The organism is Faecalicatena contorta, from assembly GCF_001404335.1.
Taxonomy (GTDB): domain Bacteria; phylum Bacillota; class Clostridia; order Lachnospirales; family Lachnospiraceae; genus Faecalicatena; species Faecalicatena contortus_B.
On sequence record NZ_CYZU01000023.1, the window covers coordinates 1 to 57,671 of the forward strand.

The following is a 57,671-nucleotide window of genomic DNA, read 5'->3' on the forward strand; positions in this document are numbered from 1 at the left end:
CGCCTATCCGGCATCGGGTGTTCTAGAATCACTTAGCAGCATGGGTGCATATCGCAACGGCATATACAGCCCCAGCACCTCCCCGGCCTCCCTGTCATGAAGCGTCCCCATCCGTCGACTAGGCTAAAGCTAGCCGACTAAATCCCGATTTTAAAAAAAGTATTGACATTTGAAAGTTCCCGTAGTAAAGTATTTATCAAACCTATGAGGAAGAGCAAGTACCTTTTGTACTTACCACACAGAGAGCTGCAGGCGGTGGGATTGCGGCAGGACAAGACAGATGGGAATGGGCTTCTGAGGGCGAACTGAAAGTTACAGTAGGTGAGCCGGAGAGAGTACTCCGTTAACAAAGTCAGCATATGTTAGTATGCATGAGAGGATGCGTTCGCCGCATCAAGCTGGGTGGCACCGCAGGAGTTTTGATGATTCATACTCTTGTCCCTGCAATAATTTATTGTGAGGGATAGGAGTATTTTTTGTGCAGATAAAAAGGCTTATCCCTAAAAAAAGAAAGGAGATTTATAAAATGAGTGAAAACAAAATTCCCTACAAGATTTATCTGGAAGAGAGCGAGATGCCGAAGGAGTGGTACAATGTCAGGGCCGATATGAAGAATAAGCCGGCCCCGCTTCTGAATCCGGGGACTTTAAAGCCTATGACCGCTGAAGAATTGGGGGTTGTATTCTGTGAAGAACTGGTGAAACAGGAACTTGATAATGACAACCGTTATATTGAGATTCCGGAGAAAATACGGGATTTTTATAAGATGTACCGCCCGGCTCCACTTGTCAGGGCATACTGCCTGGAGGAGAAGCTGCAGACTCCGGCGAAGATTTACTATAAGTTCGAGGGAAATAATACAAGTGGAAGCCATAAACTGAATTCTGCGATTGCGCAGGCCTTTTATGCAAAGGATCAGGGCCTCAAAGGTGTGACAACAGAAACAGGCGCAGGCCAGTGGGGAACAGCCCTCTCTATGGCTTGCTCTTATCTGGATCTGGATTGTAAAGTATACATGGTAAAATGCTCATACGAACAGAAGCCGTTTAGAAGAGAAGTGATGCGGACATATGGGGCAAGTGTAACACCGTCTCCATCCGAGACAACGGAGGTCGGAAGGAAGATCCTGGCCGAGCATCCGGGCACTTCAGGAAGCCTGGGATGCGCGATTTCCGAGGCTGTGGAAGTGGCAACACATTCGGAAGGATACAGATATGTGCTGGGAAGCGTATTGAATCAGGTACTGCTCCATCAGTCCATCATCGGTGTGGAAGCGAAGATTGCTATGGACAAATATGGAATCAAACCGGATGTTATCATCGGATGTGCCGGAGGCGGTTCCAATCTGGGAGGTCTGATCTCACCGTTTATGGGAGAGAAACTCAGGGGAGAGGCTGATTATCAGTTTATCGCTGTTGAGCCGGCATCCTGCCCAAGCCTGACCCGTGGCGTATTTGCATATGATTTCTGCGATACAGGCATGGTTTGCCCCCTGGCTAAGATGTATACTCTGGGAAGCGGCTTCATTCCATCTGCGAACCACGCAGGAGGCCTGAGATATCATGGAATGAGCTCCACTCTGTCACAGCTGTACCACGACGGATACATGGAGGCGCGTTCTGTTGAGCAGACATCCGTATTCGAGGCCGCAGAACAGTTCGCACGGGTAGAGGGCATCCTTCCTGCACCGGAGAGCAGCCATGCAATCAAGGTTGCTATTGACGAAGCAATGAAGTGCAAGGAGACGGGAGAAGAGAAGACCATTCTGTTCGGACTGACTGGAACCGGATATTTTGATATGCTTGCATATGAAAAATTCCATAACAATGAAATGACCGATTATATTCCTACGGATGAAGATCTCCAGACAGGGTTTGATGGAATCCCAAAATTTGAGGGCAATATGGCATAAAAAGATTTTAATTCAGTAATCCCTCCAAGTCCCGTAAATACAGGGGTTGGAGGGATTACGTTAACAAATTTTCAAAATTATACAAAAAATTTACAAAAATCTGTTGACATTTGCGGAAATAAATAGTAAGATATCATTCGTAGCGCGGTTGAGATACAGCACTACAAAATGCGGAAGTGTCGGAACTGGCAGACGAGCAAGACTAAGGATCTTGTGAGCAATGCGCTCGTGTGGGTTCAAGTCCCATCTTCCGCAGTACATGGAAAGCCTTGCAGATGCAGGGCTTTTTATTATTTAAGGTTTATTCAGTGGTATGTCTATACATCAACAATGTCATCAATGCGCAACTGTTGGAATAACATGTACAGGAAACATGGGCTAAGGATCTTGTGAGCAATGCGTTCGTGTGGGTTCAGGTCCCATCTTCCTCATTAAAGGTGAATAGCTGAAAGTCTTTGTTTACTTGGGCTTTTGGCTATTTTATTTTGCATAAAAACCAGGATATTTTGATTACACTTGATTACACTTTCTGTCACTGCTGAATTTGACTGCTTCGCAGGAGATATCGTTTTTTTCGTTCTCACAGCTTCGGAAGAAACAGAGTCTATCTTTATAAAATCTTGAAAATTAGCTGTTACCATAGCAGTATCAAGTCAGAAACCCGCCGTAAGCCGTGGGTTTTTGTCCGCCGCGCCACCCGCCTTATGTCCATGTATGCATGGCGGCACTGATCGGTGGCCGCGGGAATCAAAAGGGAGATATAACTATGGAACAAACAAGTTACAAACCGGTTGACAGAGATGAGATGGAGGATGTTAAGATGCAGGAGTACGTAATAAGGACAAAACAAGTCTCTAAAAAGTTTAAAAATACCTATGCGGTGAAAGACCTGTCTATGTCTGTAAGAAAAAATACAGTATACGGATTATTAGGACCTAACGGTGCTGGTAAATCCACATTATTAAAAATGATTACAGGAATCATCAGACCGACTTCAGGTGAAATTTTATTCGAGCATCATCCGTGGACCAGAAAAGATTTGATGAATATAGGTTCATTAATCGAATCCCCGCCGCTGTATGAAAATTTAACGGCATTCGAAAACCTAAAAGTGCGGGCAACTCTTCTGGGGATTGGGGAAAATAAATGCGAAGAAGTCTTGCGGAAAATGGACTTACTGGATACTGAAAATAAAAAGACATCCGATTTTTCTCTGGGAATGAAGCAAAGGCTGGGCATTGCATTGGCGCTGCTTAATCGCCCTAAGTTGTTGGTTCTCGATGAACCTGCGAACGGCTTAGACCCTTTTGGTATTGAAGAATTGAGGAAAATGATCCGGTCCTTTGCAGAATCCGGGATATCGGTAATTATATCCAGTCATATTTTAAGCGAAGTTGAACAAGTAGCCGACGACATAGGGATTCTGCACAATGGGGCGCTGCTGTATCAGGATAGAATTGATGCAAATGAAAATTTGGAGCAGTTATTTATGGATATCGTCAGAAGGGAGCGTGCAATTTAATGCTGGAAATATATTTGAAAGCGGAAAGCCTGAAATTCAAACGTTCCCTGTTTAGAAAACTCGTGTTAGTTATCCCCGCAGCTTTAGTTTTGATATCCATGATCTTTCTGTTTATTGGGATTGGTTTAGGCGGTTTTTCAAGCTCCATGGTCTGCAATTGGTGTATGCCGGTTGCTTCTCTCTCCATAGTGGTTTTATGCCACCTGGTTAATCATAAGGATCAAAAGCACAATTACCGTACTCTTTACAGCCTGCCCATTAACTTGAAGAAGACATTTATCTCAAAAACAATTATGACGGCGCTTAATCTTTTGGCTATCTCCTTGATTTTAGCTCTTATTACGATAATCACGGAGTGCATATTGTCAGGTGTTTCTGCTGCTATTGGACGTGCCGGATATTATATTTTGGGATACAGTTTATTGTGGATCACTTTATTATGGCAGATCCCTTTCTGTCTGTTTTTGGATCAAAAAGCGGGATTTGCCGGTTCTGTGATTCTGAACTTATTTGCCAGTGCGCTGGGGGGACTGTTCTTTTCCCTGACCCCTTTATTTTGGTGCTTCCCATACAGCTGGCCTGCCAGGTTTATGGTCACATTATTCGGAGTTCTGCCAAACGGATTATTAGCCGAATCCGATTCCAGACTGATGCTGAATCTGGGAGAAAGCTCGCTGCTGGTATTGATATCCCTGCTTGCCGTGTTCGTTCTTACAATCCTGTTTTCCCGCTGGTATAGAAAGCAGGTGCATCGCAGATGATGATAATTAGGGAGTTTCTTTCAAACTTTATAAAGATCAGGCGGACTCCGGTTCTTTTGCTGCATACCGTACTGCCCGTAGTGGTTACCGCATTATTTTTAGCCTATTATGCTTTTGCCGGGTACCATATCATTCCTGATGAGAGGTTATTTTTCGTTATTTTACAAATATGCTATCCGATATTTGTAAGTATTGCCGTGCCAATGCTCATTCAACTGGACAAGAATGTGAAAGGGATTCAGAATGCGCTTGGTTTAGTGGAATCCCGAAGAAGTGTATTTCTCGGAAAATTGTTCTTTCTTCTGTTTCTTTCAGCCATAAGTATGATACTATATGAACTGTGTTTCTTTGTTGGAGCTAACTGTTTCATGGAAAGCAGACGAACACACTTTAATTCATATCTTGTCATATTTTTTGTTTTTTTAATCAGTAACCTATTTCTATATATACTGCATATACTCCTTGCTTTCCGGTTTGGATCCAGTATTTCTGTCCTGGCAGGGATATGTGGCACAATTTCAGCCGGTTTCTTTGAAAATGCGATTGGTGATAAAATCTGGCCCTTCATTCCATGGGAATGGGGAGTACGGTTTCTGGAGAATTATTTTGACTTTTCAAGTGTGCCTGTTTTTCCGGGGATTATTTCTTTGCTGCTGATGTCCCCGGCTGTACTGGTCTTGTCTATACTATGGTTCTGCAGATGGGAAGGAAAAGTCTTACAAGAGTAAACAGGAGGATAAACGATGTCAAAACTTTTCGTTGTTGATGATGACCCGGATATGCTGGATCTGGTGCGTGCCGCCCTGGAAAAGGACGGGCACTGCGTAGATACCGAAGCAGATGCCGCCGCTGTGCACCCGGCCAGGTGCAGGCTGTACGATCTGCTTCTTCTCGATGTGATGATGCCCGGGGAAGATGGGTTTTCTCTCTGCGGCCGTATCCGCGCCGAAGTGGACTGCCCCATACTGTTTTTGACCGCCAGATCGGAAGACGCGGCCCTTGTACGGGGGTTTGGCCTGGGCGCTGACGATTATATTAAAAAGCCATTCAGCATTGCGGAGCTGCGTGCACGGGTAAACGCCCATCTGCGGAGGGAGGTGCGCCAGCCAACTCATACCCTGAGCCTGGGAGGTGTGCGTTTTGATATGCAGGCAAAGGAGGTCATTGCGGGCGGACATACGCTGTCTTTAACCAAAGGTGAATATTCCATCTGTGAGCACCTGGCACTGCATGCCGGGCAGGTGTTTACCAAAGAACAATTATACGAAGCGGTTTTTGGGTTTGACGCCGAGGGCGATTCTTCGGCCATCGCGCAGCACATCAGGAATATTCGTGTCAAGCTGAAATCCGAGGGGGTAAGCTCGATAGAAACGGTCTGGGGGGTGGGCTATAAATGGCGAAAAGACAACGTTGTGTAAGCCTTTCTTTTGTGCTTCTGCGATTTGCAGTCGTGATGTCCGGCTGCATGCTGTTATGCTGTATCGTATGGTTTACGACATTGGTGCGGCTTCAAAATAACGGTGTTGTTTACCGGGGAGTCGCTGCAGGCCAGCAGGTGGAGCAGATGCTGGAGAATGAGCCGGAGACCTTTGTTTCCCCCAGTGATGATTTTTTGGCAGAGTACGCTTTATTCGGCCCGGACGGAAAAGTGCTGGAAGCCAACGCGGAGGGGGCAAAGCTGAAAAAACTGGCTCAATGTCTCCGGGAGGCTGCCTGTGGAGAGAATGCCGCGCGGTACACCTATGCGGATGGAAGTACCGTAATCTTTCGCTGGCAATACAGGGCAGAGTTCGCCAATCCTGTGCTGCGCGGCATGCTGCCCCCCTTCGAATACCTGTGGCTGGCCACATTTGTCGCGGCACTGGCGCTCTGTCTTATGTTTAATACCCTGTGGCTCCGCGGCCACCTTGCCTCCAGGCTGAAGCTGTTCAGTGAGGTGAGCGGCAAAGTGGGTGCTCAGGAGCTTGATTTTACAATTCCCCAAGCGGGGATTCGGGAGTACGACCAGGCGTTAGCCGCCATGGATGATATGAGAGATGCATTGTACAAATCGCTGTCATCCCAGTGGGCCGCTCAGCAGGAGCGTGAGGCGGAAATAGCTGCACTTGCGCATGACTTAAAGACCCCGCTCACACTGACGGGAGGCAATGCCGAACTTCTTTTGGATGAAGAACTGCCTGAGCACAGCCGGAAATTAGTGGAAAAGATTACGGCCGCCAATAACAGGGCCAGGCAGTATGTCGCCAGCCTGCTGGAAACCGCAGCCGGTGCGGACGAGGCATTTGAAAGCAGAAGCCTGCCTGCCATGTTCGAGGAGCTCTGCCAGAGCACAAAGGGCATTGCGGAAGCCAAAGGAGTCTACCTGCAGGTTCAAAATGGTCTGGAGGGTACAGCGGGCATGCAGAAAGAACACTTACTCCGGGCCCTCGGAAATGTGGTGCAGAATGCCATCGAGCATACCCCGGAGGGCGGAACGGTGTATTTGCAGGGCGGCATGGGAGACGCAGGCTGGCAGATCATTGTGCGTGATGAGGGCCCCGGGTTCAGCAAGGCGGCATTACAACATGCGGCAGAGCGTCTGTGGCGCGGCGATGCTTCGCGCAGCACAGATGGACACAACGGACTTGGACTTTGGTTTGCAGCGGAAGTCGTAAAAACTCATGCAGGGCAGATGGAACTGTGTAATTGCAAAACCGGCGGCGTTGTTATCATCAAGTTTTGTTAAGCCTCCGGGCAGCATTCGAAATACAAAATTCTTTCCATTTAAGGAATTTTTAATAAACAGTACGCTATACTCTCCTTATCAACAATGAAAGGGAAGGAAAATTACATGATACAGAGGATATTGAGAAAGGATCTGAAGAGGAGAAAGAGCGTTAATATCATTCTTTTTCTGTTCATCATGATTGCGTCCATCTTTCTGTCAAGCAGCATCAACAATATTATGGTAGTGTCTTCTGCAGTGAACTACTATATGGATTATGCCAATGTACCCGATGTGAATTATATTATCTCGGGCACCCAGGAAAAGGAACAGATTGACAGCTGGATTGAGAAGGATGCCCCGGGCGTGAAAGAGTGGGGCTATAATACGGTTATCATGCTGAACGAAAAGGATATCCGGATTCAGACAGAGGGGAAGGATAAATCTTTTAACACGCATGGGGCCAGCATGTATCTGGGCACAAAGGATGCCGATTACTGCAAGGTATATGATACGTCCGGGAAGGATTTCAGCCTGGAAAAGGGAGAGATTGCGCTGGGGAAGGCAATGGCCGGTAAAAATAAGCTGGAGGAAGGCAGCAAGGTGAAACTCAGCGTGGGAGGTTCTGAGAAGCTGTTTACCGTTAAGCTGTTGATCAAGGATGCTGCTTTCGGGAGCGATATGGCCGGTATGAGCCGAATGATCGTCTGCCCTGCGGATTATGAATTCTTTTCGGAGAAAGAGGATGCTAATATCATTGGGCTGTATTACTTTAATGTGGAGGATGTGAACGGGTTCGTCAGCGGATTTGACGCGGAAGGTTTTGTGACTTCTATGAACTCGATTACAAAAAGTACTTATACGATGGCGTATTCTTTCGATATGATTATGGCGGGCCTGCTGATCCTGATCGGAATCTGCCTGATCCTGATAGCACTTTTGGTGCTCCGGTTCACACTGGTATTTACCATAGAAGAAGAGTACAGGGAGATCGGAATCATGAAAGCCATGGGACTCAGGAATTTTGCGATTAAAAAGCTTTACCTTATAAAATATATCCTGATCGTTGTTATTGGTGCTGCGGCAGGACTGGGAGCAAGTATTCCTGTCAGCAGAATGATGGTTGCATCCGTCAGCGGCAATATGATTATGGAAGATACCCGGGTCAATCTGTGGGTGAATGGTGTCTGTACGCTGCTGATTGTAATCCTGGTTATGTTTTTCTGCTACAGCTGTACGAGAAAGCTGAATAAAATCTCCGCAATCAGCGCCATACGCGGAGGCCAGAGCGGGGAACGCTATGGCAGGCGGGCGGGGCTTCGCCTGTACCGCAGAAAACGGATGCCGGTGGCGCTGTTTCTCGGAATCAATGACATGGCGAGCCATGTAAAGCGGTACCTTGTGCTAATTGTGACGTTTTGTCTGAGTTTTATACTGATCACCATACCTTTGAATACGCTGAACACGATGAAAAGCGATGAGATGGCCGGAAAATTCTGTATGGACCCGAAGAGCTCTGTTTATGTAGAAAAAATAGAAAACTACGGCGAAAATGTTTACAGAACCAGGGAAGATCTGGATGCCGGCATGAAGAGAGTCGAAACGGAACTGGCAGAAAAGGGATATGAGGCTGAGCTTACCGGAGTACCGATCTATTTCCTGCGCTATTCCTCAAGGGGAGAGACCGGTAAAAATAATATTATGACGGTGCAGATAGCCGGTCCGAACCAGGACTTTCTCTCCTACCAGGAAGGAGATGCGCCGCGTCTGTCCAATGAGGTTGCATTTTCAAGAAATATTATGGAGCAAAACGGATGGCAGATCGGCGACACGGTAGAAGTAGAGGCCGGCGGGGAGCAGAAGCAGCTTATCATAACAGGAACATATTCTGATTACATGCAGGTTGGCAAGAGTGCCAGAATGAATCCGAAACTGGTATTGAAAAATGAAACCATGTTTCACTATTGGAACATTATGGTGGATATGGAGACGGATCGGACGCAGGAAGAGCTTGTTACAGAGCTTAGCAGCTTGTTTCCGCACTATCAATGGACGACGGCCCAGGAGGTGGTGGACCGGAATGTGGGCGGTATCCAGGAATCTCTGAAGGATATGCTGGTTCCGATGACCGGAATGCTCTGCGCAGTGATTATGCTGATCACCCTGCTGATGGAACGGCTGTTTATAGTCCGCGAAAAGGGAGAGATCGCCATGATGAAGAGTATTGGATACCGCAGCGGGACGATCCGCCTGTGGCAGGTCATGCGTATGGTATGGGTGGCCCTTATTTCGATGATTGCAGCAGTCCCTCTGTCACTGGTATCCAACCGTTTCATGCTGAAGCCTATTTTTGCGATTATGGGTGCTGACGTGGAGATCCAGGTGGTGCCGTGGCAGGTATACGGGGTTTATCCCGGAGTATTGCTTGTTGGGATTATCCTGGCAACCGTCATTGCCACTATGAACGTAAAAAAGATCAATATCCGCGAACTGAATAACCTGGAGTAGGAGGAAAAGAATATGAAGACATTAGAGGTATCGAACCTGTGTAAAACCTATATAATAAATAAGCGCCAGAACAATGTTCTGCGCAATGTAAATCTGACGATCCATGAAGGGGAAATGCTGGGAATTATGGGTCCGTCCGGATCCGGAAAAACCACGCTCCTCTATACGGTGAGCGGCATGGATACCGCAACAGCCGGGAAAGTGGACTTTTTTGGCCGGGAGCTGACTTCTCTGAAAGCAGGTGATATGAGCGATGTGCGCCTGAATGAGATGGGGTTTGTGTTTCAGCAGATGTATATGCTGAAAAATCTGTCGGTATATGATAATATTATTTTACCCGGGTACCAGACGGCGGAGGGAAAGACAAAGAGCGGCAGAAAGCAGCTCAATGAGAGGGCAAAACTGCTCATGCACAAACTGGGAATCAGTGAGATCGCGGAAAATGATGTCAACGAGGTATCGGGCGGACAGCTGCAGCGGGCGTGCATCTGCCGCAGTATGATAAACAATCCCAGAATCATATTTGCAGATGAACCCACCGGGGCGCTGAATAAGCAGAATTCCATTGAGGTAATGGAGGAGCTGAACCATATTAACAGAGAGGGGACTACGATCATGCTGGTGACCCATGATATGAAAGTGGCTTCAAAATGCGGGAGGGTGCTGTATATAGAAGACGGTGACATCCGTGAAGAAATCACTCTTGGAAGGCGGGAAAATGCGCAGGAGGACAGGGCCAGGGAGAGAACCTTAAATGACTGGCTGATCAAATTGGGATGGTAGGACATGAAAGATATATTACTGGTGGAAGACAATAAGGAACTGGCGGTTCTGATACGGGATTTCCTGAACAGAGAGGGATATTCCGTTTGTTGGGCCGGGAGCGGGAAGGAAGCGCTGGATTATATGGAGGTGCAGCCTGTGAAAATGCTGCTTCTTGATATAATGCTGCCTGAAATGGACGGATTTGCAGTCTGCCGCGCTGTGAGGGCGAAGTGGAATCTTCCGGTGCTCATCATGAGCGCACGGGCCGGCAGGGATGATAAACTGACCGGATATGAGCTGGGGGCGGACGATTACATGGAGAAGCCTGTAGACGCAGAGATTTTGATCGCTAAGGTCAAAGCGCTGATGCAGCGTGCTTATGGGGGACGCCAGGAGTCCGATCTGATCGTATCCGGGCAAATCAGCCTGGATACAAGTGCAAGGCAGGTCTATCTGAACGGCCGGGAACTGGAGCTGAATGTGAAGGAGTATGAACTTCTGCTCCTGTTTCTCGAAAACCCGGGGAAGACGCTCAGAAAAGAATATATTTTTGCACAGATATGGGGAATGGACAGCCTGAGCGAGAACCAGACCCTTACCGTACACATCAAGATGCTGCGAAGCAAGATCGAGGATAATCCCAGGCAGCCCGGGCGGATTCAGACGGTCTGGGGGGTAGGGTACCGCTATGAAGAAGTTTAACAGGCTTATTGGTCTTTCCGTGCTGCTGTATATGCTGGCGGCACTGTGGACTGCAGGCATCTCCTATAAAGATGCCGCAGACAGGGAAAAAGAATATAAGGTTGAAATAAACCGCATTTACAACAGCTTATCCGAAGGTGAACCTCTGGATAAGCTTGATTTGCATTCTTACAAATATGTACGGGGCGTAACCTTTCTGTCTTTGGCAAGTCTGGACAGCGAGGACATCACATCGGAATTCTACAGAGGGGATGACGCCGGTGAAACGGAAATCCGGCCCTTGTACACGGCGGACAGTTTGACGGGATTCTTACGCTTTGACTATGACAGGCCTGGCTTTGACCAGAGAAGGATTCTTTTGTGGACGCAGCTTTTTCTTGGAATCATGGAGCTGGGCATACTGGTGATTTTATTCTATCTGAAATACCAGCTCATACGGCCCTTCCAGAGAATGAGCAGCCTTACTTATGAACTGGCCCAGGGACACTTTAAAGGTGCGGTCAATGAAGAAAAAAGCAGATTCTTCGGGCACTTTATGTGGGGGATCAGCCAGCTCAAGGATAAACTGGATGTAACAAAAAAGAGAGAGCTGGAATTGCAGCGGGAGAAAAAGCTGCTTCTCTTATCCCTTTCGCACGACATCAAAACGCCGTTGAACACCATCCGGCTTTGCGGAAAGGCCCTGGAGGAGGATCTGTATCAAACAGAGGGGCAGAAGAAGCATGCAGTTTGGCAGATTGGGGAGAAGGCAGAGGAAATTGAGCGCTATGTAGAGGAAATTATGAAAAATACCCGTGAAGATATTCTGGATATTTCCGTAAATAACGGAGAATTCTATCTGGAGGAGCTTCTCACAAGGGTCCTCGCGACTTACCGTGAAAAGTGCAGCATCCGCATGCTGGAACTGCACGTCGGCAACTATGAAAACCGTCTGTTGAAGGGCGATTTGGAACGGTCTTTAGAGGTGTTTGAAAATATATTTGAAAATGCATTCAAATACGGGGACGGGAAGAAAATTGAGATTACCTTTTATGAGGAGGATTACTGCCAGCTGATCCGCATATTCAATACGGGAATTCCCGTGACAGATAATGAATTTAACCATATCTTTGAGAGCTTTTACCGTGCTCAAAACAGTGAAGGCAGACTGGGCAGCGGGCTGGGACTCTATATCTGCCGCGAGATTATGCGGAAGATGGGCGGCGAAATATTTGCAGAAAAGCAGCAGGACGGCATGGCTTTTGTGCTTGTATTTTCCTGAAGCTGTCCCGGCAGGCTGTCTGGTGGGTTACTCTTTTTATATAAAATGTGTTTCCCGGTAGGAGAGAGGTGTCATTCCAGTATATCTTTTGAAAGATTGGGAAAAGTAATTGGCAGAGGAGAACCCTACAAGACGGGATATCTGACTGATGCTGAAATCAGTTGTCTTGAGCAGCTCTTCGCTGTTCAGAATTCTTCTTTCTAAAAGATAATTGATCGGAGCAATCCCATAAGTTTTGGAGAATATGCGGGAAAGGTAATACTTATTAAAACCGGAAAACTCCGCCAGGGTATCCAGCGTGATATCTTCGGCAAAATGGAGCTTAATATAATCTTTAACGGCGGCGCACTCCGGCGGAAAGCTGTCCGCCGTATACAGGGCAAGTCGGTCGCCTATGAGACGCTGTATCTTCAGAAAAAAAACGGACATATAATGCTGGCATATCTGAAGGGATGACTGCTGCCTGCTCTTTGTCTCTTCCAACATCAGATTCATAACAGGCATGATCGTATGTTCAAATTCCTCAAGCGCATAGATATGAAACTGAAATTTTCTGTTATCCAGAAACTGAAAGAAGAGATTATCGATTCCCATAATCATGTAAGTCAGCGGCTCCGGTCCGCTGGAGCGTTCCGTGTGGGGCGTGCCTGGATTGATCAGCACCAGCGAATTCTTTCGGATTGGAATCTCCGCATCGTTGGAATAGAATACGCCTTCCCCGGAGGTAACAAAGAATACTTCTGCAAAACTGTGAGAATGAAGCGTGTATGCCCAGTTTTTTCCAAAAGCAGCGGATGTCATATAGACTAACTGCTCAGAAGGCTTCAGCGCCGAATGCAGAAAACTGGCAGTGGAATACTGTACTTCAGTCATGATTATGCCCCCTTTGAAGAATGAAGACAGTTCAGGCTTGCCTGACTGCTGCGAATTAAAATGTTTGGAAAAGTATATCATTTTTAATGGTAGTTGACAAGAATATGATGGAACTCCGTGCATATAAATAATTCCATGGCAGGAAAACAGGTGGATCCATGAAAGGACGCCTTTGGTGATCGGCGAAATTCTTTTCCGGAAGGCGGAAACCGTGGTATAATTAGTGACATAAAAGGAGTGCATCTGACATTGTACAAGATGCCGGCGTTTATAAATGAACGGACTCGTGAATACTAAAATCAGTAATGGACGGGAGGAGAAAATTATGTTAGAGAAAGTGGACCTTACCAAATCAATGAGGAAAGAAGAATACAAAGCGAAAATGCCGATGCTTGAGAGCCGGCTGGGAGAACTCCAGCGCCAGTGCAAGGCCCTGAATATCCCTGTGATGATCGTGTTTGAAGGATATGGAGCCGCTGGGAAAGGGCTGCAGATCGGAGAATTGATCCAGAGCCTGGACCCCAGGGGCTTCAAGGTTTTTGCCATTAAGGATGAGTCAGAAGAAGAGCGGATGCATCCTTTCCTCTGGAGATTTTGGACAAAAACTCCTGAAAAAGGCAGGATCGCCATATTCGACGGCAGCTGGTACAGAAAGGTGCTGATCGACCGTTTTGATAAAAGAACACGGAAAAAAGAGGTTCCCGATGCCTACCAGTCCATCTGTTCGTTCGAGAAGCAGTTAACGGACGACGGTACCGCTATCATCAAATTACTCCTTGCAATTGACCAGAAGGAACAGAAAAAACGCTTCCAAAAGCTCAGAAGCTCAAAAGAGACTGCATGGCGCGTGAGCCAGGGCGACCTTGAGCGGAATGTAAAATATCGTGAGTATACCCAGATGATCGAAGAGATGCTTCAGATCACAGATACGGATTATGCGCCGTGGACCATTATCGAAGCAATGGATAAAGAGTTTGCTTCTGTGAAGATCTATACGGTAGTCATCAAGGCCCTGGAAGAACAGCTGGAAAAAGTAAAAAAGGCAAGGGCAAAGGAGAAAGCGGCCGAGGCGATTGCCGAGATGGACGTGGAGGCTTCCAGCGGCACAGAAATACCTAAACAGGAGATCAACGGAAAAGAACTGCAGGAGTCTGTTCTTGCCAAGTCTGATTTGAGCCTGAGCCTGACCAAAGAAGAATATAAAGAGAAGCTGAAAAAATTGCAGAAACGCATGAGTCTTCTCCACAGCGAATTATACCGGAGGCGGATTCCGGTCGTGCTCGGTTTCGAGGGGTGGGATGCAGGTGGAAAAGGCGGTGCAATCAAACGGCTGACTGCAAAAATGGATCCAAGAGGATTTGTGGTAAATCCGACGGCGTCCCCCAATGATATTGAGAAAGCACATCACTATCTCTGGAGGTTCTGGACGGCAATGCCCAAGGCAGGGCACATCGCAATCTTTGACCGTACATGGTATGGACGCGTTATGGTTGAGCGGATCGAGGGGTTCTGTACAAAGCAGGAATGGCAGAGGGCGTACAAGGAAATGAACGATATGGAGCGTGACCTGGCGGATTCCGGGACCATTGTTCTTAAATTCTGGATGCAGATTGACAAGGACGAGCAGGAACGCCGTTTTAGGGCCCGTCAGGAAAATCCGCAGAAACAGTGGAAGATTACGGATGAGGACTGGCGGAACCGGGAGAAGTGGGATCAGTATGAGGAAGCGGTCAACGAGATGCTGATACGCACATCCACAGAATATGCCCCATGGGTTGTAGTTGAGGCAAACGACAAATATTATGCCCGCATAAAAGTACTGGAGACGGTTGTGCAGGCTATCGAAAAACGAATAAAAGAACAGGGAAAGTAACGGCTCATGGCAACAGTTCAGACAGGTCTGAACTGTTGCCCATGTTTCTGTACAGATGCCAATAAAAAGGAAATAAATCGTAAACACAGAATATATTATATATAGAAGTGTTTTATTATGGAAAAGTATGTTTTGTCCCCTGCAGTCAGGATTCAGTGTGAGGAATAGGCCTATGACAATCAGAGAGCAGCTGGAAGAACGGGAACTGGAATATTTAAGCCCTTATGCAACGTTCAGCAGAAATTCAAAGGGAAGAAAGCGGCAGGAGCCGGAATGCGATATTCGGCCCGTATTTCAACGCGACAGGGACCGGATTCTGCACTGCAAGTCCTTCCGGCGTCTGAAGCAGAAGACCCAGGTTTTTTTGCTTCCCAAAGGGGATCACTATAGGACAAGGCTGACGCATACGCTGGAGGTTTCCCAGAATGCAAGGACGATTGCAAAAGCCCTCAGGCTGAATGAGGATTTGGTGGAGGCGATTGCACTGGGCCACGACCTGGGGCATACGCCCTTTGGCCATGCGGGGGAGCGCGCCCTGAACCGCGTATACCATTTTTCCCATAACGAACAGAGCGTGAGAGTCGTGGAGTGTGTGGAGAAGCAGGGAGCCGGCCTGAACCTGACATGGGAAGTACTGGACGGCATCCTGAACCATCCCACAGCGGGCACGCCCCGCACCCTGGAGGGCCAGGTGCTCCGTCTTTCGGATAAGATAGCCTATATCAATCACGACATCGATGATGCAATCCGGGGAGGTATTCTCGTGGAGGAAGATATCCCTTACGAGTACCGCAGGGTTCTCGGCAATACCAGCAAAGAACGTCTGAACACCATGGTACATGACGTGATCATCCACAGCATGGATAAACCGGCGATCATCATGTCCGAAGAAGTGGAAACGGCAATGATCGGCCTCAGAAAATACATGTTTGAAAATGTTTATCTGAATCCAAAGGCAAAGGGGGAGGAAGACAAGGCAGTGCGCCTGATCGAACAGCTGTATGATTATTATATCCATCATATCGAACAGCTCCCCGTGCAATACCTGCAGGCGATTGACAGGACGGACAGCTGCAGGGAGCAGATTGTATGTGATTACATAGCGGGGATGACCGATAATTATGCGGTAAAAAAGTATGAAGAATTTTTTGTTCCGGAAGCATGGAAAAATTAAAGGAAATCAGAATGTTTTGTCGAATATAATATATAGGGCTTTTTTTATGGAGGAATAAATGTATTATCCAGAAGAATTGATAGAAGAAGTAAGAATGAAAAATGACATCGTGGATGTAATATCCGGTTATGTGCGGCTGCAGAAAAAAGGGAGTTCTTATTTTGGACTTTGCCCATTTCACAATGAAAAATCGCCGTCTTTTTCTGTGAGCAGAGGAAAACAGATGTATTACTGTTTTGGCTGCGGCGCTGGCGGCAATGTATTTACATTTCTGATGGAATACGAGAATTTTTCGTTTATAGAGGCTGTAAAGTTTTTGGCAGACAGGGCTGGCGTGGAGCTTCCGGAGATGGAATATTCGAAAGAAGCCAAAGAGAAGGCCGATTTGCGCGCATTGCTTCTGGAGATCAACAAAGCTGCGGCGCAGTATTTTTATGTGCAGCTAAAATCCGAGCAGGGAAAAGCAGCATATACATATTTGAAGAACAGGGAGCTCTCGGATGACACGGTCAAGGCTTTTGGACTGGGTTACTCCAACAAGTACAGCAATGACCTGTTCCAGTATCTCAGAAAGAAAGGTTACAGCGAGGATCTGATCCGCCAGGCCGGGCTGATCAATACAGACGAGAAAAACGGTGTATACGATAAGTTCTGGAACCGGGTCATGTTTCCGATCATGGATGTGAACAACCGCGTGATCGGATTCGGCGGCCGTGTTATGGGAGATGGAAAACCCAAGTATCTGAATTCACCCGAGACGGCGATTTTTGATAAGAGCCGCAATCTGTACGGCCTGAACCGGGCACGCACTTCAAGAAAGCCTTATTTTCTCATATGCGAAGGATATATGGATGTGATCTCCCTGCACCAGGCGGGATTCACAAATGCGGTGGCCTCCCTGGGTACGGCGCTGACAACCGGACATGCCTCTTTGATTAAGAGGTATGTACAGGAGGTCTATCTGACCTACGACAGCGATGAGGCGGGGACTAAGGCAGCGCTCCGTGCGGTACCGATTTTGAAGGAGGCGGGAATTTCCGCAAAAGTAATCCGTATGGATCCCTATAAAGACCCCGATGAATTTATTAAGAACCTGGGGGCAGAAGAGTTTGAAAAGCGGATAGGCAGTGCAAGGAACGGTTTCTTGTTCAGCCTCGAGATTCTGGCAAAGGACTATGACATGGAATCGCCTGAGGGAAAGACCGCATTTTTTAAGGAAACGGCAAAGCGGCTGACCGGATTTGAGGATGAACTGGAAAGAAATAATTATATTGAAGCCGTGGCAAAAGCCTACAAGGTCAGCGAGGACAGCCTGCACAAGCTTGTGACCAAGACCGCCATTAACGAAGGTATGGCAAAGCCCGCAGCAAGGCCCAGACAGGCATCCGGAGGGGGAAAGCCCAAGGAGAACGGTATTCTCGTATCCCAGAAGATCCTTCTGACATGGATGATCGAGGACGAGAAGCTATTTGGCACCATCAAGCGCTACATAAGTCCGGAGGACTTTACGGAGGAGCTGTACAGGTCGGTGGCGGAGTTGCTTTATGAGCAGTACGGCTCAGGGGAACTGAATCCGGCAAAGATATTGAATCACTTTACAGCGGAAGAAGAGCACAGGGAAGCCGCTTCTTTATTCCATACAAAGATCAGAGAACTGTCAACAAAAGAGGAGCAGGAGCAGGCCTTGAAGGAAACGATACTGCGTGTAAAGAGACACAGCATCGACGACCGGACAATGCACCTGGATCCGACGGATATGGCAGGGCTGCAGAGGCTCATGGAAGAGAAGCGCAGACTTGATGATATAAAGAAACTGCATATTTCTATTGAATAAGGATAAAATAAAACAAGATAGCCCTATACCGGGGTATACCGGCCGTAGGCAAAGGAAGGATGGACACATGGAAGAAAACACACAGAAATTTGACGAGAGGCTGAAAGAACTTGTTGCGTTGGGCAAGAAAAAGAAAAGCATCCTGGAACTTCAGGAAATAAATGACTTTTTCAATGATATGGAGTTGGACGCAGAGCAGATGGAAAAGGTATTTGACCATCTTGAGTCAAATAATATTGATGTGCTTCGAATCAGCGGAGATGATGATGACGTAGACGTTGAAGTCATCATTACTGATGAGGAAGAGGTGGATATGGAGAATATCGACCTTTCTGTACCGGACGGCGTCAGTATAGAAGATCCTGTGCGTATGTATCTGAAAGAGATCGGGAAGGTTCCGCTTTTGAGTGCGGAGAGAGAGATTGAGCTGGCACAGCGTATGGAGGAGGGAGACGAGGATGCAAAGAAAGAGCTTGCCGAGGCTAACCTCCGCCTTGTGGTAAGTATAGCAAAAAGATACGTTGGCCGTGGAATGCTCTTCCTCGACCTGATCCAGGAAGGAAACTTGGGTCTGATCAAGGCGGTGGAAAAGTTTGATTACCACAAAGGGTACAAGTTCAGTACCTATGCAACATGGTGGATCCGCCAGGCAATCACCAGGGCAATCGCAGACCAGGCCAGAACGATCCGCATTCCGGTGCATATGGTTGAGACAATCAACAAACTGATCCGTGTATCCAGACAGCTTTTGCAGGAATTAGGGCGCGAACCCACGCCGGAGGAGATCGCGAAGGAACTGGACATGCCCGTAGAGCGTGTGCGTGAGATTCTGAAGATTTCCCAGGAACCTGTGTCACTGGAGACTCCGATCGGTGAAGAAGAAGACAGCCATCTCGGAGATTTTATCCAGGATGACAATGTGCCGGTTCCGGCAGAGGCGGCGGCACAGACCCTGCTGAAAGAACAGCTGGACGAAGTGCTGGACACACTGACCGAAAGGGAGCAGAAAGTACTGCGTCTGCGTTTCGGCATGAATGACGGCAGGGCAAGAACTCTCGAAGAAGTGGGAAAAGAATTCGACGTTACCCGTGAGCGTATCCGCCAGATCGAAGCGAAAGCCCTCCGTAAGCTCCGCCATCCAAGCAGGAGCCGCAAGCTCAGGGATTATCTGGACTAGGTACGGGCGCATGGAATTATCAAAGAGACTGCAGGCAGTCGCCGCTCTGGTGACTGCCGGATATATTACAGCGGATATAGGCACGGATCACGCCTATATTCCGATCTATTTGGTGGAACACGGATTGATCCCCTCGGCCTTTGCGATGGATATCAACGAAGGGCCGCTTAGCCGTGCAAGAGAACACGTGGAAGAGAATGGTCTGTCAGACCGGATCGAGCTGCGGCTGTCAGACGGCCTGTGTGCCCTTCAACCGGGAGAAGCCGAGACAGCAGTACTTGCGGGGATGGGCGGCGGCCTGATGATCCGGATTCTGAAGAACAGTCCGGATGTTACCGCAGGCATGAAGGAGTTTATCCTGCAGCCACAGTCGGAAATAGCAAGAGTCAGAGCCTTTCTTTTAGAGGAAGGTTTTTTGTTTATCCGGGAAGATATGGTATTTGAGGATGGAAAGTTCTATCCTATGATGAAGGTGAGAACCTCCGGGGAGCGTAACTCTCACTCTGAACGCTGGAGTGATGTGGAGATCCGATACGGAAAATACCTGCTGGAGAGACGCCATCCCGTGTTGAAGGCATTTCTCGAACGCGAGATGTCTCTGAAGTCAGAGATACTCAAAGTCCTGGAGGGGCAGAGCGGTGAAAAGGCTCTGCGGCGATTCGGTGAATTAAAAGAAGAAATGGTATATGTGAGAAAGGGGCTGGATTACTATGCTGTGTAAAGAAATCATGACGATAATAGAGGCGGCTTACCCAAAGTCGGCAGCACTGGATTTTGACAATGTGGGCTTGCTGGCCGGACGCTTTGAAAAGGATGTAAACTGCGTTTATCTTGCCCTGGATGCCACCGATCAGGTCGTTGAGCAGGCGAAGGAAGCGGGCGCTGATATGCTGATTACCCATCACCCGCTGATTTTTTCGCCTTTAAAACGTGTCACGGACGGGGATTTCATCGGTAAGAGGATCGTAAGTCTCATACAGTCTGACATTTCTTACTATGCAATGCATACAAATTATGATGTTCTGGGAATGGCGGACCTGTCAGGAAGGATTCTGGAACTGGAAGACGCACAAGTACTGGATATCACTTCAGAAGCGGACGGTGTGCCGGAAGGCATCGGCAGGGTCGGCACTTTGAAAAATACCATGAGACTTGAGGAATGCTGTGCTTTTGTAAAGAATAAACTGGAATTAGGCTCGGTGAAGGTATTTGGAGATCTGGATAAAAAAGTCGGCAGGCTGGCGGTCTCTCCGGGATCAGGAAAAACCGCGGTCATGCCCGCCATACAGGCGGGGGCAGATGTGCTGGTTACCGGCGACATCGGCCATCACGAGGGCCTGGATGCAGTGGAACAGGGGCTTGCAGTTATCGATGCGGGCCATTACGGGACGGAATACATTTTTATAGAAGATATGAAACAATTTCTTCAGACCAGGCTGCCCTCCCTGAAGGTGGTAACAGCACCCATTATCCATCCGTTCCAGGTGCTGTAAAAGAACATTTCATCATCGTTAACGACCGGATACGCCGGTATATCATAACCGGAGGCAATGGAATAAGAGGCAGGAAACTGCGGAAAGGAATGCTATGGAATCAACAACTTGTACAGTACGCATCGGAGAAGAGACGAAGGAATACGCGGCGGGAACGACTTATCAGGAGATTGCACAGGAATATCAGGCCAGATACAGACATCAGATTGTGCTTGTCTTTATCAATCAGTTCCATCTCCAGGAACTGGATAAAAAACTGGAGCCGGACTGCCGGGAGATTGAATTTATCACAACGGGAGATCCTATCGGATACGAGACTTACAAGAGAAGTCTGTGCTTTATGCTTGTCAAAGCGGTACACGACGTCGGAGGCCATGACAAAGTGGAACGGGTCAGGATTCATTTTTCCATGAGCAAGGGATATTACTGTACGGTAGAAGGGGATGTGGAGCTCAACCAGGAATTCCTGGATCAAGTGGATGCGCGCATGAAGGAACTCACTGCAGAGAAAATCCGGATCGAGAAGCGTTCCGTCCATACCACAAAAGCTGTCGAGCTTTTTCGGAAACACGGGATGTTTGATAAAGAGAGGCTGTTCGAATACAGGAGAGTATCCAAGGTCAACATTTACAGCATGAACGAGTTCGAAGATTACTATTACGGATATATGGTGCCGGATGCAGGGTATCTGAAGTATTATGCACTCTACCTGTACGATGAAGGCTTTATTATACAAATGCCTACGCTGGAATCGCCTGAGACTGTAGAACCATTCTCACCCAGGCCAAAGCTGTTTCAGGTATTAAAAAGATCGGTTCTGTGGGGCGATATGCAGGGCATTGATACGGTCGGAGCCCTGAATGATATGGTCACGCAGCATGATATGAGCGAGGTTGTGCTGGTGCAGGAGGCGTACCAGGAGCGTCAGATCGGGGAGATCGCAAAGCAGATAGCCGACAGGCCGGAGGCCAAGTTTGTCCTGATAGCAGGGCCTTCCTCCTCAGGAAAGACAACATTCTCGCATCGGCTTTCCATCCAGCTCCGCGTCAACGGGCTGCACCCGCACCCAATTGCCGTTGATAACTATTTTGTTGACCGTGAGCGCACACCAAGAGATGAAAACGGCGAATACAACTTCGAATGTCTGGAAGCCATCGATGTAGACCAGTTCAACGAAGACATGCAGGCCCTTCTGTCAGGCAGGGAGGTATATCTGCCCACCTTTAATTTTAAGACAGGAAAGAAAGAATACGGCAGCATTCCCAAGAAACTGAACACGCAGGATATCCTGGTTATCGAAGGGATACACTGCCTGAACCCTAAGCTGACAGAATCACTAAACAATGACAACAAATTCAAGATATACATCAGCGCCCTGACCCAGCTGAACATTGACGAGCACAACCGGATCCCGTCCACCGACGGGCGTCTCATACGGCGCATCGTAAGAGATGCCAGAACAAGGGGCAACTCCGCCAAAAACACCATCGCCAGATGGCCGTCGGTAAGGAAAGGAGAGGAGGAGAACATCTTCCCGTATCAGGAAGAAGCAGACGTGATGTTCAATTCATCCCTTTTATATGAACTGGCCGTCCTAAAACAGTATGTGGAACCCCTGCTGTTCGGAATGGGAAAAGACTGCCCCGAATACGTAGAGGCAAAAAGGCTCCTGAAATTCTTTGATTACTTTGTGGGGATTGGGAGTGAGTCCGTGCCCACAAACTCCTTGCTTAGAGAATTCATCGGAGGGGGCTGTTTCAATGTGTAGATTTTTAGTAAGCGGGAATTTTTGGCTAGGGGGGACGCCTGTCTGAGGAGGGAGTTCAGCCGGGAGGCGGGGGACTTTGCATGTGCTTTCTGAAAGCTGTCCGTTTGCCTGCAACCCCTAAATAAAAACCATGCCGGATGGAAAGGCACCGGCGGCATTCACCCCGCAATTCTGATGAATTGCGCGGCTCAGGCCGCCTTAAAATCTGCTTTTGTGAAGCAGATTTTAGCCTTTCCATCCGGCATGGTTTTTATTAAGGGGTTACACGGCGCTCTCTATGCTTCTCAGAAAGCACATGCAAAGTCCCCCGCCTCCCGGCTGAACTCCCTCCTCAGACAGGCTGGCGCATCCTGGCGGAAATAATGCCGCTTATAGGGTGGAAATCTGACGGAGGAGGCGGATTGGGCTGGGGAAGCGGTAGTGTTTGTGCCGGAACAATTATCGCAGGTACAATGATACATCCAGGCACTATCATACGCTGCTCTCGTCCATTTACTCCCGTGCAAGCCGTCCTACCGACCGGGTGCGACTAGCTGAGCGAAAGGGGCTGGGGGCGGGGCTTCCTATGCTGTTTTTGGAACCCTCATAGCGCGCTTAGAATCCGTTACAGGGAAAATGAGGGAAATGAAGGGCAGGATTTGATTTACCAAATCAAATCCTGTAGCCGCCTGCGGTGTGAAATCATCAGATTTCACGCCAAATGCGGCTAGTACCTTCATTTCCCTCATTTTCCCTGTTACGGATTCTTAGCAAGCGGCCGGGCTCCAAAAACAGCATAGGAAGCCCCGCCCCCAGCTCCTTTCGCTCAGCGTCCCCCTACTCCGACTTCACCTCCCGCCAGAGTTGGTTATAAATGGCATCATTTTCATCCCCCAGGAATTGGAAGGTTTCGCAGTTTTTGAGATCCTCCGGATCAGGAAATGCTATTTCACTGTTCCTCATCCAGCCTTCCTCGATGAGTTTGCGTCCCTCGGAGTTCGGGATGGAGTAGGTGATGTAGTCGAAATTCATTTTGGCTATCTCGGGCAGGCAGAGATAGTTTATGAATTTCTCGGCGTTTTCTTTGTGTTTTGCGTTTTTCGGGATGACCCAGGAGTCGATCCAGAGGTTAGAGCCTTCTTTTGGGATGACATATTCCAGATCCGGATTTTCTACCTGGGTGTAAAGCGCCTCGCCGGAATAGATGACGCCTATGGCGGCTTCGTTTCCGATCATTTTGTCGCGGACCTGGTCTACTACGTATGCCTGTACCAGCGGTTTCTGCTCGATGAGAAGCTTTTTGGCGGCCTCCAGTTCGTCCAGGTCCGTGGAGTTCAGGGAGTAGCCAAGGTATTTGAGTGTGACACCGAAAGCGTCACGGACGCTGTCCTGCATGAGAATGCTGTCTTTGTATTTTTCATCCCAGAGGACGCTCCAGCTGTCTATGGGTTCGTCCACCATGGTTTTGTTGTATAAGATTCCGACCGTGCCGAAGAGATAGGGGACGGAATATTTGTTCTCAGGATCAAACTGGCGGGACTGGGTCATGTAGGTGCTGTCAATGTATTTTATGTTGGGCACATTATCAAAGTTGATTTCTGAGAGCAGGTCGTTTTCAATCATGCGCTGCACCATATAATCCGAGGGACAGACCACGTCATAGGCGATAGCGCCTGACTGGATCTTAGGGAACATAATCTCGTTTGTCTCGTATTCTTCATAGACCACATCAATCCCGGTTTCTTCTTCAAACATGGTAATTACCTCGGGATCCAGGTATTCGCCCCAGTTATAGACGATCACCTGATTGCCTCCGGAAGCGCTGTTTTGGGAGCCGTAGAAAAATCCGCCTGCTATGATGACGATCACCATGGCCGTGGGCAGTACTTTACGGAATATAAGGCGGGATACTTTGTGTTTTTTCTGGATTCTGAGCCGCTTTTCGCCTGCAGCCTCCTTTCTGTCGGGGGTTACATTTACAAGGAACAAAAGAACCAGGACTGTCACGAACATGATGGTGGACAGCGCGTACATCTCGGGCTTAATGCCTTTTCTGACTTCACTGTAAATCTTCGTGGAAAGGGTATCCACCCCGGGGCCCTTGGTAAAATGTGTGATTACAAAGTCATCCAGCGACATGGTAAAGGCCAGCAGGAAACCGGAAAATACGCCCGGCATAATATCCGGAAAAACGACTTTGAAAAAAGCATATACCGGGGAAGCCCCCAGGTCCAGCGCAGCCTCATAGGTGTGTTTGCTGGTCTGCTTGAGCTTGGGCATGACGCTAAGGATCACATAGGGAATATTGAAGGTTATGTGGGCCAGTAAAATGGTTTTGAACCCCAGTGAGAAGCGGAATGCGATAAATAAAAGCATCAGAGAGATGCCGGTTACGATATCGGCATTCAGCATGGGTATATTCGTGACTCCCATGAAAAAGGTGCGGAATTTCGGCTTCATGGCTTGAATCCCAATCGCCGCGGCGGTTCCGATGATAGTTGCGATCAGAGCTGATACAAGGGCGATGATAAGCGTTGTGTACAGCGCATTCATAATATCCCGATTCTGGAAAAGGGCCGTATACCATTTTCCTGTAAATCCTCCCCATTTGGAACGGGTTTTGGAACTGTTAAAGGACAGCACCATCAGGGTTACGATAGGAGAGTAGAGCAGGATAAAAATTAAAATTAAGTAAAAGCGTTTTGCAGCGTTTTTTATCAAAATGCGGTCCCCTCCCCATTCTTATCGTATTTGGCGATCAGCGCCATGCTGGCAATAATAAAAATCATCAAAACAAGAGAAAGCCCGGAACCTACGTGCCAGTTGCTTCCCTGTTTGAATTCCTGTTCGATTACATTTCCTATTAACAGGATCTTGCTTCCGCCCAGCAGATCCGAGATGACAAAGGTTGTCAGCGAAGGAACAAACACCATAGTGATCCCGCTGATGATGCCCGGAACGCTTAAGGGAAGTATGATTTTTGAAAATGTCTGGATACCGTTTGCTCCCAGATCCCGTGCAGCAAAAATAACATCTTTGTCTATCTTGGCAAGGACATTGTAAATGGGCAGTACCATGAACGGCAGAAAGTTGTATACCATGCCCAGCACGATGGCATAGGGCGTGTTAATCAGTGTCTGCGCCGGAAGATGAAAGAATCCCAGAATGCTGTTGATGATTCCGTTTTTTTCCAGCAGGTTCTGCCACGCCAGTGTGCGCAGAAGAAAATTCATCCACATGGGCAGGATGAATATCAGAACAATGAAGCTGGTCTGATTTACATTTTTTTCCGAAAGAATCATAGCCAGAGGGTATGCGAGAACGAGGCAGAGCAGTGTGCTTATGAAGGAAAGCAGCAGCGCCAGGCCAAGAGCCTTTAGGTTCTCAGGCGTTGTAATCTGTGCCAGATTCAGTAAGGTAAATCCTCCCTCTTTATCCGTTAGTCCGTAATACACGATCATGAGAAGAGGGATGATGATAAAAGATGCCGCCCAGAATAAATAGGGGCCGCTCAATAATTTTCTACTCTTCAATTCCTACCGCCTCCGCATCTTCAGACTCCGGTTTTTTCATGATCTGTATGTCAAATGGGTCTACTCTGATTCCCACTTCGGTTCCAACCGGGAACATATCCGTGCTGTGTACCAGAAGTTCATAGTTATTTGCAAGGACTTCCATCTCATAATGGACACCTTTGAAGATCAGGTGGGTGACTACGCCCTCGATAATTCCGTCCTCCGGTTTTACCAGGTCGATATCTTCCGGCCGGATCACCGCGTCCACGGGCTTGTTCCTTCCGAAGCCTACATCCACGCACTGCCAGATGGATCCGAGCATCTTTACCACCTTATCCTCCACCATGGTGGCCGGAAGGATGTTGCTGTCCCCGATAAAATCTGCGACAAACGCGTTCTGAGGCTCATTATAGATGTCCTCGGGCGTACCGATCTGCTGGATGTAACCCTGGTTCATGACAACAATCGTGTCAGACATGGTCAGGGCTTCCTCCTGGTCATGTGTTACGTAGACAAACGTGATCCCAAGCTCATTTTTTAAACGGATCAGCTCATACTGCATATCCTGGCGCAGCTTCAGATCCAGGGCGCCCAGCGGCTCATCCAGAAGCAGTACCTTTGGTTCGTTAACGATTGCCCGGGCGATGGCGATGCGCTGCTGCTGGCCTCCGCTCAGAGAGTCGGGGCTTCTGTCCTCGTATCCCTCGAGATTAACCAGCTTCAGTGCATAACGGATCTTATCCTGGATATAACCTTTTGATTTGCCTTTGATTTTCAGGCCAAAGGCGATATTTTCTGCGATAGACATATGGGAGAAAAGGGCATATTTCTGGAAAACAGTGTTCAGCTGCCGACGGTTGGGCGGCAGCTTATTAATGTTCTTTCCATCGAAGATGATATCCCCGGAATCCGGCGTCTCAAAACCGCCGAGAATCCGCAGGAGAGTAGTCTTTCCACAGCCGCTTGGGCCCAGAAGCGTTAGAAATTCGTTTTCACGAATATAGAGATCCAGCTGATCCAGAACTACATTCTCATCAAATGATTTTGTGATGTTTACAATATCAATCAGTTTATTGGACATTCTTTTCCTCCGTATAATAAGCTTTCACTTTATCCAGGCGGCTTCCCATGTTCTCGAGAAGCAAATCCGCCAATGTAAGGGCGGTCATGGACTCGATGACAACAACGGCTCTGGGGACGATGATGGGATCATGGCGTCCATGGATGGATATGGATGTCTCTTCCCCATCCTCCGTCACGGTCTGCTGTGCCTGGGAAATAGAAGGCGTTGGCTTAACCGCTGTGCGGACGATCAGTGTGGATCCGTCGCTCATCCCTCCAAGCACGCCGCCTGAATGATTCGTCTTTTTATATATTCTCCCGTTTTCGGAAGCAAATGCATCATTATTGATACTTCCTGTCAAAGATGCAGCCTGAATTCCGTCCCCGATCTCCACAGCCTTCACCGCGCCTACGGACATAACCGCCTTTGCAAGGCACGCATCCAGTTTATCGAATACCGTTTCCCCGAGTCCAACGGGCAGCCCGGTTACCCGGCATTCGATCGTGCCGCCGCAGGAATCCTGACCCGCGATCAGAGTATCCAGATGTTGGGCGGCTTTGGCAGCGGCCTCGTTGTTTGGCATATAGAGGCTGTTTTCTGTGATTTCCGAAAAATGATAATCTTCTTCCGGGATGTGAACCGGGCCAATCGATTTTGCGTAGGAAATGAGCCCGATTCCAAGCTCTTTTAATAATAAGGAAGCAACTGCACCGGCAGCGACACGCCCGATGGTCTCTCTGCCCGATGACCTGCCGCCTCCGCGGTAGTCGCGTATGCCATATTTTTGCGTAAAAGTATAGTCCGCATGCCCAGGACGGAAGGTGTACGCCAGATTCCCATAATCCCGGGAGCGCTGGTCCTGATTGCGGACGATGAGAGAAATTGGTGTGCCAGTTGTTCTGCCTTCGAAGATACCGGACAGAATCTCTACCTGATCCGCCTCGTTTCTCTTTGTTGTATATTTACTCTGCCCGGGCTTACGCCGGTCCAGAAATGTCTGTATATCTGCTTCGCTTAAAGGGAGCCCTGCGGGGCAGCCGTCGATTACAGCGCCTACAGCGGCGCCATGGGATTCCCCCCAGGTTGTTACCCGAAATAATCTGCCAAATGTTGAACCACTCATGGAAATACTCCTTTCTTTTTGCACATAGACTTATTATATAAGAAGATATATAATCGTGCAATCCTTAATTTATCTTTAAATTCATACTTTTTTACTGTACATTTTCCCTGTTTCGTAATATAATGTGGACTAGATATTGATTAAAAAAGAGGGAGTAATACTAGATGAGCGATAGGAATAAGACAAATTCAGACAGCATTCACCCAGAAGATAAAGAAAAAGAAGAGAAATACTACCAGGATGAGATCGATGAAACAGCCGAGGATTATTTTCTGGACGATGAGATAGATGAAGATGATGAGGACTACTTCTTCGATGAAGAAGAGGAGGAAGAGGAACCGCAAGAAGAGTCTGCCCGCACTGATACCGGCAGGGGGCAGGCGGAGCAGCCCCGGGATATAGCCAAAACCCAGGTGATTCCTGATGTGATCGAGGTCCGTTCCTCCTCACAGAAGGATGCGGCATACGATACAGACAGCGGCAGGTATTATGATGATGACTACGAGGAAGACGATGATTTTGAGGAGGAAGATGAGGAGATAGAGTTCGAAGACATCTTCGAGGAGGAAGAGCCAAAGAAAAAAAATAAGAAGTCTGGGAAAAAGAAAGGCAGAAAAAAGAAGAGTATGAAAAAGCTCTGGATAATTACAGGCAGCGTTGTGGCTGCTGTAGCGGCGGTCTATATCGGTGTCTCCGTATTCTTTATGAGCCATTTCTTTATGAACACCGAGATTAACGGGCATGATTTTTCAGGAAAGACCCCTGCGGATGTAGAGGCATACATGAAAGAACAGGTCGATGGCTATCAGCTGGAAGTCAAAGAAAAGGACAATAAGTCCGACACGATTGCCGGAAGCGAGATCTCATTAACCTACAAGGAAAATGATGATATTAAGCAGGCGTTGAAAAAGCAGAATGGTTTCCTCTGGCCGGCGGCGTTCTTTTCAAAGAATTCGGCCAAAGTGACGGTTGAGGTTTCCTATGATCAGTCTGCACTGGATTCTAAGATACAGAGCCTTCAGGCAGTGACTGCCGAACAGGTTCCTGCGCAGTCCGCGTATCCAAAGTTTGACGGAGAGAAGTTTGTCATAGAACCGGAAGTGATCGGCACCGCAGTAAATATGGACGTGCTGAAGGAAAAGGTGCACCGGTATATTTCCGAGTTTCAGACGGAACTGGATATGGAAAAAGAAAAATGTTATGCAGAGCCAAGATTCACCTCAGAGTCCGAGGAAGTAAAAAAGGCGTGCGATACCATGAATAGCTACTGTAAGGCAAGTATTACATATACAATGACCGAGCGGGAAGTTGTTGATAAGACACTGATATCCACATGGGTTACCGCCGATGAGAATATGAACGTAACTTTTAACGAAGAAGCGGTCAAATCCTGGCTGACAGAGTTTGGTGACAAATACGATACAGTGGGGACAACCAGGACAATCGTTACTCCAACCGGAAAGAGCGCGGAAGTATCCGGAGGCACTTATGGCTGGTCCATTGATGAGGATACCGAATTCGAAGCGCTGACCAACAGCATCAAGAATGGGGAAACGGTAGAAAAAGAACCGGCTTACTATCAGACAGCAGCTGCACATGCGCCTGCGGACTGGGGGAACACCTATGCGGAAGTGGATCTGTCTGCCCAGCATATGTGGTATATTGTAGACGGCGCCGTTGCGCTTGAGACGGATGTAGTTACAGGTTACCCTTCGCCGGAGAAGGAAACCCCTGCGGGAGTCTACAATATTCTGGAGATCCAGCGGAACAAGACACTGGTCGGTGAGATTGACCCGAGTACAGGAGAACCGGAATACGAGACGCCGGTCAGCTTCTGGATGCGTGTGACCTGGAGCGGAATTGGGTTCCACGATGCGACGTGGCAGCCGGGATTCGGAGGTTCGCTGTATACAAGCATTGGTTCCCATGGATGTATAAACATGCCATACGGCCAGGCTGAGGCTTTATTCAATATGATCGGTATGGGCACACCTGTGATCATACATTATTAAGTGCTTGAAAAATTATATAACAGATGAGGTTACTATGTACGAATTATTAAAACGGGACGGTCTTGCTAAGCGGGGCCGTTTTCATACGGTTCACGGAGCGATAGAGACTCCGGTATTTATGAATGTGGGCACCGCGGCAGCCATTAAGGGCGCCGTTTCCACAGATGATCTTCAGACAATTAAGACACAGGTGGAGCTTTCCAATACGTATCATCTTCATGTACGCCCAGGTGATGAAGTTGTTAAGAAGCTGGGCGGGCTTCACAGATTTATGAAATGGGACAAGCCGATTCTGACGGACTCCGGCGGGTTCCAGGTATTTTCCCTTGCAGATCTGCGTAAGATCAGGGAAGAAGGCGTTCATTTTCATTCCCATATAGATGGAAGAAAGATTTTTATGGGGCCGGAAGAAAGCATGCAGATCCAATCAAACCTGGCTTCTACAATTGCAATGGCATTTGACGAATGTCCCTCCAGTGTGGCAGACAGAGAGTATATGACGGATTCCGTTGCAAGAACGACCCGCTGGCTGCGGCGGTGCAAGACGGAGATGGCACGCCTGAATTCCCTGCCCGATACGATCAATCCGCAGCAGATGCTGTTCGGCATCAACCAGGGCGGTATCTACGAGGACATCCGGATTGAGCATGCCAAACAGATCACAGAACTCGAACTGGACGGATATGCAGTGGGAGGCCTTGCGGTAGGGGAAAGCCATGAAGACATGTACCGTATTCTGGATGCCGTTGTACCTTACCTTCCGCTGGAAAAGCCGACTTATCTGATGGGCGTGGGTACGCCGGCCAACATACTCGAGGGCGTAGACCGGGGGGTGGATTTCTTTGACTGTGTTTATCCGACAAGGAACGGAAGACACGGACATGTCTACACAAACCACGGAAAACTAAACCTGTTTAATGCAAAATTTGAACTGGACGACAGTCCCATTGAGGAAGGATGCCAGTGCCCCGCCTGCAGAAGCTACAGCAGAGCCTATATCCGCCATCTCCTCAAGGCAAAAGAAATGCTGGGCATGCGCCTGTGCGTCCTGCACAACCTCTATTTCTATAACACGATGATGGAAGAAATCAGGGCAGCCATTGAAGCCGGCGAGTATAAAGCGTATAAGAAAAAGAAGCTGGATGGAATGGAAGGTATGAAAGAGGCATAAAAATTTAGAGAAATTCCAAAAGATACTTGAAGATTTGTCCAATTTTGTGTATAGTTAACTTATTGTTTGTAGAGATAGTAATTAGGAGGATTTAAAATGAATGGATTATTAGCGGCAGGCGGAGCAACAGGGATGGGTGGTATTATCCTGATCTATGTTGTTATTATTGGTGGTATGTGGTTTTTGCTTATGCGCCCTCAGAAGAAAGAGCAGAAGAGAGTACAGGCAATGCTTTCCACAATGGAAGTAGGCGATACCGCTTTGACAACAAGCGGTTTTTATGGGGTAATTATTGATATCACAGATGACGATGTAATCGTAGAATTTGGGAACAATAAAAACTGCAGGATACCAATGCAGAAAGCGGCAATTGCTCAGATCGAGAAGCCTAGTGCTGAATAGGCGGGGAGACGCGGGGTGAGGGGCGCCCGTCAGGGAACACATGGTGATTCCCGGGGCAGGCCGTTTGCGAAGAAACACTAACAGCGAAAAAGCAGCAGCTGATGGAACCAGCCGCATTCACTTAGAAATCTGATGATTTCTAAGCTCAGGCGGCTTTGAAAACTGATTTGGTAATCAGTTTTCATCCATCAGCTGCTGCTTTTTCGCTATAAGTGTTTCTAACGCGCACTTTGATGCCCCGGGAATCACCATGTGTTCCCTGACGGGCTAGGCTCATCCGAGCGGGTGGACGACTATTCAGCAGGTGAAAGGCGGCGGGGAGGGCAGCGGATTGGGCTGGCTTCTAGGGGCTATTTTGGTAGGAGACGAAGGAAAATTTGCTGATCTGATAATATCCCGTCTGGTGAAAGATACACTTTGCCAGGGCACATCCGCTGCTCCCACTTCGAAATCCTACATGGGATGGAATTGTACGTGCCGGCCGGATGAACCAGCCGGCGGCAGGGGAAGGAGGGGCGGCTGCAGGCTCTTTTGGGGATTAGCAGCTCTTCATTAAAAAGGGCGGGAAAATGCGGGCTGGAACCAGGCTCACAAAGCCTGGTTCCAAGCAGGCCTGCAAGGCGAATTCATCGGAATTCGGCTTAAATGCCTGCGGTGCCCGGCATTTTCCCGCCCTTTTTAATTTAGAGCTGCTTATCCTCCAATTCCGCCCTCAGCTGCCCCTCCTTCCCCTGACGACGGCGTCCACCCTTGCGCAATCCCTCCAATCCCTCCATTTTTCGCATTAAAGGGTTGAAACGTGGCGAAAAATACGGTATGATAAAAATTAGCATTTTTATTCTATTACATATATATTTGGAAGGAAGTATTAGGTATGAGACTGAACATCGGAGTGATTAAAGGGGACGGTATTGGGCCGGAGATCGTGACGGAAGCGATGAAGGTTCTGGATAAAGTGGGAGCGGTATTCGGGCATGAGTTCTGTTATACGCAGCTTTTGATGGGAGGGGCATCTATTGATGTGAATGGCGTGCCTCTTACGGATGAGACGATTGCGCTTGCCAAGGCAAGTGATGCGGTGCTGATGGGGTCTATCGGCGGAGATGCCGCAACTTCTCCGTGGTATCAGCTGGAACCATCTAAAAGACCGGAGGCCGGGCTTCTGAGGATTCGGAAGGAATTGAATCTTTTTGCAAATCTGAGGCCGGCTGTGCTGTATGATGAGCTGAGGGAGGCGTGTCCTCTGAAAGCAGAGATCGCAGCAAAAGGGTTTGATATGATGATTATGCGGGAATTGACCGGCGGGCTTTATTTTGGACAGAGAAAGACCGTGGAAGTGGACGGGGTTATGACTGCATATGATGAACTTACATATAATGAAACGGAAATACGCCGTATTGCAAAACGGGGATTTGATATTGCTATGAAGCGCAGGAAGAAAGTGACGAGCGTGGATAAGGCGAATGTACTGGACTCTTCCAGATTGTGGAGAAAGGTAGTAGAGGAAGTGGCTGCCGATTATCCGGAGGTGGTTTTGGAAAACATGCTGGTGGATAACTGCGCAATGCAGTTGGTTAAGGATCCGAGCCAGTTTGACGTGATATTGACGGAGAATATGTTTGGGGATATCTTGTCGGATGAGGCAAGTATGGTTACCGGATCAATCGGTATGCTTGCATCAGCCAGCCTTAATGAGACAAAGTTCGGGCTTTATGAGCCAAGCGGCGGTTCCGCTCCTGATATTGCGGGCAAGGGGATTGCCAATCCGATTGCTACAATTCTGTCGGCGGCAATGATGCTCCGGTTCTCATTTGATCTGGATAAGGAAGCTGACGCCATCGAAAATGCAGTCTCAAAAGTATTAAAAGACGGGCTTCGCACGATTGATATTATGTCGGAAGGAAATACACAGATTGGCACCAGTGAGATGGGTGACAAGATCTGTTCCTATATAAACATTTAGGTAGATCAGAGTTATAACAGCAGGAGTAATGGCATAAGTAGAAAAGGAGGTTTTAAAACTATGAGAAGTGATACAGTAACAAAGGGAAGCCAGCAGGCGCCCCACCGTTCTTTGTTTCATGCGCTGGGAATGACGCAGGAGGAAATGGACAGACCGCTTGTGGGCGTAGTCAGTTCCTACAATGAGATTGTGCCAGGGCATATGAATCTGGATAAGATCACTGAGGCAGTTAAAATGGGCGTGGCGATGGCAGGAGGAACCCCTATTATGGTTCCGGCAATCGCTGTCTGTGACGGGATTGCCATGGGGCATGTGGGAATGAAGTATTCCCTTGTCACAAGAGACCTGATCGCTGATTCAACAGAAGCGCTTGCAATGGCGCATCAGTTTGACGCGCTTGTGATGATCCCAAATTGTGATAAAAATGTGCCGGGCCTTTTGATGGCCGCGGCCAGAATCAACATCCCGACGATTTTTGTCAGCGGAGGGCCCATGCTCGCAGGACATGTAAAGGGCGGAAAAACCAGTCTTTCCAGCATGTTTGAGGCTGTTGGATCCTATGCGGCAGGAACAATGTCTGAAGAGGATTTATGTGAGTTTGAAAATAAAGCATGCCCTACATGCGGTTCCTGTTCGGGTATGTACACAGCCAACAGCATGAACTGTCTGACGGAGGCTCTTGGTATGGGGCTGCGTGGGAACGGAACGATCCCGGCTGTCTACTCCGCAAGGCTGCAGCTGGCTAAACATGCGGGCATGCAGGTAATGGAGCTGGTGAAAAAGAATATCCGGCCAAGAGATATTATTACGGAGGAGGCCATTCTTAATGCATTAACCGTAGATATGGCTCTGGGCTGCTCTACAAACAGTATGCTTCACCTTCCCGCTATCGCTCATGAGATCGGAATGGACTTTGAAATTGAATTTGCAAATTCAATCAGTGAAAAAACGCCGAATCTGTGTCATCTTGCACCCGCAGGCCATACATACATTGAAGATCTGGATGAGGCGGGCGGAGTGTACGCCGTTATGAATGAGTTAAATAAAAAAGGCCTGCTGCATACGGATTGTATGACTGTGACAGGTAAAACTGTGGGTGAGAATATTGCAGGCTGTACGAATCTCAATCCGGAAGTCATCCGGCCGATTGAAAATCCTTACAGCGAAACCGGCGGAATTGCAGTGCTCAAGGGAAATCTTGCACCTGACGGAAGCGTGGTTAAGCGTTCCGCAGTTGTTCCGGAGATGCTGGTACATGAAGGGCCTGCCAGAATTTTTGAAAGCGATGAGGCTGCCACCGAGGCGATTAAGACAGGTAAGATCAACCCGGGGGATGTTATTGTCATCCGCTATGAAGGTCCAAAAGGAGGCCCGGGCATGAGGGAGATGCTCAACCCGACCTCTGCAATTGCAGGATACGGGCTTGGATCTACCGTGGCGCTCATTACGGACGGACGTTTCAGCGGCGCATCCCGCGGCGCATCCATCGGGCATGTGTCACCGGAAGCTGCTGTGGGCGGACCGATTGCGCTGGTAGAGGAGGGAGATATTATAAAGATCAATATCCCTGAGCTGAAGCTGGAACTGGAAGTTTCAGATGAAGAGATGTCTGCCAGAAGAGCTAAATGGCAGCCAAAGGAGCCGGAGATTAAGACCGGATACCTGGCAAGATACGCATCTATGGTTACATCCGGCAACAGAGGGGCAATACTGGAAGTGCCAAAGACAAATTAGGAGGTCCTTATCAATGCATTTAACTGGAGCAGAAATCGTCATTGAATGTCTGAAGGAGCAGGGTGTGGATATTGTTTTCGGGTATCCGGGCGGCGCGATCCTAAACGTTTATGACGCTTTATATAAACACAGTGATGAGATCACGCATATCCTGACCTCCCATGAACAGGGGGCTGCGCATGCCGCAGACGGATATGCGAGAGCGACGGGCAGAGTTGGTGTCTGCTTTGCCACAAGCGGACCGGGAGCCACGAACCTGGTTACCGGCATCGCTACGGCTTATATGGATTCCATCCCGGTTGTTGCAATTACCTGTAATGTCGGCGTATCCCTGCTTGGCAAGGATAGTTTTCAGGAGATTGATATTGCAGGCATTACAATGCCGATTACAAAGCACAACTATATTGTAAAAGATGTCAGTAAGCTGGCCGGGACGATCCGCAAGGCATTCAGAATCGCGCAGACAGGCCGTCCCGGTCCGGTGCTGATTGATATTCCGAAAGATGTGACCGGTGAGAAAACCGATTATAAGCGTGAAGCAATTACTCCCGTCATCCCCATGGGGGCTGAGGAAATCTCTGACAAAGAAGTGGAGACAGCAATCAGCATGATTAATAAGGCAAAGCGCCCTTATATCTTTGTCGGCGGCGGAGCCGTTTTATCGGGTGCAAGTGAAGAACTGACTGAGTTTGTTCATAAAGTTGACGCGCCGGTCACGGATTCACTTATGGGCAAGGGCGCATTTCCGGGAACCGATGGGAGATATACGGGCATGCTTGGCATGCACGGGACCAAGACGTCCAATTACGGGGTCAGCGAATGCGACCTGTTGATTGTTATCGGCGCAAGGTTCAGCGACAGAGTGACCGGCAATACCAGGAAGTTTGCAAAGAATGCAAAGATTCTTCAAATTGATATCGATGCGGCTGAGATGAATAAGAACGTCATCATTACCGCAGGTGTGGTGGGCGACATCAAAGAAGTCCTGAAGAAGATAAATGCAGGCTTAAAACAGCAGTGCCACCCAGAATGGATGAGTAAAATACAGGAATACAAAGGAAAATACCCGCTCAATTACCATACGGACGTACTGACAGGACCCTATGTCGTAGAAGAAATCTACAGACAGACAAAAGGGGATGCCATCGTAGTAACAGAGGTCGGCCAGCATCAGATGTGGGCCGCACAGTATTACAAGTATACAAAGCCGCGGACCTTCCTGACCTCCGGTGGTCTGGGAACGATGGGATACGGCCTGGGAGCTTCTCTTGGGGCGAAGACCGGATGTCCGGACAGCGTTGTGGTTAATATCGCAGGAGACGGCTGTTTCCGTATGAATATGAATGAAATAGCCACAGCGGTGCGGCACCGGATTCCCGTCATACAGGTTGTGATTAACAATCATGTGCTCGGCATGGTCCGCCAGTGGCAGAACCTGTTTTATGAGCAGCGCTATTCCGCCACCGTTCTGAACGATGCGGTGGATTTTGTGAAGCTGGCGGAGGCCATGGGGGCGGAAGGGATCCGCGCAACCACAAAGGATGAATTCCAGGCAGCATTTGCGAAAGCCTTAACGCTGAACAAGCCGGTTGTCATCGACTGCCAGATCGACAGTGATGATAAAGTATGGCCCATGGTAGCTCCGGGAGCTGCAATCAGCGAAGCTTTTGACGAGAGCGATATCAGCCATTAGTATCCCAAGAGGACAGAGATGGCTTGAGTTGTAATGAAACTTATCAATGATGAAGCATAAAAAGTGCAGGAGGAAATTTGAAATGAGTAGAGTGTACAATTTTTCAGCAGGGCCGGCAGTTTTACCGGAAGAAGTATTAAAATCAGCAGCAGAAGAAATGTTGGATTACAAGGGAACCGGCATGTCGGTCATGGAAATGAGTCATCGCTCAAAGGCTTTCGAGGAGATCATTACATCAGCAGAGGCTGACTTGAGAGAGCTTATGAATATTCCTGACAACTATAAAGTCCTGTTTCTGCAGGGAGGAGCCTCCCAGCAGTTTGCCATGATACCGATGAACCTTATGAAAAATAAGGTGGCTGACTATATTGTGACAGGACAGTGGGCGAAAAAAGCTGCCAGTGAAGCCGCAAAATACGGTAAAGTTAACAAAATAGCATCTTCTGAAGACAAGACGTTCTCATATATACCAGATTGCTCTGACCTTCCGGTTTCAGAGGATGCAGATTATGTCTATATTTGTGAAAACAATACAATTTACGGTACCAAATTTAAAGAACTTCCGAATACAAAAGGCAAAACTCTGGTTGCCGACGTATCATCCTGCTTCCTGTCTGAACCAGTGGACGTAAGTAAATATGGAGTGATTTACGGGGGAGTCCAGAAGAATATCGGGCCTGCAGGCGTTGTGATCGTTATTATCCGTGAAGATTTAATTACGGAGGACGTACTGCCCGGCACACCGACCATGCTTACATATAAGACGCACGCAGACGCGAAGTCCCTTTACAATACCCCTCCGGCATATGGTATCTACATTTGCGGAAAGGTATTTCAATGGCTCAAGAGCATGGGAGGCCTGGAGACAATGAAGGCCCGCAACGAAAAGAAAGCAGCGCTTCTGTATGATTTCCTGGATCAGAGCAAGATGTTCAAAGGCACCGTTGAGCCAAAGGACCGTTCTCTGATGAATGTGCCTTTTGTTACAGGAAATGCCGAATTGGATGCCAAGTTTGTTAAAGAGGCGAAAGCTGCAGGCCTGGAGAATCTGAAAGGCCACAGAAGCGTGGGCGGCATGCGTGCCAGCATATACAATGCAATGCCATATGAGGGTGTAGAAGCACTCGTTGCATTTATGAAGAAGTTTGAGGAGGAGAATCTGTAAAATGTATAAGTATAATTGCCTGAATCCAATAGCCCAGGTGGGACTGGAAAAATTTAATGAAAACTATGTAAGAACAGATGACGCAGGGGAGGCGGACGCTATCCTTGTAAGAAGCGCAGGAATGCATGATATGGATTTCAGCAGCAGCCTGAAAGTCATCGCACGCGCAGGTGCGGGCGTTAACAATATCCCGCTGGACAAATGTGCAGAAAAGGGAATCGTTGTATTTAACACTCCTGGCGCCAATGCCAATGGTGTTAAAGAAATTGTGATCGCGGGAATGCTTCTTGCAGCACGTGACATAATAGGCGGTATTAGCTGGGTTCAGGAGAATGAAGAGGACGGGGACATCGCCAAGATGACCGAAAAAAAGAAAAAGGCCTTTGCCGGGACAGAGCTGGAAGGCAAAAAATTGGGCGTCATAGGTCTCGGAGCAGTCGGAGTTCTGGTAGCAAATGCTGCAACGCATCTCGGAATGGAAGTATACGGTTATGACCCATATGTATCCGTCGACGCTGCATGGAAGCTTTCACGTAATATCCACCATGCAAAAACGGTAGATGAGCTCTATAAAGAATGTGATTATATCACGATCCATGTACCGGCCCTGGAAGATACGAAGGGCATGATTAACAAAGACACGATCAGCCTGATGAAAAAAGATGTGGTCATCCTGAATTTTGCAAGAGATGTGCTCGTAAACAGTGAGGACATGGTTGATGCCCTTGTAGCAGGAAACGTGAAATGTTATGTAACAGACTTTCCAACACCGGAGGTCACAGGAGTTAAAGGGGCAATTGTAATTCCACACCTCGGAGCTTCCACAGAGGAATCCGAAGACAACTGTGCAAAAATGGCAGTCAAGGAAACCATTGATTACCTGGAAAATGGTAATATTACACATTCCGTAAACTACCCCGATTGTGATATGGGACAGAAAGGTGAGGGATCCAGAATCACCATCCTGCATCATAATATACCAAACATGCTCGGACAGTTCACGGCACTGCTCGCAAAAGAAAAATTAAACATCTCATTGATGGCAAATAAGAGCAGAAAAGAATATGCTTATACCATGATCGACGTAGACGGAGATGTATCTGAGGCTGTAAAAGAAGAACTTGGCAGTATCGAAGGGGTTCTTAAAGTGAGAGTTATTCTTTAGTAGTTGAATGGATCGCGTAGAAAACGGGCACAGAAGTGTCGGGATACGCCTTCCGGCTGCAAAGTGGAGTAAATGAAAAAGAAGGAAAACCGGGGCAGACCTGGTTTTCCCTCTTTTTTCTTTATGCTGCCTGGCATCCGGAAGACGCTAAATAAATTACTATTGACACAGAATGTATAATTGTATACAATTATACGTGGATGTAATCTGCAGAATTGAAGTGCTGCGGGGTGTTAACTGGATATATAGGAGGTAATGGTAGAATGGAAGACAGAAAAGTATTTTTGAACAAACACACAAATCTTTTGGAACTGGAAGAGCATATGTATCAGCTGGTGGATGTGGACTCGCCTAATGTGTTCCGCAACTTGTTCCACTATGATGAGATTCCGAAGATTGCTTTTAATGACAGGATTGTGCCTCACAATATGCCGGACGAAATCTGGATTACGGATACGACGTTCCGTGACGGACAGCAGTCACGTGCCCCCTATACAACAGAACAAATTGTTACGATTTTTGATTATTTACATAAGCTTGGCGGGCCTAAGGGTAAGATCAGGCAGAGTGAATTTTTTTTGTATAGTAATAAAGACCGGGATGCGGTTTATAAATGTCTGGAGAAGGGATATGAATTTCCGGAAGTTACAAGCTGGATCCGGGCGAATAAGAAAGATTTTGAACTGGTGAGGGAGATCGGGCTGAAGGAAACGGGGATTCTGGTGAGCTGCTCTGATTATCACATATTTTATAAACTGAAGATGAACCGCAGGGAAGCTCTGGATCATTACCTTTCTGTTGTAAGGGAGTGTATGGAGACGGGAGTGAAACCGAGATGCCATCTGGAAGATATTACGAGATCTGATATTTATGGATTCGTAATCCCTTTCTGTCTGGAGCTGATGAAGCTTATGGAAGAGTATCAGATACCGGTTAAGATCCGTGTCTGTGATACCATGGGATATGGGGTGAATTTTCCGGGGGCAGTGATTCCGAGATCCGTACCGGGGATTATCTATGGACTGATGACACATGCTGGTGTTCCAAGTGAATTGATTGAATTCCATGGGCACAATGATTTCTATAAGGCGGTCAATAATTCGACTACGGCTTGGCTGTACGGCGCATGCGGGGTGAATTGTTCCCTGTTCGGAATTGGAGAGCGTACGGGAAATACTCCGCTTGAAGCGATGGTATTTGAATACGCACAGCTCAGAGGGACGCTGGATGGAATGGATACAACTGTAATCACAGAGCTGGCGGAGTACTATGAAAAAGAGATCGGATACCGGGTTCCCTCCAGAACGCCGTTTGTCGGGAAGAATTTTAATGTAACCCGCGCCGGGATTCATGCGGATGGAATGCTCAAAAACGAAGAAATTTATAATATTTTTGATACCGACAAATATCTAAACCGCCCGGCGCTTGTATCTGTCTCCAATACGTCCGGTATTGCAGGAATAGCATACTGGATTAACGCATACTACAAGCTTCCGGCAGAACGGCAGGTGGATAAAAATTCAGAGCTTGTGCTGGCATTAAAGACCTGGGTGGACAAAGAATATGAAGAAGGTCGCGTTACAGTCTTGACAGATGACGAATTAGTTGCCAAAATAGACAGTGTATGCAGTGAACTGCATATAAAACTCTGACTTGGGAGGACATAAAAGCAAAATGGAAGAATATCAGGACCATTCCTTAGGCAGCCGTGTTTTTCAGAGAATCCGTGACGATATCTTGAAGGGAAAGTATAAGGAACACGATGAGTTAAGGGAAAATACGATCGGGAAAGAACTGGGGGTCAGCCGTACGCCCGTGCGAGAGGCGCTGAGGCAGCTTGAATTGGAAGGCCTTGTCTCTATCATCCCTAACAAGGGGGCATATGTGACGGGAATATCTTCGAAGGATGTAAGCGACATCTATATGATCCGCTCTATGCTGGAGGGGCTGTGCGCGAGATGGGCTACAGAAAACATTACGGACGAGCAGCTGGATGAGCTGGACGAGATTATACTCCTTTCCGAGTTTCATATGAAAAAAGAGGGCGGAGGCAGTGCGGATCAGGTGGCTGAACTGGACGGCAAGTTCCATGCGATTTTATATGAGGCTTCAAACAGCAAGATACTCAGCCATGTACTGACGGATTTCCACAAATATGTCCAACTGGCGCGGAGATCTTCCGTAGTCTCAGAAGAACGGGCCAGAAAGTCGATCCGGGAGCATAAGCAGATTCTGCGCGCAATCCGGGATAAAGATGCAGACCTTGCGGAGCAGCTCGCCAACGAGCATATTCTGCATGTCATACAGAACCTTAAAAAACAAGGTTATACCCATGGGCATCCCGTAATTCATGCCCCTGCGGGGCTGGTTTGCAGCAAGCCGCAAAATAATGTATGAAGAAATATTAGGAGGAGACAGTTAAGATGGAAAAGATTAAGATGAGTACACCGATTGTTGAGATGGACGGGGATGAGATGACAAGAATCCTCTGGAAGATGATTAAAGATAATCTTCTGGAGCCTTACATCGAGCTGAATACGGAATATTACGATCTGGGCCTGGAATATAGAAATGAAACAAATGACCAGGTAACCGTGGATTCCGCGAATGCTACAAAGAAGTACAAAGTAGCTGTTAAGTGCGCAACCATCACCCCGAATGCTGCACGTATGGATGAATATGACCTGAAGGAAATGTGGAAGAGCCCGAACGGGACCATCCGTGCCATTCTGGACGGTACAGTTTTCCGCGCGCCGATCGTCGTAAAAGGAATTGAGCCATGTGTTAAGAACTGGAAAAAGCCGATTACCATTGCCCGTCATGCATACGGTGATGTATACAAGGGTTCAGAGATGAAGATTCCGGGCGCAGGCAGGGTAGAACTTGTCTATACGGCGGAAGACGGGACAGAGACAAAAGAGCTCGTACATAATTTTGACGGCCCGGGTATCGTGCAGGGCATGCACAATATCAACCAGTCCATCGAAAGCTTTGCAAGAAGCTGCTTCAACTATGCGCTGGATACAAAACAGGATCTCTGGTTTGCGACAAAAGATACAATTTCCAAAAAATATGACCACACATTCAAGGACATTTTCCAGGAAATCTATGATGCAGAATACGATGAAAAATTCAAGGCAGCCGGGATCGAGTATTTCTACACACTGATTGATGATGCAGTAGCACGTGTTATGAAATCAGAGGGCGGATATATCTGGGCGTGCAAGAACTACGACGGCGACGTCATGAGCGACATGGTATCCTCTGCATTCGGATCACTCGCTATGATGACATCCGTGCTTGTGTCTCCCGACGGTTATTATGAATATGAGGCGGCCCATGGAACCGTACAGCGCCACTATTACAAGCACCTCAAGGGAGAGGAGACATCCACCAATTCAGTTGCAACTATTTTTGCATGGACCGGAGCCTTAAGAAAGCGCGGAGAACTGGATGGAAACCATGATCTGATGGCATTTGCGGACAGACTGGAAAAAGCGACCATTGACACCATAGAATCCGGAAACATGACAAAGGATCTGGCACTGATTACAACGATTGAGAATCCGACTGTTCTCAACAGTGAAGACTTTATCAAAGCGATTGCAGCAAGGCTGTAAATTTTATCTGCCTCATTCAATGCTTAAAAAGTCATCAAATAAATGATACTTCAATTTAAATGATGCAAAAACGGACCGGCACGCAGATCTGCATGCCGGTCCGTTTTTTATAAAGGCGTTGGAGCGTTGAAGTGAGCTTCCCCATTTTATTCTTATTCTGCAAGTTCTCCCCATTTTTCATAGAGAATGTCCAGTTCCTCTTCATTGGAAGCCTTTTCTGCAGCAAGTTCCTGGCATTTGACCGAGTTGGAATACACATCTTCATGGGTCATCAGTTCATCGATCTCTTCATTTCTTTCTTCCAGTACAGTGATGCGTTCTTCCGTCTTTTTCAGTTCATTCTGTTTTTTGCGCTCCCTGGCCTGCTGTTCCTTCTGTTCCTGCCAGCTGAGCTTTGCGTCTGAAACAGATTCCTTCGGAATACCGGAATCATCCGTGCCCCTGGCTGCGGGGGAAGCATAGACGGCCGTCAGCTCTTCCTTTTTTTCCAGATAATAGTCATAATTGCCGATATAGTTTACAAAGGTCTGATTCACCAGCTCTAATATGCGGGTAGCTGTCTGGTTGATAAAATAGCGGTCGTGTGAGACGTATAAGACGGTACCGGTATAGTCGTTGACTGCTTTTTCCAATATCTCTTTTGATGTGATATCCAGATGGTTTGTGGGCTCATCGAGGATTAGGAAATTGGCCTCGGAGAGCATCAGTTTTGCCAGCGATACGCGTCCCTTCTCGCCGCCGCTCAGGTCCCCGATCAGTTTGTACACGTCATCACCGGTAAACTGGAATGCGGCTAGCGTATTTCTGATCTGCGTATTATTCAGAGTTGGATAGTCATCCGAAATCTCGTCAAATATATTTTTCTGGTCGTGCAGCACATGGTGTTCCTGATCGTAATAACCGATTCTCACCTTAGACCCCAGAGTAAAGGAGCCCGTATCCGGGGGAACCACCTGGTTGATAATCTTAAGCAGCGTGGTTTTCCCGGTGCCGTTGTCACCGATTACAGCCACATGTTCGCCGCGTCTGATATCAAAGCTGATATCCGTAAATAAGGTCTGACTGTCAAAGCTTTTAGACAACCCCTCCACTGAAAGCACGTCGTTGCCGCTCAGGCAAGAGGGCTCCAGGGAAAAATGGATCTCCTTCGCCGCCTCCTGGGGCTTATCGACCAGCGTCATCTTATCCAGCAGTTTTTCACGGCTTTCCGCGCGCTTGATGGACTTCTCACGGTTAAAAGACCGGAGTTTTTCTATGACGGCCTCCTGATGCTTGATTTCCCTCTGCTGGTTCAGATATTCTTTCATCATGGCGTCGCGGATCTGTTGTTTTTTGTCCGCATAGGCCTTATAGTTGCCGGCGTACATCCGGACAGCCCCATTTTCGATCTCCACCACTTTTGTGACCACTCTGTTTAAGAAGAAACGATCATGGGAGACGATAAATACGGCGCCGGGGTAGTTCAGCAGATAGGTCTCAAGCCAGGTGATGGAATTTAAATCCAGATGGTTTGTGGGCTCATCCAGAAGCAGGATATCGGGTTTTGTGAGGAGCAGTTTTCCCAGGGAAACCCTTGTTTTCTGCCCTCCGGAAAGGGTGTCCGTTTTTTTGTCAAAATCCTCCTCCTGAAACCCAAGTCCTTTGAGGACGCCTGTCAGCTCGCTTTCGTAAGCATACCCATTCTGTGCCTCAAACGCGGACATCATGCGATGATAGGTATCGAGCCTGCTCTGAAGGGCATCACCGCTCAGAGACTTCAATTCCTTTTCAATAGCACGGATTTGATTTTCCAACTCGATAATATCAGCCTTTGCTGTCTTTACTTCCTCATATATGGAGCGGCCGCCCTCGAGTTTCTGCTGCTGTGCGAGATATCCGAGAGTTTTCCCTTTTGTAACTACAATTTCACCGCTGTCGGCTGGCTCTTCCTTTACGATCATCTTAAGAATGGTGGATTTTCCGGCCCCGTTTACTCCGACCAGAGCCGCTTTTTCTCTGTCTTCTATATGAAAAGAGCCGTCTCTGACAATGACCTGTCCACCGAAAGCTTTATTGAGATTATGGCATGCAAGTATCATAAGAAACCTCCTGTTGTCTTCTGTATCGGGCCTCCCGGTTCTGCTTCAGCCGCCGAACCCCGCTTGTTTTCTTGAAAAATAAAGATTAATTTTCAGCTATGCTGAAAACCTGCCCGCGGGGCATGAGCTGCGGGATGCCCTTGCGTATACTTATTTCATTATAACGAAAATAGTTTAAAATACAACTAAAATTTGACTTTGCCCGTACAATTCTATATAATATGAAATAGATTAAGTTTGGAGGGGATAGCTGTGGAAGATAGAGAGATATCACGTGCGGTAATTGGACGGCTGCCCAGATATTACAGATATTTGGGAGAATTACTGGATGCAGGAGTAGAACGGATTTCATCAAATGACCTGAGCAAGAAGATGAGCGTCACTGCATCTCAGATTCGCCAGGATTTAAACAACTTCGGTGGCTTCGGCCAGCAGGGATATGGATACAATGTTAAGTATCTCTATACAGAGATCGGAAAGATTCTGGGACTGAACAGAAAACATAACGTAATCATAATAGGAGCGGGTAACCTGGGGCAGGCGCTTGCCAATTACGCGGCCTTTGAAAAGAGCGGTTTTATACTGCAGGGTATTTTTGATGTGAATCCAAGACTAGAAGGGGTAACAATACGAGGAATCCCGATCCGTATGATGGACGATCTGAGAGAATTTGTTGAAAATACGGACATAGAGATTGCCGCACTGACGATTCCAAAGTCAAAAGCGGTGGAAGTAGCCGATATGCTTGTTGAGAATGGTATCAAGGGCATATGGAATTTTGCGCACACTGATCTGCACCTGCCGGATGATGTGATCGTAGAAAGTGTACATTTGTCTGATAGTTTGATGAAACTGTCCTATAATATCAGCCGTTACAATGAAGAACATGATAATTGATTAATAATATAAAACGTGTAACAAAGGTGCTGCGCCTTCGTTGCACGTTATTTCGCTTATTAGGAAACGTGCGCCTATCAGATACAATCCCATTGGGGATACGCACAGTGGTATTAGAGGCAGATGCCAGTGCGGCCGCTGCGGACGCGGGTTTCACAAGCGAAACTCTATAAAAAAAAGGAGAGTGAGTATATGAGATATCTGCCTACCGGTGAATGGATGCAGAAAGCTGACAATTACACGATCCATGAGATCGGGATTCCCTCTATGGTGCTGATGGAGCGGGCTGCTCTGGCGGCAGTGGCCGTCATGGAGCAGGAAAAGATCAATACACACAGAACGCTGGTGGTCTGCGGCTCCGGCAACAACGGCGGCGACGGCTTTGCAGTTGCGCGCCTGTTAAAAGAAAAAGGCTGTGATGTTGAGGCCGCCTTCATCGGAAACGAAGAATCCAGGACTCCTGACTGCATGCAGCAAATGAAAATCGCTGAAAATTGCGGTGTTCCTGTAGTAACAACAATCAGCAGGAAGGAATATACTGTTATAGTGGATGCCGTTTTCGGCGTGGGCTTGAACCGGGAAGTCTCGGGAGCATACGCGGCAAATATTAAAAAGATGAATGCGCTGCCGGGGCAGAAGGTTGCCATAGATATCCCTTCCGGCATCTGCTCAGCCACAGGAAAGGTACTAGGGACGGCATTTTCAGCCGATCTGACGGTTACTTTTGAGTGCGAAAAGCTGGGCTGTGTTTTACATCCAGGCTGCCAATATGCCGGAAAAACTGTTGCCGTATCCATCGGAATCAGCCGGAAGCTTTTTGAAAAAGAACCGGGTGTCTGCTACACATTTGAAAAATCGGATCTGCCGGAGCTGATCCCGCCCCGAAGGCCCAATTCACATAAAGGAACCTATGGGAAGATCCTGATGATTACCGGAAGCCGCGGTATGTCGGGCGCCGCATATCTGAGTGCGAAGGCCGCGTATAGATGCGGCGCGGGTCTGGTTCGGATTTATACACATGAAGATAACCGGGTGATATTGCAGCAGCTTTTACCGGAAGCGATTGTCAGTACTTATACTGAATATGAGGAAGAAAACATTCGGGATCTCCTCGCATGGGCGGATGTGGTCTGCATTGGCTGCGGGCTGGGACAGAGCCGTGTTGCGGAGAGTATCTTGACTCAGGTCGTGAAAGAGGTTCAGATTCCCTGCGTGATAGATGCAGATGGACTGAATATACTGGGGTGCCATCCGGAATTGCTTGAAGAGCGGGAGCGGCCCATTGTCCTGACGCCGCACTTGAAAGAAATGTCCGGCCTGCTGGGCTGTTCTGTTACAGAGCTGCAGGAAAAGCGTTTCGAGATGACCAGGTCTTTTACAGACAGAGCTGGTGTTGTTTGCGTCTTAAAGGATGCACGTACAATTGCGGCCAAGTGGGATCGTCAGATATTCGTCAATACTGCAGGAAACAGTTCCATGGCAAAGGCCGGGGCCGGAGACGTACTCGCGGGAGTCATTGCCGGGCTGATGGCGCAGGGACTGAAGCCTTATGAGGCGGCTGTCTGCGGAGTATACCTGCACGCCTGCGCAGGAGATGAGGCCAAAGCCGCCAGGGGTTCCTACAGTGTGCTGGCAGAAGATTTAACGGCGGGAATCGGGGACTGCCTAAAAAGAACAGAGGAGAGTATGGAGTAATGAAACAGTTTAACAGGGTATTTGCCAGGGTAGACCTGGATGCCGTATCATATAATATGGAACAGATGAGGCGGCGGATTGGGGAAGGGGCGCAGATCATCGCCGTGATAAAGATGGATGGGTACGGCCATGGCGCCGTGCCGATTGCGGAAATGTTTGAAGAAAAGGATTACATATGGGGCTACGCCACCGCAAGCCTGGAGGAGGCTGCAGCTCTCCGAAAGGAAGGGATTAAAAAACCAATTCTCGTACTCGGCTGTATTTTCCCGGAGCAGTATGAGGAGATGATTCTTAAGGATATCCGTGCTACTGTTTATATGAAGGAGATGGTGGAAGGCATGTCAAAAGCCGCGGCAAAGCTCGGCAGAACAGCACATATACATATTAAAGTTGATACAGGGATGGGAAGGCTTGGATTCTTGCCCGGCCCGGAGAGTGTAAAGGCCATCCGGGAGATCGGCAGGCTGCCTAATATAGGGATCGAGGGAATGTATACGCATTTTGCCAAAGCCGATGAGACCGACAAGAGCTACACACATAAGCAGCACGAAAAGTTTGAATGGATGAAGAAGGCCCTGGAGGCGGAAGGAACTTCCATTACATATTATCATTGTGACAACAGCGCCGGGATTATCGACTTCCCGGACATGAAACATAATCTGGTCCGCGCGGGTATTTCCACATACGGAATGTACCCGTCAGGGGAGGTCTCGCGGGAAGCTGTGAGCCTCAAGCCAGCGCTTGAGCTGATCAGCCACGTTACTTTTGTGAAGGAAGTAGAAGCGGGGGCTTCCATCAGCTACGGCGGCACTTTCATTGCACCTAAGAAGATGAAAGTAGCTACAATTCCTGTCGGGTACGGTGACGGATACGCCAGAGGGCTTTCGAATAAAGCTGACGTGCTGATCCGCGGCAGGCGGGCCAGGATACTTGGAAGGGTCTGTATGGACCAGTTTATGGTTGATGTAACAGATATCTCGGGTGTGACGTTCATGGATCAGGCTGTTCTGGTCGGCTCCGATGGGGAGGAACACATCTCTGTGGAGGAACTAAGCGGTCTCTGCGGACGTTTTAACTATGAGTTCGTCTGCTGTCTGGGCAGAAGGATCCCAAGGGTTTATACCAGGAACGGGGAAGTTGTAAAACAAGTAGAATATTTCTAGTACATCATAAAGATTGTCCAAAGTTTTCGTGCACTTGCATACATCCGAAAAAAGCGGGAATACTCAAGTATCAAAGTATTAGAATCGGAGTGTGAAGTGATTTGGTAATTAAAAGAGGCGATATATATTATGCAGATTTGAGTCCTGTCGTGGGCTCGGAACAGGGCGGTATCCGTCCTGTACTGATTATACAAAATGACGTGGGCAACAAGCACAGCCCTACGGTAATCTGTGCGGCTATCACATCCAGGATGAATAAAGCAAAACTTCCTACCCATATTGAAATCAGTGCAGAGAAATACCATATTGTAAAGAACTCCGTGATCCTGCTGGAGCAGATCCGGACGATCGACAAGCAGCGTCTGAAAGAATTTGTCTGCCATGTAGACAGTGGAATGATGAAGCGGGTGAACGATGCGATCCGGATCAGTCTGGAACTTCCTACATAACCCAGAGATGAATCTGTTAAGAAAGAATTGAAATATACAAAAAAGAGTGGTAAAATTGTATGGCAAGTTCTGCGGATAGAATACGTAAAGAAAATTTAAAAGAGGAGATTAGAGATGTCAGGACATTCTAAATTTGCGAATATTAAACATAAGAAAGAAAAAAATGATGCTGCAAAGGGCAAGGTTTTTACGAAACTTGGACGTGAGCTTGCCGTTGCAGTAAAAGAGGGCGGCGGTCCGGACCCGAATAACAACAGCCGCCTGCGCGATGTAATCGCTAAGGCAAAGGCCAATAATATGCCGAATGACACCATAGAACGGAATATTAAAAAAGCGGCCGGCGAGGGTGCGGGCGACAATTATGAGCATATTACATATGAAGGATATGGGCCCAACGGGACAGCAATTATCGTAAAGGCCCTGACAGACAACAAGAACCGGACTGCTTCCAATGTAAAGAACGCATTTACAAAGGGAAGCGGTAATGTGGGAACCCCAGGCTGTGTCTCTTTTATGTTCGATGAGAAGGGGCAGATACTGGTTGATAAGGAAGAGTGCAGCATGGATGCCGATGAGCTGATGATGCTGGCACTGGACGCAGGCGCGGAAGATTTTACCGAGAGCGATGACAGTTTTGAGATTCTCACAGCGCCGGAAGAATTCAGCGCAGTACGCCTGAAGCTGGAGGAAGAGGGCATCAGTATGGCAGATGCCGAGGTTACGATGATTCCGCAGACCTATGTGGAACTGACTTCTGAGGATGACATTAAGAATATTCAGAAGACACTGGATCTGCTGGATGAAGATGATGATGTGCAGGACGTATATCATAACTGGGACGAATAATCAGCGGTATGCCAATACCTTACAAAAAGAGGAGATAATATGAATCAGGAAAATCTGCAGGCAGATATGATTTCTTTATTTCAGGAAACTGCCGAATATGCAAAGAAGTTTCATAAAAAAACTTATGCATCTGATATGGACATATTACTGAACAGGCACGGCGCGCTCCTGGGGCGTATCAGAGAAGCCTTCGAGGTGTCAGATGAGGCGCTGGCAAAGACTGCCTCTGTCATCCCGGATTATGCGGCGGAGCAGCTGGCGGCGGTGCCTTCAAAAAGGAAGAGGGATCTGGCCTGTCTTGACTTTAATATGAATATGGTATCTTTTTTTGTCCCGCTTCTGGGGGAGATCAGCAGCGTGAAGACAAAAGAGTTTACCGAAAAGATGATTGAGTTATATAATGAAAGGATGCCGGATAATAAAATCGGGCATTCCACACGTGAACAGATCCAGGGAGGCTTCAAAAAAGGACTCTGCTATATCACAACAGCAGTCTGCAGAAGCCTGGATAAACCGGACGACTGTTATGAACTGACGCTGCTTCGGAATTACCGTGACCAGTATCTGCTGGAGTCCAAAGAAGGTATGGAAACAGTAAATGAATATTATAATATCGCACCAACGATTGTAAAACGCATCGACCGGCAGGAAGATTCGGCTAGTATATATGCGGGAATCTGGCAGGATTATCTAAGACCCTGCGTCCGGCTGATCGAGGAGGGCAAAAAGAAGGAATGCCAGATGCTCTACAGCGACATGGTACGTAAGCTGGAAAGGAAATATCTATATTCTTAGGAGGAAGGAAATTATGAGCAGCTATAAGATAGAGACAAAATGCATACAATCCGGTTATGAACCGGCAAACGGAGAGCCGAGAGTCCTGCCGATCTGCCAGAGCACTACTTTCAAGTACACAAGCAGCGAGCAGATGGGGCGCTTGTTCGACCTGGAAGAAGCCGGATACTTTTATACAAGGCTGCAGAACCCGACCAATGATGCGGTTGCCGCTAAGATCTGTGATTTAGAGGGTGGTGTTGCCGGCATGCTTACCTCCTCCGGCCAGGCGGCTAATTTTTATGCGGTCATGAACATTGCAGAGGCAGGAGACCATATCGTATGTGCTTCTGCACTTTACGGCGGTACATATAACCTGTTTGCGCATACCATCAGAAAGATGGGAGTGGAAGCCGATTTTGTAGATCCTGACTGTACGCCGGAAGAGCTTGAGGCTGCTTTTAAGGACAACACAAAGGCTGTATTCGGGGAGACCATTGCAAACCCGGCGCTAGTCGTTCTTGATTTTGACAAATTTGCAAAGGCGGCGCATGCACATGGAGTACCATTTATTGTGGACAATACATTTGCAACGCCGATCAACTGCCGTCCCTTTGAGTGGGGGGCAGACATTGTGACCCACTCTACCACCAAGTATATGGACGGCCACGCATCCTGTGTGGGCGGAGCCATTGTGGACAGCGGTAATTTTGACTGGGAAGCGCAGCCCGGGAAGTTTCCGGGACTGACGACACCCGATGAGACCTACCATGGGATTGTCTATACACAGAAATTTGGCAAGCTCGCCTATATTCAGAAAGCCACCGCACAGCTGATGAGAGATCTGGGATCTATTCAGGCGCCGCAAAACGCATTTTTATTAAATATCGGGCTGGAGACGCTTCATCTGCGTATGCCCCGCCATTGTGAAAATGCACTTACCGTTGCAAAGTACCTGCAGAGCCATGAGAAGGTAGCCTGGGTGTCCTGCCCTTCTCTTCCCGGGGATAAGTATTATGACCTGGCTCAGAAGTATATGCCGGACGGCACCTGCGGCGTACTGACATTTGGTCTGAAAGGCGGACGCAGCGCGGCAGTTGAGATGATGGATAAACTGAAAATGGTGGCGATCGTGACTCATGTTGCGGATGCGCGCAGTTGTGTGCTCCATCCTGCAAGCCACACGCACCGCCAGATGAATGAGCAGGAGCTGCTGGAGGCAGGTGTTCAGCCTGACCTGATCAGATTCAGCGTTGGGATTGAAAATGTAGAGGATATTATTGCGGATATTGAGCAGGCACTGCAATAATTTGAATGGTATGGATGTATACAATCATCCATACCATTTTTGATTTGTCCGATTACAAATCAAAACATGCCCCTGTGGAGCGGGTTTGCTGCAAGCTGCAAATCAATGTATAATTCCTGTTTTTCTTTCAGATACTATATAAAAATGAAGCATTGTTACGAGAAGGAAAGGCAGGAATAAAATGGATAATAATAAAGAAGAGCAGATTCGGAAAACTCAGGCTGATGAGAACGAAGAGATTAAAGAGACCGGTACCCTCAGGCTTGGCAAGGAAAGCGGCAGGCATAATATCCAGCTGATGACGATTATCGGCGAGATTGAAGGGCATGAGGCAGTCTCCGGCAATACAAAAGCCACAAAATATGAGCATCTGATTCCGCGTCTGGCAGAAGCAGAGGACAATGATGAGATCGAAGGCATTCTGATTCTTTTGAATACACTGGGAGGCGATGTGGAGGCGGGACTTGCCATCGCAGAGATGATAGCTTCGCTCAGTAAACCCACTGTGTCACTTGTTTTGGGCGGAAGCCACTCTATCGGAGGACCGCTCGCCGTTTCCGCAGACTATTCCTTTATTGTACCCAGCGGTACGATGATTGTACACCCGGTAAGATCTACCGGCATGTTTATTGGAGTGATTCAGAGTTACCGCAACATGGAAAAGACACAGGACCGGATCACAAAGTTCATTGCATCCCATTCCAATATAACCCAGGAACGCCTGGAAAAATTAATGCTGGATTCCACACAGCTTGTAAAAGATGTGGGAACCTTGCTGGAAGGTGAAGACGCAGTGAAAGAAGGACTGATCGACGAGGTCGGGGGCATCAGCCAGGCGCTTTCCAAACTTCATTCCATGATTGAAGACAGGAACAGAGAAGAAACAGGTTTGGATCTTCCCGGTTTATAATCTAATCCCTGATATTTTTGAGTGAGAAAAATTTAATAATGACATGCTTTTCAAATAATGGTATACTAAATACAGTATGTGTAAATACCAAGGGGGAAGTATAATGGCTGCAAAGTCGACAAAGAAAAGAAAAACAACAGGCCGGAGGACGAAAAAGCAGGAAAATACAGCCCTGAAAGAAGAGATTCTGATACTTGCCGTATTGGCGGTTTGTATCCTGCTTGTGATTAGTAATTTTGGCCTGGGGGGAATTGCGGGGGAGGCAGTTTCGTCAGTCATGTTCGGATTATTCGGATTTATGGCATATCTATTGCCAATTATCCTGTTCGGTGTGGTTGCCTTTTCCATATCAAATAAAGGCAACGCACACGCGTACATAAAAGTGGGAGCCATTGTTCTGCTGCTGCTTTTGCTGACCGCATTTTTAGAATTGGTCATGAATCCTTACGATTCTGAAGCGGGATTATTGACCTATTATAAGCTTGCCAGTCAGCATAAGAATGCCGGCGGTCTGATAGGCGGCTGTATTGTAAAGCTGTTGTGTCCGCTGATCGGCGTCGTGGGCACCTATGTGGTGATCATCATATTTGCGGTAATCTGTGTGATCCTGATCACGGAGAAATCGCTTCTTGCGCCGCTGGGGCACCACAGTAAAAAGGCGTATGAAGACGCCAGAACGAAAAAAGCGGCTGCTGCCCGGAGACGGGTGGAGCAGAAACAGCAAAGAGAGACTGAAAAGCAAAAAAGACAGGATCGTAAGGTATCCGGAGTTTCTTTTGCCACCACCCTGTCAGATAAAACAATACACAGAAAGACTCCTGATCTGCAGGAGTTAACACCGGAGGACACGGGGGCCGGAGAAGCACCTGTGCCATCTCCGTTTGAGGAGCTGGTAATTAACCGTCCGGAGCCGGAATCCGTGGAGGAGATCGTACCGGACACACCGGTTAAGACACCCGAACCGGCCAAAAAGCGTAAGACACAGGAGAGTGCCCAGATGGTGGCTGCCGAGGCAGTACATGTAGAAGAGACTATCAAGGCACAGGATGAACACCCTGTGGCAATCTACCGGATTCCGCCGCTTTCCCTGCTGAACCGGGGGAAGAAAACGAGCGGGGATTCAGACGCCCACCTGCGGGCCACCGCACTCAAGCTGGAGCAGACGCTTCAGAATTTTGGCGTACAGGTACATGTGACCAATGCAAGCTGCGGTCCCTCTGTCACCCGTTATGAGATTCAACCGGAGCAGGGTGTAAAAGTCAGCAAAATCGTGGGCCTGGCCGACGATATTAAACTGAACCTGGCTGTGACCGATCTCAGAATTGAGGCTCCTATTCCCGGTAAGGCAGCCGTCGGCATCGAAGTGCCCAACAGTGAAAATACGGCGGTTATGCTGAGAGACCTGTTGGAATCCAGTGAATTTAAGAACAAGAAGTCCGGTATCTCCTTTGCAGTGGGCAAGGACATTTCCGGGAAAGTGGTGGTTGCGGATATTGCAAAGATGCCGCATCTCCTTGTTGCCGGAGCCACTGGATCCGGTAAATCTGTATGCATCAACACATTGATTATGAGTATCATTTATAAGGCTGACCCGGAAGACGTGAAGCTGATTATGGTAGACCCGAAAGTGGTGGAACTCAGTGTATATAACGGAATTCCGCATCTGTTGATCCCAGTGGTTACGGATCCTAAGAAAGCAGCCGGGGCACTGAACTGGGCCGTCGCTGAGATGGAAAAGCGCTATAAGCTTTTTGCGGAATACAATGTAAGAGATCTGAAAGGATTTAACGATAAGATCGGCCATTTGGAAACGAACGGAGACGCGCCAAAGAAGATGCCGCAGATCGTGATTATTGTGGACGAGCTGGCAGATCTGATGATGGTAGCGCCCGGAGAAGTAGAGGGAGCCATCTGCCGTCTGGCACAGCTGGCCAGAGCAGCCGGACTGCATTTGATTCTGGCGACCCAGCGGCCTTCTGTCAATGTAATTACCGGGCTGATTAAGGCGAATATGCCATCCAGAATCGCTTTTTCTGTATCATCAGGGGTTGACTCCCGAACGATTATTGATATGAACGGGGCGGAAAAGCTTCTAGGAAAAGGTGATATGTTATTTTACCCGACAGGTTTTCCGAAGCCTGTCAGAGTGCAGGGGTCGTTTGTTTCTGACAAGGAAGTGCAGAAAGTCGTTGATTATCTGATTGAACACAATGGCAACGCTTCTTATAGCGAAGAAGTGGAAGAGCATGTGAACGCGAATGCGGGAGCGCCTGCAGCCGGCGGTATGATGCCCGGGACTGGGGAAGGCGGAAGCGACAGGGATACATATTTCGTGGAGGCAGGAAAACTGATCATAGATAAGGAAAAGGCGTCTATCGGCATGCTGCAGCGTATGTTCAAAATTGGTTTTAACAGAGCGGCGCGCATCATGGATCAGCTGGCTGAAGCAGGTGTTGTCGGGGAAGAAGAAGGGACTAAGCCCAGAAAGATCCTGATGTCAGAAGAAGAATTTGAACAGTATATAAAAGATAATATATAATCCAGGAGGGAATCAAATGAAAACAGATATTCAGATTGCGCAGGAGGCAGAGATGCTGCACATAAGGGATGTGGCGGCAAGCATTGGAATTAAAGAAGATGATCTTGAATTCTACGGCAAATATAAAGCAAAACTTTCCGAGGATCTGTGGGATAAGGTCAAGGACCGCAAGGATGGGAAATTGGTTCTTGTAACGGCAATCAATCCGACCCCGGCGGGGGAAGGGAAAACCACCACCACAGTAGGTCTTGGCCAGGCAATGGCCAAGCTGAATAAAAAAGCGCTGATTGCCCTGCGGGAGCCGTCTCTCGGCCCCTGCTTCGGAATCAAAGGCGGCGCAGCCGGAGGCGGATATGCCCAGGTGGTTCCGATGGAAGATCTGAACCTTCATTTTACAGGTGATTTTCATGCAATCACCTCTGCAAACAATCTGCTGGCGGCAATGCTGGACAATCATATCCAGCAGGGAAACGCGCTGGGAATCGATCCCCGGCAGGTGGTCTGGAAACGCTGCCTGGATATGAACGACAGGGTGCTGCGCAATACGGTCGTGGGGCTGGGCAGTAAAATGGACGGAATGGTGAGGGAAGACCATTTTGTTATAACCGTAGCCTCAGAGATCATGGCCATACTGTGTCTGGCAGATGATCTGGCGGATTTGAGAAGGAGACTCGGCCGAATTATCGTGGCCTACAATTTTGATGGAGATCCGGTTACGGCAGACGATCTGCAGGCCACAGGAGCGATGACCGCTCTTTTAAAGGATGCGGTCAAACCGAATATTATTCAGACGCTGGAACATACACCTGCGCTGATACACGGCGGGCCCTTCGCGAACATTGCCCATGGCTGCAACAGTGTCCGTGCCACCAAGATGGCGCTTAAGATCAGCGATATTACGATTACCGAGGCAGGATTCGGTGCGGATCTGGGCGCAGAAAAGTTCCTGGATATCAAATGCCGCAAGGCAGGACTAAAACCGGATGCCGTAGTTTTAGTTGCAACAGTGCGCGCTTTGAAGTATAATGGGGGAGTTGCAAAAAGCGATTTGGGCGAAGAGAACCTGGAAGCGCTTGCAAAAGGGATTGTCAATCTGGAAAAACATATAGAGAATATCCAGAAATATGACATACCTGTTATTGTAACATTGAATTCTTTTGTGACAGATACAGCGGCGGAAAATGAATACATCCGCACATTCTGTGAGGAGCGCGGCTGTGAATTTGCACTTTCAGAAGTGTGGGAAAAGGGCGGAGCCGGCGGTATCATGCTGGCGGAAAAGGTACTTGAGACCCTGGAGAATAAGGAAAGCCATTACCATCCGCTATATCCGGACGAACTGTCACTGAAGGAAAAAATAGAGACCATAGCAAAAGAAATATACGGAGCGCGCGGTGTAGTCTACGAACCTGTGGCCGAGAAGCAGCTGGCTAAGATCGAGGCGATGGGCTTCGGAACCTTCCCCGTCTGTATGGCCAAGAATCAATATTCGTTGTCTGACGACGCGAAAAAACTCGGACGGCCGGAGAACTTCGATATCCACATCCGGGAGGTATATGTCAGTGCCGGCGCAGGATTTGTAGTCGCGCTGACGGGCGCAGTTATGACGATGCCGGGGCTTCCTAAAGTCCCCGCTGCTAATCATATAGATGTTACTGAAGATGGTAAGATTACCGGGCTCTTCTAAAGGAGGATGGAATGGCACAGATAATTGACGGAAAGCTGATTTCAGCTCAGATAAAGGACGAATTAAAGGAAGAAGTACAGAAAATAAAGGAAATGGGGGGCAATATCTGCCTGGCGGTTGTACAGGTGGGGGATGATCCGGCCTCCTCTGTGTATGTCAATAATAAGAAAAAGGCCTGCGCGTATATCGGGATAGAATCCCGGGCGTTTGAACTGCCTGAGACTACGACGGAGGCGGAACTTGTATCTCTCGTGGAGACATTGAATGCGGACAGCGGTGTCAATGGAATTCTGGTGCAGCTGCCTCTGCCTTCCCACATTAATGAAGATCTGGTTATCCGGACAATCTCACCGGATAAGGATGTAGACGGCTTCCATCCGCAAAGCGTGGGA

At 48.1% G+C, this 57,671-nt stretch carries 45 protein-coding genes and 1 tRNA gene (1 of these 46 running past the window's edge); 40 read left to right on the top strand and 6 right to left on the bottom strand.

The genetic code is table 11. The features are described 5' to 3' along the window. The first annotated feature begins 526 nt into the window (after positions 1-526). The 11 genes from ARB69_RS12635 (at position 527) to ARB69_RS12685 (ending at position 12,135) form a co-directional block, all read left to right on the top strand. Complete coding sequence (locus ARB69_RS12635; RefSeq protein WP_050642769.1) at positions 527-1,912, top strand: TrpB-like pyridoxal phosphate-dependent enzyme; 1,386 nt, start codon at positions 527-529, stop codon at positions 1,910-1,912. 170 nt (positions 1,913-2,082) lie between these two features. Then, positions 2,083-2,167, top strand: a tRNA-Leu gene (locus ARB69_RS12640). Between the two features lie 565 nt (positions 2,168-2,732). Continuing rightward, complete coding sequence (locus tag ARB69_RS12645) at positions 2,733-3,434, top strand: lantibiotic protection ABC transporter ATP-binding protein (RefSeq protein ID WP_055153495.1); 702 nt, start codon at positions 2,733-2,735, stop codon at positions 3,432-3,434. After that, entirely contained in the window at positions 3,434-4,195 is a 762-nt protein-coding gene (locus ARB69_RS12650; protein WP_050642212.1) for a lantibiotic immunity ABC transporter MutE/EpiE family permease subunit, read from the top strand. Before ARB69_RS12645 ends, ARB69_RS12650 begins: the two co-directional genes overlap by 1 nt. Next, positions 4,195-4,923, top strand: coding sequence for a lantibiotic immunity ABC transporter MutG family permease subunit (locus tag ARB69_RS28480; RefSeq protein ID WP_242857592.1), 729 nt, complete (start codon positions 4,195-4,197; stop codon positions 4,921-4,923). Before ARB69_RS12650 ends, ARB69_RS28480 begins: the two co-directional genes overlap by 1 nt. Positions 4,924-4,938: 15 nt before the next feature. Beyond that, on the top strand, positions 4,939-5,613 hold the full coding sequence (locus tag ARB69_RS12660; protein ID WP_055153424.1) for a response regulator transcription factor: 675 nt from the start codon (positions 4,939-4,941) through the stop codon (positions 5,611-5,613). Next, positions 5,589-6,920, top strand: a complete 1,332-nt coding sequence (locus tag ARB69_RS12665) for a sensor histidine kinase (RefSeq protein ID WP_055153426.1) — start codon at positions 5,589-5,591, stop codon at positions 6,918-6,920. The genes ARB69_RS12660 and ARB69_RS12665 overlap by 25 nt, the downstream gene beginning before the upstream one ends. A 105-nt stretch (positions 6,921-7,025) precedes the next feature. After that, positions 7,026-9,407: an ABC transporter permease gene (locus ARB69_RS12670; protein ID WP_055153429.1), complete on the top strand. Its 2,382-nt coding sequence runs from the start codon at positions 7,026-7,028 to the stop codon at positions 9,405-9,407. A gap of 12 nt (positions 9,408-9,419) precedes the next feature. Continuing rightward, positions 9,420-10,190 carry an ABC transporter ATP-binding protein gene (locus tag ARB69_RS12675; protein ID WP_050642215.1) on the top strand — a complete coding sequence of 257 codons (771 nt, stop codon included), beginning with the start codon at positions 9,420-9,422 and terminating at the stop codon, positions 10,188-10,190. 3 nt (positions 10,191-10,193) lie between these two features. After that, positions 10,194-10,874: a response regulator transcription factor gene (locus ARB69_RS12680; RefSeq protein WP_050642216.1), complete on the top strand. Its 681-nt coding sequence runs from the start codon at positions 10,194-10,196 to the stop codon at positions 10,872-10,874. Next, entirely contained in the window at positions 10,861-12,135 is a 1,275-nt protein-coding gene (locus tag ARB69_RS12685) for a HAMP domain-containing sensor histidine kinase (protein WP_055153432.1), read from the top strand. The genes ARB69_RS12680 and ARB69_RS12685 overlap by 14 nt, the downstream gene beginning before the upstream one ends. A 36-nt stretch (positions 12,136-12,171) precedes the next feature. Here the strand turns inward: ARB69_RS12685 and ARB69_RS12690 are convergent, their stop codons facing one another. Then, positions 12,172-13,008, bottom strand: coding sequence for a helix-turn-helix transcriptional regulator (locus ARB69_RS12690; RefSeq protein ID WP_050642218.1), 837 nt, complete (start codon positions 13,006-13,008; stop codon positions 12,172-12,174). Positions 13,009-13,333: 325 nt separating this feature from the next. On the opposite strand from ARB69_RS12690, the gene pap reads away from it, so the two are divergent. The 7 genes from pap to ARB69_RS12725 all read left to right on the top strand — a co-directional run bounded on the left by pap (position 13,334) and on the right by ARB69_RS12725 (position 22,327). Then, positions 13,334-14,881, top strand: a complete 1,548-nt coding sequence (pap, locus tag ARB69_RS12695; protein ID WP_050642219.1) for a polyphosphate:AMP phosphotransferase — start codon at positions 13,334-13,336, stop codon at positions 14,879-14,881. Positions 14,882-15,053: 172 nt separating this feature from the next. Continuing rightward, positions 15,054-16,055 carry a deoxyguanosinetriphosphate triphosphohydrolase gene (locus tag ARB69_RS12700; protein ID WP_050642220.1) on the top strand — a complete coding sequence of 334 codons (1,002 nt, stop codon included), beginning with the start codon at positions 15,054-15,056 and terminating at the stop codon, positions 16,053-16,055. Positions 16,056-16,113: 58 nt separating this feature from the next. After that, a complete protein-coding gene (dnaG, locus tag ARB69_RS12705; protein WP_055153434.1) occupies positions 16,114-17,889 on the top strand; it encodes a DNA primase in 1,776 nt (591 codons plus the stop codon). Between the two features lie 67 nt (positions 17,890-17,956). Beyond that, positions 17,957-19,066 carry an RNA polymerase sigma factor RpoD gene (rpoD, locus tag ARB69_RS12710; protein ID WP_025657366.1) on the top strand — a complete coding sequence of 370 codons (1,110 nt, stop codon included), beginning with the start codon at positions 17,957-17,959 and terminating at the stop codon, positions 19,064-19,066. 10 nt (positions 19,067-19,076) lie between these two features. Beyond that, on the top strand, positions 19,077-19,787 hold the full coding sequence (locus tag ARB69_RS12715) for a tRNA (adenine(22)-N(1))-methyltransferase (protein WP_055153436.1): 711 nt from the start codon (positions 19,077-19,079) through the stop codon (positions 19,785-19,787). Further along, on the top strand, positions 19,777-20,559 hold the full coding sequence (locus tag ARB69_RS12720; RefSeq protein WP_050642223.1) for a Nif3-like dinuclear metal center hexameric protein: 783 nt from the start codon (positions 19,777-19,779) through the stop codon (positions 20,557-20,559). The genes ARB69_RS12715 and ARB69_RS12720 overlap by 11 nt, the downstream gene beginning before the upstream one ends. A gap of 94 nt (positions 20,560-20,653) precedes the next feature. Next, positions 20,654-22,327 (top strand): nucleoside kinase, encoded by a 1,674-nt coding sequence (locus ARB69_RS12725; RefSeq protein ID WP_050642224.1) that lies wholly within the window; start codon positions 20,654-20,656, stop codon positions 22,325-22,327. Positions 22,328-23,143: 816 nt separating this feature from the next. Here ARB69_RS12725 and ARB69_RS12730 read toward each other — a convergent pair. From ARB69_RS12730 to aroC, 4 genes are read right to left on the bottom strand one after another with little or no spacing between them, the layout of a single operon-like run. Further along, positions 23,144-25,027, bottom strand: coding sequence for an extracellular solute-binding protein (locus ARB69_RS12730; protein WP_055153438.1), 1,884 nt, complete (start codon positions 25,025-25,027; stop codon positions 23,144-23,146). Next, on the bottom strand, positions 25,024-25,839 hold the full coding sequence (locus ARB69_RS12735) for an ABC transporter permease (protein ID WP_050642226.1): 816 nt from the start codon (positions 25,837-25,839) through the stop codon (positions 25,024-25,026). Before ARB69_RS12735 ends, ARB69_RS12730 begins: the two co-directional genes overlap by 4 nt. Continuing rightward, a complete protein-coding gene (locus tag ARB69_RS12740) occupies positions 25,829-26,902 on the bottom strand; it encodes an ABC transporter ATP-binding protein (protein ID WP_050642227.1) in 1,074 nt (357 codons plus the stop codon). The genes ARB69_RS12735 and ARB69_RS12740 overlap by 11 nt, the downstream gene beginning before the upstream one ends. Continuing rightward, complete coding sequence (aroC, locus tag ARB69_RS12745) at positions 26,892-28,007, bottom strand: chorismate synthase (protein ID WP_050642228.1); 1,116 nt, start codon at positions 28,005-28,007, stop codon at positions 26,892-26,894. Before aroC ends, ARB69_RS12740 begins: the two co-directional genes overlap by 11 nt. Positions 28,008-28,171: 164 nt before the next feature. On the opposite strand from aroC, the gene ARB69_RS12750 reads away from it, so the two are divergent. The 11 genes from ARB69_RS12750 (at position 28,172) to ARB69_RS12805 (ending at position 42,932) form a co-directional block, all read left to right on the top strand. Beyond that, positions 28,172-30,019 carry a L,D-transpeptidase family protein gene (locus ARB69_RS12750; RefSeq protein ID WP_330377658.1) on the top strand — a complete coding sequence of 616 codons (1,848 nt, stop codon included), beginning with the start codon at positions 28,172-28,174 and terminating at the stop codon, positions 30,017-30,019. A 34-nt stretch (positions 30,020-30,053) separates the two neighbouring features. Beyond that, on the top strand, positions 30,054-31,190 hold the full coding sequence (tgt, locus tag ARB69_RS12755) for a tRNA guanosine(34) transglycosylase Tgt (protein WP_055153440.1): 1,137 nt from the start codon (positions 30,054-30,056) through the stop codon (positions 31,188-31,190). A 96-nt stretch (positions 31,191-31,286) separates the two neighbouring features. After that, positions 31,287-31,592 (top strand): preprotein translocase subunit YajC, encoded by a 306-nt coding sequence (gene yajC / locus ARB69_RS12760; RefSeq protein ID WP_025657375.1) that lies wholly within the window; start codon positions 31,287-31,289, stop codon positions 31,590-31,592. An 874-nt stretch (positions 31,593-32,466) separates the two neighbouring features. Further along, the gene (gene leuB, locus ARB69_RS12770; protein WP_050642231.1) at positions 32,467-33,555 is read left to right on the top strand and encodes a 3-isopropylmalate dehydrogenase; all 1,089 of its coding nucleotides are present in this window, start codon (positions 32,467-32,469) and stop codon (positions 33,553-33,555) included. Between the two features lie 60 nt (positions 33,556-33,615). Beyond that, positions 33,616-35,289 carry a dihydroxy-acid dehydratase gene (gene ilvD / locus ARB69_RS12775; protein WP_050642232.1) on the top strand — a complete coding sequence of 558 codons (1,674 nt, stop codon included), beginning with the start codon at positions 33,616-33,618 and terminating at the stop codon, positions 35,287-35,289. A gap of 13 nt (positions 35,290-35,302) precedes the next feature. After that, positions 35,303-36,982, top strand: coding sequence for a biosynthetic-type acetolactate synthase large subunit (gene ilvB / locus ARB69_RS12780; protein ID WP_050642233.1), 1,680 nt, complete (start codon positions 35,303-35,305; stop codon positions 36,980-36,982). A gap of 82 nt (positions 36,983-37,064) precedes the next feature. Further along, positions 37,065-38,147 carry a 3-phosphoserine/phosphohydroxythreonine transaminase gene (serC, locus tag ARB69_RS12785; protein ID WP_050642234.1) on the top strand — a complete coding sequence of 361 codons (1,083 nt, stop codon included), beginning with the start codon at positions 37,065-37,067 and terminating at the stop codon, positions 38,145-38,147. 1 nt (position 38,148) lies between these two features. Next, positions 38,149-39,312 carry a phosphoglycerate dehydrogenase gene (locus tag ARB69_RS12790; protein WP_050642235.1) on the top strand — a complete coding sequence of 388 codons (1,164 nt, stop codon included), beginning with the start codon at positions 38,149-38,151 and terminating at the stop codon, positions 39,310-39,312. Between the two features lie 263 nt (positions 39,313-39,575). Beyond that, entirely contained in the window at positions 39,576-40,964 is a 1,389-nt protein-coding gene (locus ARB69_RS12795) for a 2-isopropylmalate synthase (protein ID WP_050642236.1), read from the top strand. Positions 40,965-40,986: 22 nt separating this feature from the next. Next, a complete protein-coding gene (locus ARB69_RS12800) occupies positions 40,987-41,709 on the top strand; it encodes a GntR family transcriptional regulator (RefSeq protein ID WP_242843895.1) in 723 nt (240 codons plus the stop codon). 26 nt (positions 41,710-41,735) lie between these two features. Then, on the top strand, positions 41,736-42,932 hold the full coding sequence (locus ARB69_RS12805) for an NADP-dependent isocitrate dehydrogenase (protein ID WP_050642237.1): 1,197 nt from the start codon (positions 41,736-41,738) through the stop codon (positions 42,930-42,932). A 152-nt stretch (positions 42,933-43,084) separates the two neighbouring features. Here the strand turns inward: ARB69_RS12805 and ARB69_RS12810 are convergent, their stop codons facing one another. Continuing rightward, on the bottom strand, positions 43,085-45,010 hold the full coding sequence (locus ARB69_RS12810; RefSeq protein ID WP_050642238.1) for an ABC-F family ATP-binding cassette domain-containing protein: 1,926 nt from the start codon (positions 45,008-45,010) through the stop codon (positions 43,085-43,087). A 252-nt stretch (positions 45,011-45,262) separates the two neighbouring features. On the opposite strand from ARB69_RS12810, the gene ARB69_RS12815 reads away from it, so the two are divergent. The 11 genes from ARB69_RS12815 to folD form a co-directional block, all read left to right on the top strand. Beyond that, on the top strand, positions 45,263-45,907 hold the full coding sequence (locus ARB69_RS12815) for a redox-sensing transcriptional repressor Rex (protein WP_025657385.1): 645 nt from the start codon (positions 45,263-45,265) through the stop codon (positions 45,905-45,907). A 192-nt stretch (positions 45,908-46,099) separates the two neighbouring features. Next, entirely contained in the window at positions 46,100-47,602 is a 1,503-nt protein-coding gene (locus ARB69_RS12820) for a bifunctional ADP-dependent NAD(P)H-hydrate dehydratase/NAD(P)H-hydrate epimerase (protein WP_055153444.1), read from the top strand. Further along, a complete protein-coding gene (alr, locus tag ARB69_RS12825) occupies positions 47,602-48,765 on the top strand; it encodes an alanine racemase (RefSeq protein ID WP_055153446.1) in 1,164 nt (387 codons plus the stop codon). The genes ARB69_RS12820 and alr overlap by 1 nt, the downstream gene beginning before the upstream one ends. A 101-nt stretch (positions 48,766-48,866) precedes the next feature. Next, positions 48,867-49,214, top strand: coding sequence for a type II toxin-antitoxin system PemK/MazF family toxin (locus tag ARB69_RS12830; protein ID WP_009004161.1), 348 nt, complete (start codon positions 48,867-48,869; stop codon positions 49,212-49,214). A 114-nt stretch (positions 49,215-49,328) separates the two neighbouring features. After that, positions 49,329-50,060, top strand: a complete 732-nt coding sequence (locus ARB69_RS12835; RefSeq protein ID WP_025657387.1) for a YebC/PmpR family DNA-binding transcriptional regulator — start codon at positions 49,329-49,331, stop codon at positions 50,058-50,060. Between the two features lie 39 nt (positions 50,061-50,099). Continuing rightward, positions 50,100-50,855 (top strand): CFI-box-CTERM domain-containing protein, encoded by a 756-nt coding sequence (locus tag ARB69_RS12840; protein WP_055153448.1) that lies wholly within the window; start codon positions 50,100-50,102, stop codon positions 50,853-50,855. Positions 50,856-50,868: 13 nt separating this feature from the next. Next, on the top strand, positions 50,869-52,143 hold the full coding sequence (locus ARB69_RS12845) for an O-acetylhomoserine aminocarboxypropyltransferase/cysteine synthase family protein (protein ID WP_055153450.1): 1,275 nt from the start codon (positions 50,869-50,871) through the stop codon (positions 52,141-52,143). Positions 52,144-52,324: 181 nt separating this feature from the next. Next, positions 52,325-53,053: a ClpP family protease gene (locus ARB69_RS12850; RefSeq protein WP_025657388.1), complete on the top strand. Its 729-nt coding sequence runs from the start codon at positions 52,325-52,327 to the stop codon at positions 53,051-53,053. Positions 53,054-53,156: 103 nt separating this feature from the next. Continuing rightward, a complete protein-coding gene (locus ARB69_RS12855) occupies positions 53,157-55,592 on the top strand; it encodes an FtsK/SpoIIIE family DNA translocase (RefSeq protein WP_055153452.1) in 2,436 nt (811 codons plus the stop codon). A 16-nt stretch (positions 55,593-55,608) separates the two neighbouring features. Further along, positions 55,609-57,279, top strand: coding sequence for a formate--tetrahydrofolate ligase (locus tag ARB69_RS12860; protein ID WP_055153454.1), 1,671 nt, complete (start codon positions 55,609-55,611; stop codon positions 57,277-57,279). Positions 57,280-57,290: 11 nt separating this feature from the next. Next, on the top strand, positions 57,291-57,671 hold the 5' portion of the coding sequence (gene folD / locus ARB69_RS12865; protein ID WP_055153456.1) for a bifunctional methylenetetrahydrofolate dehydrogenase/methenyltetrahydrofolate cyclohydrolase FolD. 459 nt of this gene lie beyond the right edge of the window; the window shows 381 of its 840 coding nt (coding positions 1-381); it begins with the start codon at positions 57,291-57,293; its stop codon lies beyond the right edge, outside the window.

Excerpts from the sequence above, each read along its gene's own strand:
- ARB69_RS12665 (WP_055153426.1), top strand. The coding sequence starts at position 5,589 with ATGGCGAAAAGACAACGTTGTGTAAGCCTTTCTTTTGTGCTTCTGCGA.
- ARB69_RS12720 (WP_050642223.1), top strand. The coding sequence starts at position 19,777 with ATGCTGTGTAAAGAAATCATGACGATAATAGAGGCGGCTTACCCAAAG.
- ARB69_RS12850 (WP_025657388.1), top strand. The coding sequence starts at position 52,325 with ATGGATAATAATAAAGAAGAGCAGATTCGGAAAACTCAGGCTGATGAG.
- ARB69_RS12855 (WP_055153452.1), top strand. The coding sequence starts at position 53,157 with ATGGCTGCAAAGTCGACAAAGAAAAGAAAAACAACAGGCCGGAGGACG.
- ilvD (WP_050642232.1), top strand. The coding sequence starts at position 33,616 with ATGAGAAGTGATACAGTAACAAAGGGAAGCCAGCAGGCGCCCCACCGT.
- ARB69_RS12800 (WP_242843895.1), top strand. The coding sequence starts at position 40,987 with ATGGAAGAATATCAGGACCATTCCTTAGGCAGCCGTGTTTTTCAGAGA.
- ARB69_RS12680 (WP_050642216.1), top strand. The coding sequence starts at position 10,194 with ATGAAAGATATATTACTGGTGGAAGACAATAAGGAACTGGCGGTTCTG.
- ARB69_RS12650 (WP_050642212.1), top strand. The coding sequence starts at position 3,434 with ATGCTGGAAATATATTTGAAAGCGGAAAGCCTGAAATTCAAACGTTCC.
- ARB69_RS12660 (WP_055153424.1), top strand. The coding sequence starts at position 4,939 with ATGTCAAAACTTTTCGTTGTTGATGATGACCCGGATATGCTGGATCTG.
- ARB69_RS12700 (WP_050642220.1), top strand. The coding sequence starts at position 15,054 with ATGACAATCAGAGAGCAGCTGGAAGAACGGGAACTGGAATATTTAAGC.
- yajC (WP_025657375.1), top strand. The coding sequence starts at position 31,287 with ATGAATGGATTATTAGCGGCAGGCGGAGCAACAGGGATGGGTGGTATT.
- ARB69_RS12725 (WP_050642224.1), top strand. The coding sequence starts at position 20,654 with ATGGAATCAACAACTTGTACAGTACGCATCGGAGAAGAGACGAAGGAA.
- tgt (WP_055153440.1), top strand. The coding sequence starts at position 30,054 with ATGTACGAATTATTAAAACGGGACGGTCTTGCTAAGCGGGGCCGTTTT.
- ARB69_RS12685 (WP_055153432.1), top strand. The coding sequence starts at position 10,861 with ATGAAGAAGTTTAACAGGCTTATTGGTCTTTCCGTGCTGCTGTATATG.
- ARB69_RS12810 (WP_050642238.1), bottom strand. The coding sequence starts at position 45,010 with ATGATACTTGCATGCCATAATCTCAATAAAGCTTTCGGTGGACAGGTC.
- ARB69_RS12675 (WP_050642215.1), top strand. The coding sequence starts at position 9,420 with ATGAAGACATTAGAGGTATCGAACCTGTGTAAAACCTATATAATAAAT.
- leuB (WP_050642231.1), top strand. The coding sequence starts at position 32,467 with ATGAGACTGAACATCGGAGTGATTAAAGGGGACGGTATTGGGCCGGAG.
- pap (WP_050642219.1), top strand. The coding sequence starts at position 13,334 with ATGTTAGAGAAAGTGGACCTTACCAAATCAATGAGGAAAGAAGAATAC.
- ARB69_RS12715 (WP_055153436.1), top strand. The coding sequence starts at position 19,077 with ATGGAATTATCAAAGAGACTGCAGGCAGTCGCCGCTCTGGTGACTGCC.
- ARB69_RS12750 (WP_330377658.1), top strand. The coding sequence starts at position 28,172 with ATGAGCGATAGGAATAAGACAAATTCAGACAGCATTCACCCAGAAGAT.
- aroC (WP_050642228.1), bottom strand. The coding sequence starts at position 28,007 with ATGAGTGGTTCAACATTTGGCAGATTATTTCGGGTAACAACCTGGGGG.
- rpoD (WP_025657366.1), top strand. The coding sequence starts at position 17,957 with ATGGAAGAAAACACACAGAAATTTGACGAGAGGCTGAAAGAACTTGTT.
- ARB69_RS12840 (WP_055153448.1), top strand. The coding sequence starts at position 50,100 with ATGAATCAGGAAAATCTGCAGGCAGATATGATTTCTTTATTTCAGGAA.
- ARB69_RS12690 (WP_050642218.1), bottom strand. The coding sequence starts at position 13,008 with ATGACTGAAGTACAGTATTCCACTGCCAGTTTTCTGCATTCGGCGCTG.
- ARB69_RS12645 (WP_055153495.1), top strand. The coding sequence starts at position 2,733 with ATGCAGGAGTACGTAATAAGGACAAAACAAGTCTCTAAAAAGTTTAAA.
- ARB69_RS28480 (WP_242857592.1), top strand. The coding sequence starts at position 4,195 with ATGATAATTAGGGAGTTTCTTTCAAACTTTATAAAGATCAGGCGGACT.
- ARB69_RS12820 (WP_055153444.1), top strand. The coding sequence starts at position 46,100 with ATGAGATATCTGCCTACCGGTGAATGGATGCAGAAAGCTGACAATTAC.
- dnaG (WP_055153434.1), top strand. The coding sequence starts at position 16,114 with ATGTATTATCCAGAAGAATTGATAGAAGAAGTAAGAATGAAAAATGAC.
- alr (WP_055153446.1), top strand. The coding sequence starts at position 47,602 with ATGAAACAGTTTAACAGGGTATTTGCCAGGGTAGACCTGGATGCCGTA.
- ARB69_RS12790 (WP_050642235.1), top strand. The coding sequence starts at position 38,149 with ATGTATAAGTATAATTGCCTGAATCCAATAGCCCAGGTGGGACTGGAA.
- ARB69_RS12860 (WP_055153454.1), top strand. The coding sequence starts at position 55,609 with ATGAAAACAGATATTCAGATTGCGCAGGAGGCAGAGATGCTGCACATA.
- ARB69_RS12805 (WP_050642237.1), top strand. The coding sequence starts at position 41,736 with ATGGAAAAGATTAAGATGAGTACACCGATTGTTGAGATGGACGGGGAT.
- ARB69_RS12795 (WP_050642236.1), top strand. The coding sequence starts at position 39,576 with ATGGAAGACAGAAAAGTATTTTTGAACAAACACACAAATCTTTTGGAA.
- ARB69_RS12740 (WP_050642227.1), bottom strand. The coding sequence starts at position 26,902 with ATGTCCAATAAACTGATTGATATTGTAAACATCACAAAATCATTTGAT.
- ARB69_RS12845 (WP_055153450.1), top strand. The coding sequence starts at position 50,869 with ATGAGCAGCTATAAGATAGAGACAAAATGCATACAATCCGGTTATGAA.
- ilvB (WP_050642233.1), top strand. The coding sequence starts at position 35,303 with ATGCATTTAACTGGAGCAGAAATCGTCATTGAATGTCTGAAGGAGCAG.
- ARB69_RS12835 (WP_025657387.1), top strand. The coding sequence starts at position 49,329 with ATGTCAGGACATTCTAAATTTGCGAATATTAAACATAAGAAAGAAAAA.
- ARB69_RS12670 (WP_055153429.1), top strand. The coding sequence starts at position 7,026 with ATGATACAGAGGATATTGAGAAAGGATCTGAAGAGGAGAAAGAGCGTT.
- serC (WP_050642234.1), top strand. The coding sequence starts at position 37,065 with ATGAGTAGAGTGTACAATTTTTCAGCAGGGCCGGCAGTTTTACCGGAA.
- ARB69_RS12635 (WP_050642769.1), top strand. The coding sequence starts at position 527 with ATGAGTGAAAACAAAATTCCCTACAAGATTTATCTGGAAGAGAGCGAG.